The organism is Polaromonas sp. YR568 (assembly GCF_943369675.1).
Lineage (GTDB): Bacteria > Pseudomonadota > Gammaproteobacteria > Burkholderiales > Burkholderiaceae_C > Polaromonas.
Genome location: NZ_CALROB020000036.1, coordinates 1 through 52,981, shown reverse-complemented (window position 1 = coordinate 52,981; position 52,981 = coordinate 1). Strand labels below are relative to the sequence as shown.

47 protein-coding genes and 1 pseudogene are annotated in these 52,981 nt (G+C 65.6%); 28 read left to right on the top strand and 20 right to left on the bottom strand.

The features are described 5' to 3' along the window. Nucleotides 1–174, top strand: a 174-nt coding sequence (locus tag ACLV8F_RS18440) for a DUF2214 family protein (protein WP_411885658.1), incomplete at its 5' end; no start/stop codon positions are given. On the opposite strand, the gene ACLV8F_RS18435 is transcribed toward ACLV8F_RS18440, so the two are convergent. The 3 genes from ACLV8F_RS18435 to ACLV8F_RS18425 all read right to left on the bottom strand — a co-directional run bounded on the left by ACLV8F_RS18435 (nt 171) and on the right by ACLV8F_RS18425 (nt 3,161). Then, nucleotides 171–1,865: a tetratricopeptide repeat protein gene (locus tag ACLV8F_RS18435; protein ID WP_411885654.1), complete on the bottom strand. Its 1,695-nt coding sequence runs from the start codon at nt 1,863–1,865 to the stop codon at nt 171–173. The genes ACLV8F_RS18440 and ACLV8F_RS18435 overlap by 4 nt on opposite strands. After that, complete coding sequence (locus ACLV8F_RS18430; RefSeq protein ID WP_411885653.1) at nt 1,862–2,464, bottom strand: tetratricopeptide repeat protein; 603 nt, start codon at nt 2,462–2,464, stop codon at nt 1,862–1,864. Before ACLV8F_RS18430 ends, ACLV8F_RS18435 begins: the two co-directional genes overlap by 4 nt. A gap of 64 nt (nt 2,465–2,528) precedes the next feature. Further along, nucleotides 2,529–3,161 (bottom strand): LysE/ArgO family amino acid transporter, encoded by a 633-nt coding sequence (locus tag ACLV8F_RS18425; RefSeq protein WP_411885652.1) that lies wholly within the window; start codon nt 3,159–3,161, stop codon nt 2,529–2,531. Between the two features lie 112 nt (nt 3,162–3,273). Here ACLV8F_RS18425 and ACLV8F_RS18420 point away from each other — a divergent pair, with 112 nt between their 5' ends. Next, nucleotides 3,274–4,197: an HTH-type transcriptional regulator ArgP gene (locus ACLV8F_RS18420; protein ID WP_411885651.1), complete on the top strand. Its 924-nt coding sequence runs from the start codon at nt 3,274–3,276 to the stop codon at nt 4,195–4,197. A 13-nt stretch (nt 4,198–4,210) separates the two neighbouring features. Here ACLV8F_RS18420 and ACLV8F_RS18415 read toward each other — a convergent pair whose 3' ends face one another. Further along, nucleotides 4,211–4,537 (bottom strand): hypothetical protein, encoded by a 327-nt coding sequence (locus tag ACLV8F_RS18415; protein WP_411885650.1) that lies wholly within the window; start codon nt 4,535–4,537, stop codon nt 4,211–4,213. A gap of 145 nt (nt 4,538–4,682) precedes the next feature. Here ACLV8F_RS18415 and argS point away from each other — a divergent pair, with 145 nt between their 5' ends. From argS to ACLV8F_RS18375, 8 genes are all read left to right on the top strand, one after another. Further along, nucleotides 4,683–6,368: an arginine--tRNA ligase gene (gene argS, locus ACLV8F_RS18410; protein ID WP_411885649.1), complete on the top strand. Its 1,686-nt coding sequence runs from the start codon at nt 4,683–4,685 to the stop codon at nt 6,366–6,368. A 63-nt stretch (nt 6,369–6,431) separates the two neighbouring features. Next, nucleotides 6,432–7,082 carry an SPOR domain-containing protein gene (locus ACLV8F_RS18405; RefSeq protein WP_411885648.1) on the top strand — a complete coding sequence of 217 codons (651 nt, stop codon included), beginning with the start codon at nt 6,432–6,434 and terminating at the stop codon, nt 7,080–7,082. Between the two features lie 131 nt (nt 7,083–7,213). Further along, nucleotides 7,214–7,867, top strand: coding sequence for a thiol:disulfide interchange protein DsbA/DsbL (locus ACLV8F_RS18400; RefSeq protein WP_411885647.1), 654 nt, complete (start codon nt 7,214–7,216; stop codon nt 7,865–7,867). 158 nt (nt 7,868–8,025) lie between these two features. Beyond that, nucleotides 8,026–8,655, top strand: coding sequence for a lipopolysaccharide transport periplasmic protein LptA (gene lptA, locus ACLV8F_RS18395; RefSeq protein WP_411885646.1), 630 nt, complete (start codon nt 8,026–8,028; stop codon nt 8,653–8,655). Between the two features lie 15 nt (nt 8,656–8,670). Then, nucleotides 8,671–9,453 (top strand): LPS export ABC transporter ATP-binding protein, encoded by a 783-nt coding sequence (lptB, locus tag ACLV8F_RS18390; protein WP_411885645.1) that lies wholly within the window; start codon nt 8,671–8,673, stop codon nt 9,451–9,453. Nucleotides 9,454–9,646: 193 nt separating this feature from the next. After that, on the top strand, nt 9,647–11,185 hold the full coding sequence (locus ACLV8F_RS18385) for an RNA polymerase factor sigma-54 (RefSeq protein WP_411885657.1): 1,539 nt from the start codon (nt 9,647–9,649) through the stop codon (nt 11,183–11,185). Between the two features lie 42 nt (nt 11,186–11,227). After that, nucleotides 11,228–12,631: a THUMP domain-containing class I SAM-dependent RNA methyltransferase gene (locus tag ACLV8F_RS18380; RefSeq protein WP_411885644.1), complete on the top strand. Its 1,404-nt coding sequence runs from the start codon at nt 11,228–11,230 to the stop codon at nt 12,629–12,631. After that, on the top strand, nt 12,628–13,047 hold the full coding sequence (locus ACLV8F_RS18375) for a putative toxin-antitoxin system toxin component, PIN family (protein ID WP_411885643.1): 420 nt from the start codon (nt 12,628–12,630) through the stop codon (nt 13,045–13,047). Before ACLV8F_RS18380 ends, ACLV8F_RS18375 begins: the two co-directional genes overlap by 4 nt. A gap of 1 nt (nt 13,048) precedes the next feature. On the opposite strand, the gene ACLV8F_RS18370 is transcribed toward ACLV8F_RS18375, so the two are convergent. Continuing rightward, on the bottom strand, nt 13,049–14,839 hold the full coding sequence (locus ACLV8F_RS18370; protein ID WP_411885642.1) for an FMN-binding glutamate synthase family protein: 1,791 nt from the start codon (nt 14,837–14,839) through the stop codon (nt 13,049–13,051). Between the two features lie 95 nt (nt 14,840–14,934). Here ACLV8F_RS18370 and ACLV8F_RS18365 point away from each other — a divergent pair, with 95 nt between their 5' ends. After that, complete coding sequence (locus ACLV8F_RS18365; RefSeq protein ID WP_411885641.1) at nt 14,935–15,765, top strand: UPF0149 family protein; 831 nt, start codon at nt 14,935–14,937, stop codon at nt 15,763–15,765. A 16-nt stretch (nt 15,766–15,781) separates the two neighbouring features. Here the strand turns inward: ACLV8F_RS18365 and ACLV8F_RS18360 are convergent, their stop codons facing one another. The 6 genes from ACLV8F_RS18360 to ACLV8F_RS18335 form a co-directional block, all read right to left on the bottom strand. Further along, complete coding sequence (locus tag ACLV8F_RS18360; RefSeq protein WP_411885640.1) at nt 15,782–16,558, bottom strand: 5'-methylthioadenosine/adenosylhomocysteine nucleosidase; 777 nt, start codon at nt 16,556–16,558, stop codon at nt 15,782–15,784. A gap of 98 nt (nt 16,559–16,656) precedes the next feature. Then, nucleotides 16,657–18,345: a long-chain-fatty-acid--CoA ligase gene (locus ACLV8F_RS18355; RefSeq protein ID WP_411885639.1), complete on the bottom strand. Its 1,689-nt coding sequence runs from the start codon at nt 18,343–18,345 to the stop codon at nt 16,657–16,659. A gap of 174 nt (nt 18,346–18,519) precedes the next feature. Further along, nucleotides 18,520–19,944, bottom strand: a complete 1,425-nt coding sequence (locus tag ACLV8F_RS18350) for an NAD(P)(+) transhydrogenase (Re/Si-specific) subunit beta (protein WP_411885638.1) — start codon at nt 19,942–19,944, stop codon at nt 18,520–18,522. Further along, nucleotides 19,941–20,267, bottom strand: a complete 327-nt coding sequence (locus tag ACLV8F_RS18345; RefSeq protein ID WP_411885637.1) for an NAD(P) transhydrogenase subunit alpha — start codon at nt 20,265–20,267, stop codon at nt 19,941–19,943. The genes ACLV8F_RS18350 and ACLV8F_RS18345 overlap by 4 nt, the downstream gene beginning before the upstream one ends. A gap of 75 nt (nt 20,268–20,342) precedes the next feature. Continuing rightward, nucleotides 20,343–21,458, bottom strand: coding sequence for a Re/Si-specific NAD(P)(+) transhydrogenase subunit alpha (locus tag ACLV8F_RS18340; RefSeq protein WP_411885636.1), 1,116 nt, complete (start codon nt 21,456–21,458; stop codon nt 20,343–20,345). 246 nt (nt 21,459–21,704) lie between these two features. Next, nucleotides 21,705–23,240: a CoA-acylating methylmalonate-semialdehyde dehydrogenase gene (locus tag ACLV8F_RS18335; protein WP_411885635.1), complete on the bottom strand. Its 1,536-nt coding sequence runs from the start codon at nt 23,238–23,240 to the stop codon at nt 21,705–21,707. Nucleotides 23,241–23,408: 168 nt separating this feature from the next. On the opposite strand from ACLV8F_RS18335, the gene ACLV8F_RS18330 reads away from it, so the two are divergent. From ACLV8F_RS18330 to mnmA, 3 genes are all read left to right on the top strand, one after another. Beyond that, entirely contained in the window at nt 23,409–24,389 is a 981-nt protein-coding gene (locus tag ACLV8F_RS18330) for a LysR family transcriptional regulator (RefSeq protein ID WP_411885634.1), read from the top strand. Between the two features lie 155 nt (nt 24,390–24,544). Next, nucleotides 24,545–25,054, top strand: a complete 510-nt coding sequence (locus ACLV8F_RS18325) for an NUDIX hydrolase (protein WP_411885633.1) — start codon at nt 24,545–24,547, stop codon at nt 25,052–25,054. 71 nt (nt 25,055–25,125) lie between these two features. Continuing rightward, complete coding sequence (gene mnmA, locus ACLV8F_RS18320) at nt 25,126–26,349, top strand: tRNA 2-thiouridine(34) synthase MnmA (protein ID WP_411885632.1); 1,224 nt, start codon at nt 25,126–25,128, stop codon at nt 26,347–26,349. Nucleotides 26,350–26,360: 11 nt separating this feature from the next. On the opposite strand, the gene ACLV8F_RS18315 is transcribed toward mnmA, so the two are convergent. Next, nucleotides 26,361–28,967, bottom strand: coding sequence for a CheR family methyltransferase (locus ACLV8F_RS18315; RefSeq protein WP_411885631.1), 2,607 nt, complete (start codon nt 28,965–28,967; stop codon nt 26,361–26,363). Between the two features lie 89 nt (nt 28,968–29,056). Here ACLV8F_RS18315 and ACLV8F_RS18310 point away from each other — a divergent pair, with 89 nt between their 5' ends. After that, nucleotides 29,057–29,665 carry a PAS domain-containing protein gene (locus tag ACLV8F_RS18310; RefSeq protein WP_411885630.1) on the top strand — a complete coding sequence of 203 codons (609 nt, stop codon included), beginning with the start codon at nt 29,057–29,059 and terminating at the stop codon, nt 29,663–29,665. A 37-nt stretch (nt 29,666–29,702) separates the two neighbouring features. Here the strand turns inward: ACLV8F_RS18310 and ACLV8F_RS18305 are convergent, their stop codons facing one another. Then, complete coding sequence (locus ACLV8F_RS18305; RefSeq protein ID WP_411885629.1) at nt 29,703–31,118, bottom strand: MipA/OmpV family protein; 1,416 nt, start codon at nt 31,116–31,118, stop codon at nt 29,703–29,705. Nucleotides 31,119–31,352: 234 nt separating this feature from the next. On the opposite strand from ACLV8F_RS18305, the gene ACLV8F_RS18300 reads away from it, so the two are divergent. From ACLV8F_RS18300 to ACLV8F_RS18290, 3 genes are read left to right on the top strand one after another with little or no spacing between them, the layout of a single operon-like run. Beyond that, entirely contained in the window at nt 31,353–31,628 is a 276-nt protein-coding gene (locus ACLV8F_RS18300) for a DUF4242 domain-containing protein (RefSeq protein ID WP_411885628.1), read from the top strand. 9 nt (nt 31,629–31,637) lie between these two features. Beyond that, on the top strand, nt 31,638–33,461 hold the full coding sequence (locus ACLV8F_RS18295) for a BTAD domain-containing putative transcriptional regulator (RefSeq protein ID WP_411885627.1): 1,824 nt from the start codon (nt 31,638–31,640) through the stop codon (nt 33,459–33,461). 50 nt (nt 33,462–33,511) lie between these two features. Continuing rightward, the gene (locus ACLV8F_RS18290) at nt 33,512–33,970 is read left to right on the top strand and encodes a DUF2917 domain-containing protein (protein ID WP_411885626.1); all 459 of its coding nucleotides are present in this window, start codon (nt 33,512–33,514) and stop codon (nt 33,968–33,970) included. Between the two features lie 21 nt (nt 33,971–33,991). On the opposite strand, the gene ACLV8F_RS18285 is transcribed toward ACLV8F_RS18290, so the two are convergent. Then, nucleotides 33,992–34,951 (bottom strand): LysR family transcriptional regulator, encoded by a 960-nt coding sequence (locus tag ACLV8F_RS18285; protein ID WP_411885625.1) that lies wholly within the window; start codon nt 34,949–34,951, stop codon nt 33,992–33,994. 113 nt (nt 34,952–35,064) lie between these two features. Here ACLV8F_RS18285 and ACLV8F_RS18280 point away from each other — a divergent pair, with 113 nt between their 5' ends. From ACLV8F_RS18280 to ACLV8F_RS18270, 3 genes are read left to right on the top strand one after another with little or no spacing between them, the layout of a single operon-like run. Next, nucleotides 35,065–35,703, top strand: a complete 639-nt coding sequence (locus tag ACLV8F_RS18280; RefSeq protein ID WP_411885624.1) for a DsbA family protein — start codon at nt 35,065–35,067, stop codon at nt 35,701–35,703. A gap of 59 nt (nt 35,704–35,762) precedes the next feature. Next, nucleotides 35,763–36,662: an MBL fold metallo-hydrolase gene (locus ACLV8F_RS18275; RefSeq protein ID WP_411885623.1), complete on the top strand. Its 900-nt coding sequence runs from the start codon at nt 35,763–35,765 to the stop codon at nt 36,660–36,662. 4 nt (nt 36,663–36,666) lie between these two features. After that, nucleotides 36,667–37,056, top strand: a complete 390-nt coding sequence (locus ACLV8F_RS18270) for a nuclear transport factor 2 family protein (protein WP_411885622.1) — start codon at nt 36,667–36,669, stop codon at nt 37,054–37,056. 76 nt (nt 37,057–37,132) lie between these two features. Here ACLV8F_RS18270 and ssb read toward each other — a convergent pair whose 3' ends face one another. Next, nucleotides 37,133–37,633 (bottom strand): single-stranded DNA-binding protein, encoded by a 501-nt coding sequence (ssb, locus tag ACLV8F_RS18265; protein WP_411885621.1) that lies wholly within the window; start codon nt 37,631–37,633, stop codon nt 37,133–37,135. Between the two features lie 53 nt (nt 37,634–37,686). Continuing rightward, nucleotides 37,687–38,919, bottom strand: a complete 1,233-nt coding sequence (locus ACLV8F_RS18260; RefSeq protein ID WP_411885656.1) for an MFS transporter — start codon at nt 38,917–38,919, stop codon at nt 37,687–37,689. Between the two features lie 231 nt (nt 38,920–39,150). Between ACLV8F_RS18260 and uvrA the strand changes: the two genes are divergently transcribed. Both uvrA and ACLV8F_RS18250 read left to right on the top strand, forming a co-directional pair. Next, nucleotides 39,151–42,264: an excinuclease ABC subunit UvrA gene (uvrA, locus tag ACLV8F_RS18255; RefSeq protein ID WP_411885655.1), complete on the top strand. Its 3,114-nt coding sequence runs from the start codon at nt 39,151–39,153 to the stop codon at nt 42,262–42,264. Nucleotides 42,265–42,430: 166 nt separating this feature from the next. After that, nucleotides 42,431–43,360 (top strand): DMT family transporter, encoded by a 930-nt coding sequence (locus tag ACLV8F_RS18250; protein WP_411885620.1) that lies wholly within the window; start codon nt 42,431–42,433, stop codon nt 43,358–43,360. 114 nt (nt 43,361–43,474) lie between these two features. Here the strand turns inward: ACLV8F_RS18250 and ACLV8F_RS18245 are convergent, their stop codons facing one another. Then, nucleotides 43,475–46,462 carry an L-glutamate gamma-semialdehyde dehydrogenase gene (locus ACLV8F_RS18245; RefSeq protein WP_411885619.1) on the bottom strand — a complete coding sequence of 996 codons (2,988 nt, stop codon included), beginning with the start codon at nt 46,460–46,462 and terminating at the stop codon, nt 43,475–43,477. A 122-nt stretch (nt 46,463–46,584) separates the two neighbouring features. On the opposite strand from ACLV8F_RS18245, the gene ACLV8F_RS18240 reads away from it, so the two are divergent. After that, nucleotides 46,585–47,064 (top strand): Lrp/AsnC ligand binding domain-containing protein, encoded by a 480-nt coding sequence (locus tag ACLV8F_RS18240; protein WP_411885618.1) that lies wholly within the window; start codon nt 46,585–46,587, stop codon nt 47,062–47,064. A gap of 99 nt (nt 47,065–47,163) precedes the next feature. Next, nucleotides 47,164–47,721, top strand: coding sequence for a DUF3617 domain-containing protein (locus tag ACLV8F_RS18235; protein ID WP_411885617.1), 558 nt, complete (start codon nt 47,164–47,166; stop codon nt 47,719–47,721). Nucleotides 47,722–47,931: 210 nt separating this feature from the next. On the opposite strand, the gene ACLV8F_RS18230 is transcribed toward ACLV8F_RS18235, so the two are convergent. Further along, nucleotides 47,932–48,633 carry a YggS family pyridoxal phosphate-dependent enzyme gene (locus tag ACLV8F_RS18230; RefSeq protein ID WP_411885616.1) on the bottom strand — a complete coding sequence of 234 codons (702 nt, stop codon included), beginning with the start codon at nt 48,631–48,633 and terminating at the stop codon, nt 47,932–47,934. 48 nt (nt 48,634–48,681) lie between these two features. Between ACLV8F_RS18230 and ACLV8F_RS18225 the strand changes: the two genes are divergently transcribed. From ACLV8F_RS18225 to ACLV8F_RS18215, 3 genes are all read left to right on the top strand, one after another. Beyond that, a complete protein-coding gene (locus ACLV8F_RS18225) occupies nt 48,682–49,725 on the top strand; it encodes a type IV pilus twitching motility protein PilT (protein ID WP_411885615.1) in 1,044 nt (347 codons plus the stop codon). A 66-nt stretch (nt 49,726–49,791) separates the two neighbouring features. Then, nucleotides 49,792–50,928 (top strand): PilT/PilU family type 4a pilus ATPase, encoded by a 1,137-nt coding sequence (locus ACLV8F_RS18220; RefSeq protein ID WP_411881644.1) that lies wholly within the window; start codon nt 49,792–49,794, stop codon nt 50,926–50,928. Nucleotides 50,929–51,017: 89 nt separating this feature from the next. After that, on the top strand, nt 51,018–51,932 hold the full coding sequence (locus tag ACLV8F_RS18215) for an NAD(P)-dependent oxidoreductase (RefSeq protein WP_411885614.1): 915 nt from the start codon (nt 51,018–51,020) through the stop codon (nt 51,930–51,932). 276 nt (nt 51,933–52,208) lie between these two features. Here the strand turns inward: ACLV8F_RS18215 and ACLV8F_RS18210 are convergent, their stop codons facing one another. Together ACLV8F_RS18210 and ACLV8F_RS18205 are read right to left on the bottom strand one after the other, a co-directional pair. Further along, on the bottom strand, nt 52,209–52,868 hold the full coding sequence (locus ACLV8F_RS18210) for a BON domain-containing protein (protein WP_411885613.1): 660 nt from the start codon (nt 52,866–52,868) through the stop codon (nt 52,209–52,211). Next, nucleotides 52,865–52,981 (bottom strand): annotated as a pseudogene (locus tag ACLV8F_RS18205) (phosphoheptose isomerase); the annotation flags it as partial. The pseudogene ACLV8F_RS18205 and the gene ACLV8F_RS18210, both read right to left, overlap by 4 nt.

Sequence of the window (52,981 nt, the reverse complement as noted above, 5' to 3'; positions counted from 1 at the left end):
ATCTCCATCAAGCCGACCCTGATGTTTGTGCGCTGGCGGCGTGCGCTGCGCGCCAGCGGCGCCCTGCCCGACGCGGTGGAGGTCAAAAAAGCGCGGCGGCTGGTGATGGTGCAGGCGCACATCCTGCCCTTCATTCCGCTGGTGGCGGTGTTTCTGGCGCGGGGATTTGGCTAGGACAGGGAGGGGACCGCAAAGCTGGCCGGCGGGTCTCCGCGCTGGTGTCGTTCCCACATCATTGTGTACGCGGACTCCATATGGGCACAAAAGCGTTTTGTGTCGAACAGGGGATATTCAGAACGATTTCGCCATAGCCTGGCGCGGATACCGGACAGCAGGTCTGGAGACCTTGCCAGCTTGAGGGCCAAGGCTTCATAGTCCGCCAGGTTTTCAGTGACCAGTTCAGGCAAGCCCACCGCATTCAACAAACTGGCGGCGACACGGCCAGGGAACGTCGTCCCCATGCAGGTCAGAACGGGCAAGCCGGCCCACAAGGCATCACTTGCCGTCGTGTGCGCGTTGTAGGGAAGCGTGTCCAGAAACAGGTCTGCCAATTTGTGCCGCGCCAGGTGCTTGTCCAGATCCACCCGCGGCGCGAAGACCAGGCGTTCCGCGGCGACACCGCGCCGCAATGCCTCGGCGCGCAGGTTCCGCGAGACGGCCGCATTGTCTTGCAGCAACCACAATACGCTGCCGCCGACCGCGTTCAGCAGGCGCATCCAGACGTCGAATACCCCGGGCGTAATCTTGTAGTTGTTGTTGAAACAGCAAAAGACAAAACCAGGCGCCGGCAAACCGCATTCCGCCCGGGTGGGCGTTGTTTTTGCAATCTGCCGCTGCGTATCGTTGGACTGGTAACTGTCCGGCAGCCGGACTACTTTTTCAGAATAAAAACCCTCGTGCCCGGCGGGAATGACGTAAGGGTCCGCAAGGATGTAATCGACATATTGCGCGCCCATGCTTCCGGGAAAGCCCAGGTAGTTGACCTGAACGGGCGCGGGCCTCTGGGCCAGAATGCCTGGCCGGCCGTCCGTGGTAAATCCCTTCAAGTCAACCGCGATGTCGATTTCCATTTCCCTGAGCAGGCTGGCCGCTTCCCGGTCGCTCTTTGTCCGAACGTCAACAAAGCGGTCGAACGAACGCAGCAGGCGCTGGCGCATGGCGCCTGTGGAATCGGGGCCAAACGACAGCGCGACGGTCTCAAACCGTTCGTGATCATGAAGCTCAAACAGTTCCGCCATCAAGTAAGCGGTGGCATGGTCATGAAAATCCGCGGAGAGATAGGCCACCCGGATCTTGTCGTGCGTGTAGCGCTGACCGCTCCACAAGGGCTTGTCCGAGGGCGGGCATAACTCGGCGGCATGTGTCCGCGCGCACTGCAGCAGCGCGGCCGCTGACTGTGTCGCCGCCAGAAACGTGAATGGTTCAATCGCTTTTTTCCCCTGAATGACCGCATTGTTCAATCGCTGCAGCTCCGGCTCGTACTGCGACCAGTCACACGAATAGCGTTTCGAATAAAACAAGGCGCCAATGGCCCCGGGATATTCCGGCTCAATCTCGATCAATCGCGCAAACGCGCGTGCGGCATCCTCGTGCCGGCGCAAGCTGCCCAGCATTTCGCCCAGGTTCCCCAAAGCATTTGCATGCCGCGGCTCCAGCACCAATACCTGCTCAAAGCAAGCCACAGCATCTTGATGCCGCCCGAGCTCTCCAAGCGCAATGCCGCGGTCGTTGAAAGCCTCCGCGGAGTTCGGGGTCAGGGCGACCAGCTTGTCATAGCTCGCCAGTGCATCTTCAAACCTGTTGGACTTGCGGAGCACTTCTCCCAGGCGGCCATGAACCTGCGCACGATCCGGTTGAAGCTTCAACGCTTCCTGAAAGCAATGGAGGCCCGCTCCAGATCGTTTTCATACGCATACAGGCTGCCGAGCTGTGCGTGAAGATCCATCATCTCCGGGTACACGGCAATTCCCTTGAGGACAATTTCTTTGGCGCGTCCGATTTGCCCGCTTTCCAGGAGCATCTGGCACAAATCGTTGTAAACAATCTCAAAGTCCGGCTTGAGGTCGAGCACGCGGACGAAGTTGTCTATGGCGGCTTCTGTCTTGCCCTGCTTCCTGGCCATGACACCGAGGAAATAAAAAGCGTCGGCCAGCGACGGGTTGATGTCCAGGCTGCGCCGGAGCGCATGCTCCGCCTCCTGGTAACGCTGTTGTTCCCCGAGGGCAAACCCAAGGTTGAGGCAGGCGTCCGCGTCATGCGGGTTGAGGGCAATGGCTTCCCGGTAGCTGCTTGAGGCCTCGTCCAGCTTGCCTTCCGCAAGAAAGGCATTTCCGCGGCGCCGGAGAATATCGCCTGGTGGCGTTTGATCGGGCGCCCCCGATGCGCCGTGCGCACTTTGCGGGGCTTTAACAGGGCTGGCTTTCGTCTCTGCAATGGAGACGTTTTTTTTCAACCAATTGAACATCCCGATGCGCTTCCTTTTGTGGCCAGGGACTCACACTGTATCGTGCGGGGCGCCATTTCATCTTTTAAAGCAGGCCTCGCACCAGCCAGTAGGCCGTACCCCACATCATCAGCGCCACCAGCAAATCCATGGCGCGCCACACCGCCGGCGAATTGAGCCGGCGCCCGACGCACCACAAGGCGACACCCAGGCCGGTGAACCACAGCAGCGAGCCGGTGATGGCGCCCAAGCCGAACACCGCGTTGTCGGGCTGCGCGTAGGCCAGCGAGGCCGTGCCGATGACGATGGCCGTGTCCAGCCACGCATGGGGATTGAGCCACGAGAGCGCAAGCGCCAGGCCGATGGCCTTGCGGCGAGGAATCACCTCGGCGGCGATGGGCGCGCCGTCGGCCGCCTGCAGCGCCGGCTGCACAAAGCGCCGCATCGCCTGCGCGCCGTAAACAATCAGCACCAGCGCACCCGCGCCCGTCATCGCGCCCAGCAGCTTGTCCGACAGGCCGCCCAGTTGCGCCAGCCCCATCACGCCAAGGGCAATCAGCGCCACGTCGGTCAGCACGCAGACCGTGACCGTGAGCCACAGGTGCTGGCGCAGCAGGCCCATGCGAATCACGTGGGCGTTTTGCGGGCCTATGGCCATGATGAGCGACAGGCTCAAGACCATGCCGGTCAGGAATGCGGGGGCGGCGAGCGGATTCATGCGGTTCTTTATGAAGGGCGGATTGCCTGCAGTGTCGCGCAGAGCCGATAATGATTAAATAAAATCAACTAAAACTCATATTAGTCAATTAATACTTTATTAATCAAACCCCATGCTGGATGCCCGACAACTGGACGCCCTGGCCGCCGTGATCGAACACGGCAGCTTCGGTCACGCCGCCAAAGCCCTGAGCCTGACGCTGGCCGCCGTGTCGCTGCGCATCAAGTCGCTGGAAGGCGCGCTGGGCCGGCGCCTGCTGGTGCGGGGCAAGCAGGTGCGCGCCACGCCGGCCGGCCAGGCCTTGCTCACGCACGTCAGGCAGTTGCGGCTGATGGAGTCAGACCTGCTGGCGGGCATGCAGGGCGGCGGCGAGGGCGAACGCCTGCAAAGCCTCAGCGTGGCGGTCAACGCCGACTCCCTGAGCAGCTGGTTTTTACCCGGCGTGGCGCCGGTGCTGCACGGCCACGGCCTGCTGCTGGACGTGGTGGTGGACGACCAGGACCACACCCATGACGCGCTCAAAAGCGGCGACGTCACCGGTTGCGTGACCACGCTGGCGCAGGCCATGCGCGGCTGCGTGGCCGAGCCGCTGGGCGTGATGCGCTACCGCTGCATGGCCTCGCCGGCCCTGGTCGCGCAATGGAACGAGCCCACGCCCGGCGGCAAGGCGGCGGGACCGAACCGCCTGGCCCAGCGCCTGCTGGCCAGCCCGGCGGTCATCTTCAACCGCAAGGACGCGCTGCAGGACGCCTTCCTGGCCCAGCACTTCAAGCTCAAGGGCGCGCTCTACCCGCGCCACTTCGTGCCGGCGGTCGATGCTTTCGAATTGGCGCTGGAACTCGGCATGGGCTGGGGCATGGTGCCCGACATCCTGCTGGCGGCGCGCGCAAACCGCCCGCCCCTGCAGGAGGTGTTGCCGGATTGTGCGGTCGACGTGCGGCTGTACTGGCAGCACTGGGCGCGCGAGCCGCTGGCGGCGCAGCGGCTCACGCAGGCCGTCAAGCAGGCGGCGAAAGCGCACCTGCTGCAGGACTGAAACGAAGGCCGGCTTACTTCTTGGCGGAGGCGGCAGCAACCGGTTTGGCGGCGGCGGGGGCCGCCGCCGCCTTTTCGTCGGCCGTGCACTTCTTGATATGCGAGGTTTTGGCGGCGCCGGAGAGTTTCTTGTCGGCGGCGGATTTCGCGCACGCGGCGCTGGGCGCACCGCCGGCGTCGGCAATGCATTTCTTCTCGAAGCTGGCCTTGGCGGCGCCCGCCAGCTTTTTCTCGGCGGACTTGGCCGCGCACTCGGCTTCGGCGCCCGCCGCATGGGCCACGGACGACAGGCCCATCGACAGGGCAAAGGCCACAGCGGCCAGGGACAATAGTTGTTTCATGATGGATCCCAGTGGAAAACGCGGAAAATCAGAATTGAGTTCCCGCCGAAATTCAAACACATAAGGCTGGGCTTGGCTCGTCAAATTCGACGGCCGGGCATCCCCGGGCACCAGGCGGCGCCTGGCTTAACCGTAAAATCAATGGATGCTCTCGATTAAAAAAGACCTGCTCTCGGCCCTGGCCGCGGGCCTGGAAGAACTTTCTCCCGGCGCGGGCGACAAAGCCGCGTTTGAATCCCCCAAAGTGGCGGCCCACGGCGACTTCGCCTGCACCGCCGCCATGCAGCTGGCCAAGCCGCTCAAGCTCAACCCGCGCCAGCTGGCAGAAAGCCTGCGCGCCATCCTGCTCAAGGCCCCGGCCTTCGAGCGCTGGGTGGACGCCATCGAGATCGCCGGCCCCGGCTTCATCAACATTCGCCTGAAGCCCGCCGCCAAGCAGGAAACCGTGCGCGAGGTGCTGCAGGCCGGCGCCGCCTACGGCACGCAGGCCGCCGGCAGCGGCCTGCGCATGGTCGTCGAGTTCGTCTCGGCCAACCCGACCGGGCCGCTGCACGTGGGCCACGGCCGGCAGGCCGCGCTGGGCGACGCGATCTGCAACCTGTTCGCCACGCAAGGCGCGCAGGTGTGGCGCGAGTTCTATTACAACGACGCGGGCGTGCAGATCCAGACCCTGGCCACCAGCACGCAGGCGCGCGCCAAAGGCATCAAGCCCGGCGACGCCGGCTGGCCCGAGTCGGCCTACAACGGCGACTACATCGCCGACATCGCGGGCGACTTCCTGGCGAAAAAGACGGTCAAGTCGGACGACCGCGAGTTCACCGCCTCGGGCGACGTGGAAGACATCGACTCGATACGCCAGTTCGCCGTGGCCTACCTGCGCCACGAGCAGGACCTGGACCTCAAGGCCTTCTCGGTGAAATTCGACAACTACTACCTCGAGTCCAGCCTGTACAGCTCGGGCCGCGTCGACGCCACCGTGGCCAAATTGAAGGATGCCGGGAAGACCTACGAGCAGGACGGCGCGCTGTGGCTGAAGTCGACCGAGTACGGCGACGACAAAGACCGCGTGATGAAAAAGAGCGACGGCAGCTACACCTACTTCGTGCCCGACGTGGCCTACCACCTGGCCAAATGGGAGCGCGGCTTCGGCAAGGCGATCAACATCCAGGGCATGGACCACCACGGCACCATTGCCCGCGTGCGCGCCGGCCTGCAGGCCGTGGGCGAAGGCATCCCCCAGGGCTACCCCGACTACGTGCTGCACACCATGGTGCGCGTGGTGCGCAACGGCGAGGAGGTCAAGATCTCCAAGCGCGCCGGCAGCTACGTCACGCTGCGCGATTTGATCGAGTGGACCAGCGCCGACGCCGTGCGTTTCTTTTTGCTCAGCCGCAAGCCCGACACCGAATACATCTTCGACATCGACCTGGCGCTGGCCAAGAACAACGAGAACCCGGTGTACTACGTGCAGTACGCGCACGCGCGCATCTGCTCCATCCTCACCACCTGGGCCGGCCAGGGCGGCGACGAAGCCAGCCTGAAGTCGGCCGACCTGTCGGCACTGGACAGCCCGCAGGCCCAGGCGCTGATGCTGCTGCTCGCCAGGTACCCCGAAATGCTCGCCAACGCGGCCGCCGGCCTGGCGCCGCACGACGTCGCGTTTTACCTGCGCGAACTGGCGGCGAGCTACCACAGCTATTACGATGCCGAGCGCATCCTGGTCGATGACGAAGCCGTCAAGCGCGCGCGCCTGGCGCTGGTCGCGGCGACCGCGCAGGTGTTGCACAATGGCCTCGCGGTGCTGGGCGTGAGCGCCCCGCGCAAGATGTAAGCAATGCGACAAGCGCCGGATACACCCGGATTTTCAGGACAAGGCAATGAACGTGGGCAAGGTATGAACACACAACGAGGCGGAACCCTGCTGGGTCTGGTTATTGGCGCGCTGATCGGCCTGGGCGCCGCGCTGGCCGTGGCGGTCTATATCACCAAGGTGCCCGTGCCTTTCATGAACAAGAGCCAGGCGCGCAACCCCGACAGCGACGCGGTGGAAGCCAAGAAGAACAAGGACTGGAACCCGAACGCGCCGCTGGCGGGCAAGAACCAGCCCAAGCCCGCGGTGCCTCCGGCCGCCACTGAAGTGACCGGCACAGCCGTGCCCGACCCCGCCGCCGCGCCCAAGGCCGCCGCCTCGGCGCCCGCCAAAACCGCCGCCGCCAAGCCCGCCCTTTCCCCCGCAGCCGCGGCCGACCCGCTGGGCGAGCTGGCCAAGGCCAAGGTTGAAGGCCTGTCGTCCGGCCCTGGTGTGGACCCTTTCAGCTACTTCATCCAGGCCGGCGCCTTCCGCACGCCCGAGGACGCCGAGCAGCAGCGCGCCAAGCTCCTGCTGCTGGGCATGCAGGCCAAGGTCAGCGAGCGCGAGCAGGCCGGCCGCACCGTGTACCGCGTGCGCCTCGGGCCTTTCGACAAAAAAGAAGACGCCGACAAGGCCAAGGAACGGCTGGACAACAATTCCATTGAAACCGCGCTGGTTCGCGTGCAACGCTAGGCCGGCCGCACAACGACAAGCTGAACTTTTCACCGCACAGGCATACCAACCCCTGTGCCCGCATCGTGAAGCCGCAGCCTGGAGGGGGCTGGCTTCCCGGGTCATTTCTGTCATTCCAGGAGAAAAATCTGATGCAACGCCGTGAGTTTTCGTTTTCAGCCGCTTCGGCGGCCGCCGCCACGCTGGGCGGTATCGCCCTGCCCACCCAAGCCCAGCCCAAGCCCTTCAAGGACGGCGAGGACTACCTGACGCTGGACAAGCCGGCGCCGACCGAGGCGCCTGCCGGCCGCGTGGAGGTGGTGGAGTTCTTCTGGTACAGCTGCCCGCATTGCAATGCCTTTGAGCCGCAACTCGAAGCCTGGATCAAGCAGGCGCCCAAGGACGTGAGCGTGCGGCGCGTGCCCGTGTCCTTCCGCCCTGATTTCGAGCCCCAGCAACGCCTTTACTACGTGCTCGAGGCCATGGGCAAGGTCGACGAACTCCACAAAAAGGTGTTTGCCGCGATCCACCTGGAAAAGCAGGCACTCAACACGCCCGAGCTGGTGGCGGCATGGGCCGTGAAGCAGGGCCTGGACAAAGCCAAATTTGCCGAAATGTACAACTCCTTCACGGTCACCACCAAGGCCCGCAAGGCCACGCAGTTGCAGGACGCCTACAGGGTGGCCGGCGTGCCGTCGCTGGGCATCGCCGGGCGTTACTACACCTCGTCCGACCAGACCCAGAACATGGCACGCGCGCTGCAGGTCACCGATTACCTGATCGCCCAGTCCCGCAAGGCCAAGTAAGCGGCGCCTCCATGGCCGTGTGGGCCGCACGCCACGCCAAAAACCCGCCCATTTCCCCGGCGGGTTTTTTTATGCCCCTAATAATTCCCCGTGCAAGCCATTCACGCAGCTTGCATGGCTACAATGGCCCAACCCCCAAGCAGCAAGATTCGTGCCTTATGAAACACCCCCTTATTTCCCTCATCCTGCCGGCCGCTTTGGTGCTGGGGGCGGCGTTTCCGTCCTGGGCTGAAAAAGCCGACCGGGACAAGCCCATGAACGCCGAGGCCGACGCCCTGCGTTACGACGACCTCAAGCAAACCAGCGTCTTCACCGGCAACGTGGTGATCACCAAGGGCACAACCATCGTGCGCGGCGCGCGCGTCGACGTCAGCCAGGACCCCGAGGGCTACCAGCAGGCGGTGTCCATCGCCGCGCCCGGCAAACTGGCCTTCTATCGCAAAAAGCGCGACGGCGTGGACGAATACATCGAGGGTGAAGCCGAGCGCATTGAATACGACAGCCGCGCCGACCTCGTCAAATTCATCAAGCGCGCCGTGGTGCGCCGCTACAACGGCGCCACGCTGGTCGACGAGACCACGGGCTCCCTGATCGTCTACGACAACAACACCGACGTCTTCACCGTGGACGGCGGCGCGCAGAACCAGACCGCCGCCAACCCCAGCGGGCGCATACGCGCCATGCTGTCGCCGCGCGCCGCCGCGTCGGCGCCGGGCGCCACGCCCGCGCCCGCGGCCCCGCCCGCCACACTGCGCCCCAGCACCACGCTGGGCAATGAAAAGAACTAGAAAGAACCTGCACAGATGGATGTGGTGACTGACACTTCGGCGGCCAAGGCCGCAACCCCCAGCCGCCTCGTTGCGCAAGGGCTGCAAAAATCCTACGGCAGCCGCAAGGTCGTGCAGGACGTCTCGCTGGCCGTGCAAAAAGGCGAGGTTGTGGGCCTGCTGGGCCCCAACGGCGCCGGCAAGACGACGTCGTTCTACATGATCGTGGGCCTGGTGCGCGCCGATGCCGGCGAGATTTCCATCGACGGCGAGTCGGTGGAACACATGCCCATCCACCTGCGTGCCCGACTGGGCCTGAGCTACCTGCCGCAGGAAGCCTCGATTTTCCGCAAGCTCACGGTGGAAGAAAACGTGCGTGCCGTGCTCGAACTGCAACTGGACGCAAAAGGCAAGCCCCTGGGCCGCGCCGACATCGAGTCGCGGCTGGACGGCCTCTTGCAAGACTTGCGCGTGGACCACCTGCGCAACTCGCCGGCGCCAGCGCTGTCGGGCGGCGAGCGCCGGCGCGTGGAGATCGCGCGCGCCCTGGCGACACAACCGCGCTTCATCCTGCTGGACGAGCCCTTTGCCGGCATCGACCCGATCGCCGTGATCGAGATCCAGCGCATCATCGGTTTCCTGAAATCGCGCGGCATCGGCGTGCTGATCACCGACCACAACGTGCGCGAGACGCTGGGCATTTGCGACCACGCCTACATCATCAGCGACGGCCATGTGCTGGCCCAGGGCACGCCCTCCGAGATCGTCAACAACGCCGATGTGCGCCGCGTCTACTTGGGCGAGCATTTCAAGATGTGATGGTGATGGCTTCCCCCCGGTTACTCACTGCACACAACTCGCGGCCTTTCAAGGGCGTCGCCGCTACCCTCGTACGTCTGTCGGTTTCATTCCAGCTGGGGCCGTGGAACTGGCTTTGCCAGGCCACTGGCGCCGCCCCCTGTAGGGGGGAGGGTGCTACACGAAGTGAGCATCCAACGGGGGGGTGGCCGTTTTGAAGCAAGGCCTGTCATTACGCGTCTCGCAGCATCTCGCGCTGACGCCCCAGCTGCAGCAGTCGATACGCCTGCTGCAGCTGTCGACGCTTGAGCTGAGCCAGGAGGTCGAGCAGATGCTCGACGAGAACCCGTTTCTCGAAGTGTCGGAAGAAACCGCGGTGCGCGAGGAGTTCGGCCTCGAGCACGTCAACACGCCGGTCAGCCAGGACAGCCGCGAGTTTGAATCGTCGACGGACTCGGGCAGCAGCAGCGGCGCGGAGGATACCGGGTCTTCAGCCACCGGCGACACCGAGGTCAGCGCGGAACCCAAGCTGGAGGAAAGCTGGGAAGGCGACGGCACGGTCGAGACCACGCCCGACGACAGCGAATGGGGCAGCGATGCGCCGGCGCGCAAGAACAACAACGACGAGGGCGACACCGAGGCTTCCGACCTGACGGGCGCCCACGAATCGCTGCAGGACCATTTGCACCGCCAGTCGCTGGGCCTGCGCCTGTCGGAAGAAGACCGCGCGGCCCTGCACTTCCTGATCGAGTCGCTCAACGACGACGGCTACCTCGAAGACAGCCTGGCCTCGCTCGCGGAAGGGCTGGCCGGCGGCGACCTGGAAGAGGCCGAGGAGCTCGAACAGCGTTTTGCCATGGCGCTCAAGCTGCTGCACCACATGGAGCCGGCCGGCGTGGGCGCGCGCAACCTGGCCGAATGCCTGGGCCTGCAATTGCTGGACTGCAAGGACTGCGAGGAAACCCGCGCCGCCATCGCCATGTGCAAACAGCCCATGGAGCTGCTGGCCAAGCGCGACGTGAAGCGCCTGTCGCACCTGTGCGGGTTCACCGAGGCCGCCATCAAGGGCGCGATCGCCGTGATAGGCCGGCTGGATCCCAAGCCCGGGCGCCGCTTCGTGAACGTGGAGCGCAACCTGATCGTGCCCGACGTCATCGTCATCAAGTCGGGCCGGGGCTTCAAGGTCTCGCTCAACAGCGACGTGATGCCGCGCCTGCGCGTGCACGACATTTATGCCAACGCCCTCAAGCAGCACAAGGGCCAGGGCGGCCAGGCGCTGCAGCAGCGCCTGCAGGAAGCGCGCTGGTTCATCAAGAACATCCAGCAGCGCTTCGACACCATCCTGCGCGTGAGCAGCGCCATCGTGGAGCGGCAAAAAAACTTCTTTACCCATGGCGAGCTCGCCATGCGCCCGCTGGTGCTGCGCGAAATCGCAGACGAGCTGGGCCTGCATGAATCCACGATTTCACGCGTGACCACCGCCAAGTACATGGGCACGCCTTTCGGCACCTTCGAACTGAAATACTTCTTCGGCTCCGCCCTCGGCACTGAAACCGGTGGCAACGCCTCCAGCACGGCGGTGCGCGCGCTGATCAAGCAGTTTGTCTCGTCCGAGAGCCTGAAAAAACCGCTCAGCGACAACCAGATTTCCGAAATGCTCAAGGAGCAGGGCATTGAGTGCGCGCGGCGCACCGTGGCCAAATACCGCGAGGCCTTGCGCATCGCGCCTGCCAATTTGCGCAAGTCCCTCTAGTCGTCCGATCAGGCCGCGCTGCCCCGTCCCTCAAAGTCAGTCATGAACCAACTTCAATTGTTTTTACCGTGCGCCGCAGGCGTTGAAACCTTGCTGGCCACCGAAGTCAAGCGTGTCACCGGTATCGACGGCAAGGCCTGGCGCGCCGGCGTGCAGCTGCAGGCCTCCTGGCGCGACGCACTGCAGCTCAACCTGCACAGCCGCCTGGCGCAGCGCGTGCTGATCGAGCTGCAGCACAACCAGTACCGCAGCGAGCAAGACCTCTACAACGCCGCCGCCAACGTGGCCTGGGAAATCTGGTTCACGCCCAAGCAGACCTTCAAGGTCGAGATCACCGCGCAGCACAGCCCGCTGCAAAGCCTGAACTTCGCGGCGCTGAAAATCAAGGACGCGATCGCCGACCGCTTTCGCGCCAAGTTCGACGACGTGCGGCCCAGCGTCGACACGCGCTGGCCCGACGTGCGCGTCTACGTGCACCTGACGACAGACACCGTCACAATTTACATCGACACCTCGGGCGAGCCGCTCTTCAAGCGCGGCTGGCGCGAAGACAAGGGCGATGCGCCGCTGAAAGAAACCCTGGCAGCCGCGATGATCGCCGCCAGCGGCTGGGACCAGCTCTGCAAAGATGGCGTGCCGCTGTACGACCCTTGCTGCGGTTCGGGCACCATCGCCATAGAGGCGGCGCAGATCGCCTGCAACATCGCGCCCGGCATCAACCGCCGCTTCGCCTTCCAGAAATACCTGCCCTTCCAGGGCCATGTGTGGGACGGCCTGCTGGACCAGGCCGAGGCCGCCATCACCGAGCCCACGGCGCCGGTGTTCGGCAGCGACGTGTCCTTCCGCATGGTCGACTTCGCCGAGCGCAATGCCGAGCGCGCCGGCGTGGCCAATGCGGTGGAATTCCGCGGCGGCGACGCGCTGCAGCGCATGCCGCCCGCGCCCTCGGGCGTGATGCTGGTGAACCCGCCCTACGGCGAACGCATCGACGTGGCCGGTGTGGCCGGCCTCACCGGCGTGCAGGGCCGCGACCAGCGCCGCCAGCAAGACCCGCGCGTGCAGCACGACCACCGCAACCAGCCTATCGACGAGTTCGGCCAGCCGCTGAACCAGGACAGCGGCGACACCCGCGAAGAGCCGGCCTTTGAAACCCCGCGCGACCGCTCGGCCAATCCGGGCCGCGAGCAGGCGCAAAACGCCTGGGGCGAGGAAGCGGCCGACTTCTTCCCGCAGCTGGCCGCGCACTGGAAGAAAAATTACGCGGGCTGGACGGCCCACGTACTGACGCCCGACCTCAAGCTGCCCGGCAAGATGCGCCTGAAGGAATCACGCCGCGTGCCGATGTGGAACGGCCCGATCGAATGCCGGCTGTTCCGCTTCGACATGGTGGCGGGCTCCGCGCGCGGCAAGCCGGGTGCCGCCGCACCGGGCGAGCCCGCGGCGTGACGGCCCCAGCGCGCCAGCCCGTGGTGCTGGACACCAACATCGTCCTCGACGTTTTTGTCTTCAACGACGCGGCTGCGCAGCCGCTCAAAAAAGCGCTGGAAGCCGGCGAGCTCGACTGGCTGGCCACGCAGGCCATGCGCGATGAACTCGCGCGCGTGCTGGCCTATCCGCAAATCATTCCGCGCCTGGCGTTTTACGAACTGGACGCCGGTGACGTGTTGGCCGCCTTTGACAGGCATGCGCGTTTGGTGGACGCGGCCGCCAAGGCCGCCGTGACCTGCAGCGATGCCGACGACCAGAAATTCATCGACACGGCTGTGGCCGCGAAGGCCTTGCTGCTGAGCAAGGACAGGGATGTGCTGTCCATGCAGAAGCGGCTGCTGGCTCAGGGCGTGCGCGCCCAGCCGGTGATGTAGCTCACCCCGCCGCGCGCGTGGCGGCGGCGTCCAGCGATACCGCGATCGGCGGCACCGCGACCTGCCCCGGCGCCCCCGCCGAAGCGTCACCGCCCACATGGATGCCTTTGGCCTGCGCCGGCATCTGCCCGCCCGGGCCCACGCCGTTGGCGCGAAAGCTGTGCGCGCTGGCCAGCGGCCAGTAGTAGCTGAAGACCGTGTTCTGTTTTTCCAGCGAACCGAGCAGCGCGCCGGGCTCCACCCGCATGATGAGGTTGCTGAGCAGCCGCACCTCGGTGTCGGTCAGGCGCCGCACGATGTGGTGGGCGTTGACTTCACGCGGGTGGCACAGGCCCGCGGCCTGCACCAGTTCCTGCAGCGCGTGCAGCGTGCTGCGGTGGAAGTTGCGCACGCGCTCGGCCTTGTCGGGCACCACCAGCGCCTGCTGGCGCACCGGGTCCTGCGTGGTGACGCCGGTCGGGCATTTGCCGGTGTGGCAGCTTTGCGCCTGGATGCAGCCCAGCGCCATCATGAAGCCGCGCCCGGCGTTGCACCAGTCGGCGCCCAGCGCCATCAAGCGCACCATGTCGAAGGCGCTGACCACCTTGCCGGCCGCGCCTATCGACACGCGGCTGCGCAGGTTCACACCCACCAGCGTGTTGTGCACCAGCAGCAGGCCCTCCTGCAGCGGCGCGCCCACGTGGTCGGTGAACTCGACGGGCGCGGCGCCGGTGCCGCCCTCGGCGCCGTCCACCACGATGAAGTCGGGCGTGATGCCGGTCTCCAGCATGGCCTTGACGATGGCGAACCACTCCCAGGGGTGGCCTATGCAGAACTTGAAGCCGGTCGGTTTGCCGCCCGAGAGTTTTCGCAGTTTGGCGATGAAATGCATCATCTCCACCGGCGTGGAGAACGCGCTGTGGCTGGAGGGCGAAATGCAGTCCTTGCCCTGCGGCACGCCGCGCGCCGCCGAGATTTCATCGGTGACCTTGGGGCCTGGCAGTATGCCGCCGTGGCCGGGCTTGGCGCCCTGGCTCATCTTGAGCTCGATCAGCTTGACCTGCGGGTCGCGCGCGTTGGCGCTGAAGCGTTCTTCGCTGAAGCTGCCGTCTTCATTGCGGCAGCCGAAATAGCCCGAGCCGATTTCCCAGATCAGGTCGCCGCCGTGCAGCCGGTGGTGCTGTGAGATCGAACCCTCGCCGGTGTCGTGCGCGAAGCCGCCCAGCTTGGCGCCCTTGTTGAGCGCCATGATGGCGTTGGCCGAGAGCGAACCAAAGCTCAGCGCCGAGATGTTGAACACGCTGGCATGGTAGGGCTGGGTGCAGGGCTCGACCGAGGGCGAAGGGCTGTCGGGTGTGCCGCCTATCCAGACGCGGAAGTCGTGCGAAGGCAGCTTGGTCGGCGACATCGAATGGTTGACCCATTCATAACCTTGCGCGCCCACGTCGAGCTGCGTGCCGAAGGGCCGGTTGTCGGGCTCGCCCTTGGAGCGCTGGTAGACCAGCGAGCGTTGCGCGCGCGAGAAAGGCGTGGCCTCGCTGTCGCTTTCGATAAAGTACTGGCGCATTTCGGGCCGGATGAACTCGAACAGGAAGCGCATGTGGCCGATGACCGGATAGTTGCGGAGCACCGCGTGCCGCGTTTGCCGCAGGTCGTAAACACCGACGCCGACCAGCGCGAGGCAGCCCAGCAGGGCCAGCCAGCCCACGCCGAATGCAACCAGGCTGAAGAGCGCCAGCACCGCGCCCAGCGCGCACAGGCCCATGAAGGTGTAACGGACAGGGAATCGGGCATCCAGACGCTGGAGGAACATGGTGGCGCTTCCGTGGGGGAGGGGGCAGAATAACCGCGATGCGGCAGATACACTTTGCATCATAAGAGCCTCGCGTGTCGCTCAGGACTGTTTTCATGACGCTTACCCCCAAATCCCCCCCTTCTTCAACACCCTCCGCAGAGACCGCGTTCCTCGAAGCCGAAGACTTTGACGAGCTCGACGCCATCCTCGACGAGCTGCGCACCCGCTACGACGAAACGCCGCAGTGGGAGTTCTGCGAAGGCTTCATGGCCGCCGTGATCTGTTCGCGCCGCCCCATCGCCGCCGCCGAATACCTGCCGGTGCTGCTGGCCGTGCCGGCCGAAGGCGAGGTGCCGGACCCGGAAGGCGGCTCCTTCGCCGACGCGGCGCAAGGTGAGCGCTTCCTCACGCTGTGGAACCGGCGCTGGAAGGAAGTCGAAACCGCGCTGGACTCAGAGGTCGATTCGCTGGAAGACGACAACTGCTACCACCCCGAGGTCATGGACATACGCGGTGCCGTGGCCGAGATGTCGCCCGAGGAGCGCGCCGCCTTCAAGGGCGAAGAGCTGCCGGCCTTTGCCCAGGTCTGGGCGCTGGGTTTCATGTTCGCGGTCGAAAGCTGGCCCGACGAGTGGATGGCCCCGCGCGACAAGGACGCCGCCAAATGGCTGGACGGTGCCCTGCAGGCCGTGGTGGCCATGACCGAGGACGACACGGCCGCGCCCGCGGTCTCACCCCTGAGCGAAGACGGCGCGCCCAGCACCAGCATTGCCCGGCTCAATGCCTTCGGCGAGGCCATCTGGGCGGTCTACGACCTGCGTGAGCTGTGGATGACCATGGGCCCGAAAGTCGAAACCGTGCGCGTAGAAGCCACGCCGGGACGCAACGACCTTTGCTACTGCGGCAGCGGGAAGAAATACAAGAAGTGCCACGGCGCGGGGTGAAGTTTCCCCGCGACGGTCACGGCTCCAGCGACACCAGCAAGCGCTCCGCGATCGCGTGCGCATAGCGGCTGGCCACTTCTTCGACAAAGCGCGGGAAGTCCACATGCGCGCTGTCGTCCGCGCGGTCGGAGATGGTGCGCACCGCGGCAAAGGGCACGCCATAGTCGTGGCAGACCTGTGCCACGGCCGCGCCCTCCATCTCCACCGCCAGCACCTCGTGGCCCGCGCCCGTCAACGCGGCATGCAGGCCGCGCGATTCGCCGGCGCCTGAAACAAAACGGTCGCCGCTGGCGATCAAGCCCCTGTGAACGCGTGCGCCCGGGAACGCCGCGCTCGCGCCGCCGTCAGCTAGCACCGCCGACGCCGCATTGAACAGCAAGGCCGTGAGCGCCGCGTCGCCCTCAAAGCGGCTGCGGCCGTACAGCGGCACTTCATAACGCGGAAACAGCGGCGAGGCATCCAGGTCGTGCTGCACAAAATCGCTGGCCACCACAACGTCGCCGACATTCACATCCTGGCCCAGGCCGCCAGCCACGCCGGTGAACACGATGCGGCGCACGCCGAAGCGTTCGATCAACGCGGTCGCCGTGGTGGCGGCGGCCACCTTGCCGATCTTCGACAGCGCCAGCACCACGGGCCGGCCGTGCAACTCGCCCAGCCAGAAATCACGGCCGGCGTGCGTCACCTTGTGCGGGCGGTGCAGCAACTCCATCAGGCCCTGCTGCTCGTGCAACAGGGCGCTGAGGATGGCGATGGGGGTCGGGGAGGCGGAAGGAGTCGGAGAGGTCGGCATGAAGGGATTGTGCCCACAAAGCACAGACGCAAAAAAGGGCGACTCACGCCGCCCCGTAGAAAACCTTTGCAGGCTCTAAAAACTTGTTTGCCGTCGAATTACTTTTTGTCCCGCAACTCGCGGCGCAGAATCTTGCCGACCGGTGTCTTGGGCAGGTCGGTGCGGAACTCCACCACCTTGGGCTGCTTGTAGCCGGTCAGGTTGGCCTTGCAGTACTCGCGCACCTGGGCTTCGGTGAGGTCGGGGTTTTTCTTGACGATCACCAGCTTCACGGCTTCGCCGGACTTGTCGTCGGCCACGCCCACGCAGGCGCATTCCATCACGCCGTCGAGCTTGGCCACCACGTCTTCGATCTCGTTCGGGTAGACGTTGAAGCCGCTCACCAGGATCATGTCCTTCTTGCGGTCGACGATCTTGAAGAAGCCGTTTTCATCGAGCACGCCGATGTCGCCGGACTTGAAGTAGCCGTCGGGCGTCATGACCTTGGCGGTTTCGTCGGGGCGCTGCCAGTAGCCGGCCATGACCTGCGGGCCCTTGATGGCAATCTCGCCGGGCTGGCCCTGCGGCACTTCATTGCCGTCGTCGTCAAGCAGCTTGAAGTACGTGCCGGGAATCGGCACGCCGATGGTGCCGGTGAAGGCCTTGCTGTTGGTCGGGTTGCAGCTGGCCGAAGGCGAGGTCTCGGACAGGCCGTAGCCTTCGCAGACCGGGCAGCCGGTTTTTTCGAGCCACAGCTTGGCCACCGCGCTCTGCACAGCCATGCCGCCGCCGAGCGACACCTTCAGGTGCGACCAGTCCACGGTGTTGAAGTCCGGGTGGTTGGCCAGGCCGTTGAACAGCGTGTTGACCGCCGGGAAGCTGTTGACCTTGTGTTTGGAGAGTTCCTTGAGCACGGCGGGCAGGTCGCGCGGGTTGGGGATCAGGATGTTCTTGCCGCCGGTGCGCATGCCCAGCATCATGTTCACGGTGAACGCGAAGATGTGATACAGCGGCAGCGCGCAGACGTAGACGGGTTGCTGGCTCGCCGGCATGCTGGCCATGGCCGGGCCGTTCCAGGCTTCGGACTGCAGCACGTTGGCGATCACGTTGCGGTGCAACAGCACCGCGCCCTTGGAGACGCCGGTGGTGCCGCCGGTGTACTGCAGCACGGCCACGTCGTCGGGCTTGATGTCGGGGCGCTTGAGTGTTGCGCGCGTGCCCTGGGCCACCGCGTCGTTGAAGCGCACCGCGCCGGGCAGGTTGAAGGCCGGCACCATCTTCTTGACGTTGCGCACCACATAGTTGACCAGCGCGCCCTTGAGCATGCCCAGCTGGTCGCCCATGGCGCACAGCACCACGTGCTTGACCGGCGTGGCGGCGATGCACTGCTCCAGCGTGTTGGCGAAGTTCTCGATGATGACGATGGCCTTGGAGCCCGAATCCTTGAGCTGGTGCTCGAGTTCGCGCGGCGTGTACAGCGGGTTGACGTTGACCACCACGTAGCCGGCGCGCAGGATGGCGGCCACGGCCACCGGGTATTGCGGCACGTTGGGCATCATGATGGCGATGCGGTCGCCCTTCGCCAGGCCCAGGCTCTGCAGGTAGGCGCCGAAGGCCAGCGAGAGGCTGTCGGTCTGGCCGAAGGTGATGTCCTTGCCCATGAAGCTGTAAGCGACGCGGCTGCCGTGCTTCTTGAAGCTTTCCTCCATCAAGGCCACCAGCGACGGGTACTGCGACGCGTCGATGTCGGCGGGAACGCCCGGCGGGTAAGCCTTGAGCCAAGGGCGGTCAATGGTCGCTGCATTCATGTTTGTCTTCTCCATTACGTTTTGCTTACAGCCATGGATTCTCACGGCACGCCCTCTTCGTGGCTATTGCGTTTTCCCTAGGAAAGCCGGGAAATCAGAAGGGAAGCCCCTCTAAACCGGAGGGACCCGCGGCGCGCAGCCGCGGTACAGGCCGCGCGGGAAGCGGTTTACCGCTTATTCGATGGCCTTGCCCATGTCTTCGATGACCTTTTTGGCGTCACCGAACACCATCATGGTTTTGTCCATGTAGAAGAGCTCGTTGTCCAGGCCCGCGTAGCCGGCCGCCATGGAGCGCTTGTTGACGATGACGGTCTTGGCCTTGTAGGCCTCCAGGATGGGCATGCCGTAGATCGCGCTGCCCTTGACATGGGCCGCGGGGTTCACCACGTCGTTGGCGCCCAGGATGATGGCGACGTCGGCCTGGCCGAACTCGGCGTTGATGTCTTCCATTTCATGCACCTGGTCGTAAGGCACTTCGGCCTCGGCCAGCAGCACGTTCATGTGGCCCGGCATGCGGCCGGCCACCGGATGGATGGCGTACTTGACGTTGATGCCCTTGTCGATGAGCTTTTGCGCGAGCTCTTTCACCGAGTGCTGCGCGCGCGCCACCGCCAGGCCGTAGCCCGGCACGATGATCACGGTTTCGGCGTTGCCCAGGATGAAGGCAGCGTCGTCGGCGGAACCCGACTTGACGGGACGCTGCTCTTTGGCGCCCGCGGCGGCCGTGCCGGCCTCACCGCCGAAGCCGCCCAGGATCACGTTGAAGAAGGAGCGGTTCATCGCCTTGCACATGATGTACGAGAGGATGGCGCCCGACGAGCCGACCAGCGAACCGGCGATGATCAGCATGGCGTTGTTCAGCGAAAAGCCGATGCCGGCAGCAGCCCAGCCCGAGTAGCTGTTGAGCATGGACACCACCACCGGCATGTCGGCGCCGCCGATCGGGATGATGATCAGCACGCCCATCACGAAGGCCAGCGCCAGCATCGCGAAGAAGGCCGTCCAGTTGCCGGTCAGCATGAAGCCCACGCCCAGGCCGACTGTTGCCAGGCCCAGCACCAGGTTCAGCATGTGCTGGCCGGGGAAGGTCACCGGCGCGCCCTGGAACAGGCGGAACTTGTACTTGCCGCTGAGCTTGCCGAAGGCGATGACCGAGCCGCTGAAGGTCACGGCGCCAATCGCCGCGCCCAGGAACAGCTCAAGCCGGTTGCCGGTGGGAATCGGCAAGCCCTTGGCGGCGATGCCGAAAGCGTAAGGCTCGGCGACGGCGGCCACCGCGATGAACACCGCGGCCAGGCCGATCATGCTGTGCATGAAGGCGACCAGTTCGGGCATCTTGGTCATCTCGACGCGCTTGGCCATCAGCGTGCCGGCCGCGCCGCCGACCAGCAATGCGCTCAATACGTAGGCCATGCCGATGGCCTTGCCGCCCGAGGTCTCGACGATCAGCGCGCCGGTGGTCAGCACGGCAATCGTCATGCCGGCCATGCCGAAGAGGTTGCCGCGTATCGACGTGGTCGGGTGAGACAGGCCCTTGAGCGCCTGGATGAAGAAAACGGAAGCCACCAGGTACAGCAGCGTGACGATGTTCATGCTCATTTGGCGGCTCCTTCAGCAGGCGCGGCAACTTTTTTGTCCTTCTTGCGGAACATCTCCAGCATGCGGCGTGTGACCAGGAAGCCGCCGAAGACGTTCACCGCCGCCAGCGCCACGGCCAGCCAGCCCATGGTCTTGCCGAGCGGCGTTTCCGTCAGCGCGGCCGCCAGCATGGCGCCCACGATCACGATGGCCGAAATCGCGTTGGTCACCGCCATCAGCGGCGTGTGCAGGGCCGGCGTGACGGTCCACACCACGTGGTAACCCACGTAGATGGCCAGTACAAAAATAATCAGGTTGATGATGGTGGGTGACACTGCATCCATGGTCTTCTCCGTGAGAGCTGCGCCGGCGCGGGGCCGGCCTTACTTATTACGATGGGCCCGGTTGAACCGAAGCGGTTACTTCCGTTTGACCTCGCCGCCCTGCGTCATCAGGCAGGCGGCAACGATGTCGTCTTCCAGGTCGACCTTGAGCTCACCCTCTTTGGTGATGATGAGCTTGAGGAAGTCCAGCAGGTTGCGCGCATACAGCGCGCTGGCGTCGGCCGCGACGAGCGACGGCACGTTCGTCTCGCCGATCAGCGTCACGCCGTGCTTGACCACCGTCTTGCCGGGCTCGGTGAGCGGGCAATTGCCGCCTTGCGGCGCGGCCAGGTCGACGATCACGCTGCCGGGCTTCATGGCCTTGACCATGTCTTCGGTGACCAGCACGGGCGCGGCGCGGCCGGGGATCAGCGCGGTGGTGATGACCACGTCGGCCTGCGCCACGCGCTTGGCGACCTCGGCCTTTTGCCGCTCCAGCCAGCTGGGGGGCATGGGCTTGGCATAACCGCCCACGCCGACGGCGGCTTCGCGCTCCTCGTCGGTTTCATAAGGCACGTCGATGAATTTCGCGCCCAGCGATTCGACCTGTTCCTTCACGCTGGGACGCACGTCGCTGGCCTCGATGACCGCGCCCAGGCGCTTGGCCGTGGCGATGGCCTGCAGGCCGGCGACGCCGACGCCCAGGATCACCACGCGCGCGGCCTTGACCGTGCCGGCCGCCGTCATCAGCATGGGGAAGAAGCGCTGGTAGCGGTCGGCCGCCATGATCACGGCCTTGTAGCCGGCGATATTGGCCTGCGAGGACAGAACGTCCATGCTTTGCGCGCGGCTGGTGCGCGGCGCGGCTTCAAGCGCGAAGGAGGTCAGCTTCGCCGCGGCCAGGCGCTGCAGGCCGGGGGCATCAAACGGGTTGAGCATGCCGACCAGCACGCCGCCGGCTTTGGCCAGCCCCATTTCGCTGTCCAGCGGGCAACGCACCTTGAGCACGATGTCGGCGCCGTAGGCGCCCGCGGCATCGGTGATCTCGGCGCCGACGGCCGTGTAGGCCTCGTCGGGAACGCTGGCCGCAACGCCGGCGCCCGACTGCACACGGATGGTGTGCCCCTGGGCCTTGAGTTTCTTGGCCGTTTCGGGCGTGATGGCGACGCGTGTTTCTCCGGCCGTGATTTCGGCGGGTACCCCAATCAGCATGGGTCTCTCCTCAGTACGTTGGTATGGCTTGTGGACATCAGCCCGTGGACGGGCTTGTGCGGGAACTGTCTGCTGCGTGTCTGTCTCGGCGTTTGTATTTGTACCTGTCATGAAGCTTACATGAGATTTTTGCAAATTTTTGTCAGGGCAGTCTATAGTTTTTGCCCGTTTCGAAACGGCTTATAAAAATGGCCCCGCCAGCCGCCATGCGGTTGACGGGGCCGTCGCAGCCTCCCGCGCCCTGTGTTATTTGGCCGTCGGCATCACAAACTCGGCGCCCTTGCCGATGCTTTCGGGCCAGCGCTGCATGATGGATTTTTGCTTGGTGTAGAAACGCACGCCTTCTTCGCCATAGGCGTGCATGTCGCCGAACAGGCTCTTTTTCCAGCCACCAAAGCCGTGCCAGGCCATGGGCACCGGAATCGGCACGTTGATGCCGACCATGCCGACCTGGATGCGGCGGCTGAATTCGCGCGCCACGTGGCCGTCGCGGGTGTAGCAGCTCACGCCGTTGCCGAACTCATGGGCGTTGATCAGGTTCACCGCTTCGGCGAAATCCTTCACGCGCACGCAGCCCAGCACCGGGCCGAAGATTTCTTCCTTGTAGATGCGCATGTCGGGTGTGACGTGGTCGAACAGCGTGCCGCCCATCCAGAAGCCCTTGTCGCAGCCGTCGCCGGCCTGTGCGCCCTTGAAGCCGCGGCCGTCGACCAGCAACTTGGCGCCTTCTTTCACGCCGATGTCGATGTAGCCGGTGATGCGCTCGTGCGCGGCCGAAGTCACGATGGGGCCCATCTCGGCGTCGAGCTCCACGCCGTTCTTGATCACCAGGGTTTTGGCACGCGCTTCCAGCATGGGCACCAGCTTGTCCGCCACGTTGCCGACCAGCACCGCCACCGAGATCGCCATGCAGCGTTCGCCGGCCGAGCCGTAGCCCGCGCCTATCAATGCGTCCACCGCCTGCTCGAGGTCGGCATCGGGCATCACCACCATGTGGTTCTTCGCGCCGCCCAGGGCCTGCACGCGCTTGCCGTGGTGCGCGCCGGTTTCATAGATGTAGTTGGCGATCGGCGTGGAGCCGACGAAGGACACGGCCTTCACGTCCGGGTGCACCAGCAGCGCATCGACCGCTTCCTTGTCGCCCTGCACCACGTTGAAGACGCCGTCGGGCAAACCGGCCTGCTTGAGCAGGTCGGCCATGAACAGGCTGGGGCTGGGGTCGATGGGGCTGGGTTTCAGGATAAAGCTGTTGCCCGCGGCAATCGCCACCGGGAACATCCACATCGGCACCATCACCGGGAAGTTGAAGGGCGTGATGCCGGCCACAACGCCCAGGGGCTGGCGCAGCGTCCAGTTGTCGATACCGGTGGAGACCTGGTCGGTGAAGTCGCCCTTGAGCAGTTGCGGGATGCCGCAGGCGAATTCCACGATGTCGATGCCACGCGAGACCTCGCCCTGGGCGTCGGTGAAGACCTTGCCGTGTTCGGCGGTGATCATGTGGGCCAGCTTGTCCTTGTTCTGGTTGAGCAGTTCAAGGAACTTGAACATCACGCGCGCGCGGCGGATCGGCGGCGTGTCGGCCCAGGCCGGGAAGGCCGCCTGCGCGGACGCCACGGCGGCGTCGACCTCGGCCGTGCTGGCCAGCGCGACGTGGCCCGTCACGGCGCCGGTCGCGGGATTGAAGACCGGCTGGCTGCGGCCCGAGGTGGGCGCGGCGACGCGGCCCTGGAGGTAATGGCCGATGGTGGCCTGGGGTGCGGTGGCGGCGGGCGATAAAGACATGGGGGATTCCTCTGAAAGTGGTGGCCAGGCGGCTGGAAACGAAATAAAGGCCCCAAAGCGGGGCGGCTGATGGCAGTCTAGGCGCGCGAAGCCGAATTGATAACACCCTTATTTGTGATTACATTGTTCATATTCCTGAACAATTGGGCGTCTGATGCGCTCCATGCCATGTCTTCCGACCAGCTTTCCCCCCTCGTGGCCGACCTGCACCTGCTGACCGTGCTGGCCGCCACCCGCAGTTTTACCGAGACGGCGCGCCGCCTGGGCGTGTCCAAGGCCTCGGCCAGCATGCGCATCAGCGAGCTGGAACGCGCTGCCGGTGTGATGCTGGTGCGGCGCACTACACGCTCAGTGGGGCTGACGGAAGCCGGCCAGCAACTCGTCAACGGCATGCAGCCGGCCTTCAACCGCATCAGCGAAAGCTATTCAGCGGTGAAGGACCTGGTCGGCACGCCGCGCGGGTTGATCCGCGTGACGGCGCCTGTGGCGCTGGGGCGCCAGCACCTGGCGCCCTGCGTGGCCGCCTTCCTCAAGCGCTTTCCCGAAATCCACATCGAGCTGGAGCTGACCGACCGCTTCGTCAACCTGGCCAACGAGGGCTTCGACCTGGCGATACGCCACACCAACGCGCCGCCCGACACCCACGTGGCCTGGGTGCTCTGCGAGACGCGCTCCATCCTGCTGGCCAGCCCCGACTACCTGGCGCGGCGCGGCGTGCCCACGCAGCCGTCGGAACTGGCCGCGCACGACTGCCTGCTCTACCTGGGCAACCACAATGCCGCGAGCTGGACCTTTGTGCGCAGCGGCAAGCGTAAATCGCGTGAGCAGGTCGGCGTGAACGTCACCGGCACGCTCAAGGCCAACAACAGCGAAGTGCTGCGCGAGGCGCTGGTGGCCGGCCTGGGCATAGGCCTGCTGCCGGACTTCAGCGTGCCCGCGAGCGCCGGCCAGTCCCCCTCCCTGGTGCATGTGCTGCCCGACTGGCAGGTTCAGGGTTTTTTCGGAGAGCGCATCTACGCGTTGCGGCCCTGGTCGGCCCAGGTGCCCAAAGCGGTGCAGTATTTTGTCGAGCACCTGCGCGAGAGCTTTGCGCGGGGATTCGGCGCAAGCGCTCTTGCTCCCTCCCCCGCTGAGGGAGGGCTGGGGTAGGGGCCGACGGCCTCCAAACACCCTGGTGCAACTTCAAATGCCGGCGGCCCCCATCCCAACCTTCCCCAGCGGGGGAAGGAGCAAGCCCGGCACCCACCCCGTCCGGGGAAAAACACCCACAGGAACTGTCACGCGCGCCGCTGATAATCACCGCCATGAACAATCGATGGAAGCCCAGCGTCACGGTCGCTGCGGTCATAGAAAAAATAATCGACGGTGTCCCCAAATTCCTGCTGGTAGAGGAGCAGACCCGGGACGGCCTGAAGCTCAACAACCCCGCCGGTCACCTGGATCCGGGCGAAAGCCCGATCGAGGCCTGCGCCCGCGAGACGCTGGAAGAAACCGCCTGGCACTTCAAGCCGAAGTCCATCGTCGGCGTCTACCTGTCGCGCTTCGAGCGGGCCATGCCCGGCCAGGACGAGCCGATGGACATCACCTACCTGCGCTTTGCGTTTTGCGGCGAACTCGGCGAGCACGTGGCCGGCCAGGCACTCGACGAGGGCATCGTGCGCACCGTCTGGCTGACGGCCGACGAAATCCGCGCCAGCGTCGACATGCACCGCAGCCCCCTGCTGCTGACCTGCATGGAGGACTACCTGGCGGGCAAACGTTATCCGCTGGCGCTGGTCACCACCGACCCCAGCGTGTACCCGGTCCACGCCTGAGCAGCTTGCGGGATGGGGCGGCCGGAGACCCTGCGGCGCCAGGGTCAAGCCATCAAACCTAAAATACCGGCATGCAAAAGCCGGGAACGCGCCAAAGAATCGTCGTGGGTTTGAGCGGAGGCGTGGACTCCGCGGTGACCGCGCACCTGCTCAAACAGCAGGGCCACGAGGTCATCGGCATCTTCATGAAGAACTGGGAAGACGACGACGACAGCGAATACTGCTCGTCCAACATCGATTTTGTCGACGCCGCCGCCGTCGCCGACGTGATCGGCATCGAGATCGAGCACGTCAATTTCGCGTCCGATTACAAGGACCGCGTGTTCGCCGAATTCCTGCGCGAATACCAGGCCGGCCGCACGCCGAACCCCGACATCCTGTGCAACGCCGAGATCAAGTTCAAGGCCTTCCTGGACCACGCCATGCGCCTGGGCGCCGAGAAAATCGCGACCGGGCACTACGCCAGGGTGCGCCATAACGAAGCCACCGGCCTGCATGAGCTGCTCAAGGGCCTGGACCCGGCGAAAGACCAGAGCTACTTCCTGCACCGCCTGAACCAGGCGCAGCTGTCGAAGACGCTGTTCCCGGTGGGTGAGCTGCGCAAGACCGAAGTGCGCCGCATCGCCGACGAGATCGGCCTGCCCAACGCGAAGAAAAAAGACTCGACCGGCATCTGCTTCATCGGCGAGCGTCCTTTCCGTGATTTCCTGAACCGCTACATCGCCAAGGCGCCCGGCCCCATCAAGAACGACAAGGGCCGCGTGCTCGGTGAACATGTGGGCCTGTCTTTCTACACGCTGGGCCAGCGCCAGGGCCTGGGCATAGGCGGCGTGAAAGCCAAAGGCGCCGACCTCAAGGCCGCGCAGGCGCGCGGGCTGCGCGGCGTGGGCGAACACGAGCCCTGGTTCGTGGCGCGCAAGGACATCGATACCAACACGCTGTGGGTGGTGCAGGGCCATGAGCATCCCTGGCTGCAATCAACGGTGCTGACGGCGCAGGACTGCAGCTGGGTGGCCGGCAGCGCGCCTGCGCCCGGCGCCATGGCCGCCAAGGCGCGCTACCGGCAGGCCGACGCCACCTGCGAGCTGCGCCAGTCCTCCATCGACAGCTGCGAACTCGCGTTTGCCGACGCGCAATGGGCGGTGACGCCGGGGCAGTCGGCCGTGCTGTACCAGGGTGATGTCTGCCTGGGCGGCGGCGTGATCACCGCCAGCAACGTGCGGCAGGACCTTCCTGTCCAGGCCGCGCCGGCGCCGGCCCGTGCGGCGCGCCGGGCGGCCGCCCCTTCCGCTTAAGATTTTTCCGCTTAAGCCTGCTCGTTCTTTTTTGCGCCGCCGGCGCGCGGCTTTGCCTTGCCCGCCTGCACCTTGCGCAGGGATGCCTCCAGCTGCTTGGCCAGGCTGATGTCGCTGAAGGTGATCACGACCCCGTCGATGCGGTTGTCCTGCGTGCGGTAGGGCATGATGCGCACCATGAACCAGCGGCCTTCATTGGCCGCGACTTCTTTTTCCTGGAACATCAGGGTGCGCAGCACCTCGCGCGCATCGCCGGCCAGATCCCGGTAGTCCATGGCGGAAACGATGTCGGTGATGGGCCTGCCGACGTCGCCGGCGATCAGCTTGAACAGGCCCGTGGCGCGCGTCGTGAAGCGCCGCACGTTCAGGTGCCGGTCCAGGAACAGCGTCGCGATGTCGGTGCTGTTGAGCAGGTTGTCCATGTCGTCGCTGGCGCGCGCCAGCGCATCCACCCGCGCCTGCAGCTCGGCGTTCACGGTCTGCAGCTCCTCGTTGATGGACTGCATCTCCTCGCGCGAGGTGGTCAGTTCCTCATTGGCCGACTGCAATTCCTCATTGGCCGACACCAGGCCCTCCTGCGCGGCCTGCATGTCCTCGCGCGTGGACTGGTGTTCCTCGCGCGAACGGGCCAGCTCGCGCAGCAATTCCGCAACCCGCCGGTCGCGGCCTGCATCGGCTTCGCCACTGTCCGGCGGCTCCGGCGGCGCCGGCGCATCCGTGAACACCACCATCACCAGCCCCTGCAAGGCCTCGGGCGATTCCAGCGGCTCCACGGTCGCGCCGAAAGCCATCGCCTGGCCGTCCACGCTGACGCTGACCGGCTCCAGCACCGCGGGCGCCTTTTCCCGCAGCGCGCGGTGGAACACCTCGCCCAGGGGCTGGCTCAGGCCGGGGCGCGCCATCGCGAACAGGTTCAGGTTGGCCTTGCCGGCGGCCGGCTCGAGGTACTTGCCGGTCTTGCCGCTGAAATAAACGATGTCGGCCTGCGCCGTGACCAGCACGGCGGCGGGCGCGAACTTGCGCGCCAGCACCTGGTCGGCCAGCATCTGCAGGCTGCCGGCGCCCGGCAGGGGTTTACGCGCTGAAGGCATGTGCAGGGGCGCTGACAGCACCCCCTCAGGGTAGGCCGGGAAACTTCCGACGCGGGCCGCGGCGTCGAGCCGGCGGTAGATACGGGTTTTTGCGCCCAGCGGCATGAAGAGGTCGCTGGACTGGCCTATGGTTTCCGCGCTTCCCAGCACCAGGATGCCGCCCGGGTTCAGGCTGTGGTGGAACAGCGGCATCAGCTTTTGCTGCAGCTCGGGCTCCAGGTAGATCAGCAGGTTGCGGCAGCTCAGCACGTCCAGCCGCGCGAAGGGCGGGTCGCTGGCCAGGCTTTGCTGGGCAAACACGACCATGGCCCGGATGTCCTGCCGCACGCGATAGCCGCCCGGCACGCGGGTGAAAAACCGCTCCAGCCGCTCGGGCGAGACGTCGGCCGTGATGTTCTCGGGGTAGACGCCCCTGCGGGCCCTGGCCACGGATTCTTTTTCCAGGTCGGTGGCAAAAATCTGCAGCGACAAGTCGGCCGGCTCTTCGAGTTCGGCCACGGCCTCCGCGAACACCATGGCCAGGGTGTAGGCCTCTTCGCCCGTCGAGCAGGCCGCCACCCAGGCCCGCAGCGCGCCGCCTTCGGGCCTGCTGCGGACCAGCCGCGGGAACACCTGCTGGCGCAGGTGCTCCCAGACCTCCGGGTCGCGAAAAAAACTGGTCACGCCTATCAGCAGCTCCTTGTAAAGCAGCTCGGCCTCCACCGCATTCTCGCGGACGTGGCGCAGGTAGGCGTCCGCCGTCCCCATCTGGTGGATGGCCATGCGCCGCTGGATGCGCCGGTACACCGTGCCTTTTTTGTAAAGGCTGAAGTCGTGGCCGGTCTGCGCGCGCACCAGGATCAGCACTTTTTCAAGCGTCGAGTGCAGGCTGTCCGCCTGAGGCCCGAGCTGCGCGTCCAGGCCGCTTTGCGCCATCATGGGGTGCGCGAAATAAGCCAGGATCTTTCGCGGCAACTGCGCGGCGGGCGCCACCATGTCGGCCAGGCTGGCGTCGATGACGCTGCGCGGCATGGCCTCGAATCTGGCCGTGTCCGGCGCCTGCACCAGCACCACGCCGGCTTTTTCCTTCAGGGCCCGCGCGCCCATGGTGCCGTCCGAGCCCATGCCCGAAAGGATCACGCCGGCCGCATTGGCCTGCTGGTCGACGGCCAGCGCGCGCAGGAAAAAATCAATCGGCAGGCCATGGCCGCGCGCGCCGGCGGGTTTGAGCAAGTGCAGCACGCCGTTCAGGATGGACACCTCAAAGCCGGGCGGCGCGACATACACATGGTCGGCCTCCACCGGCATCAGGTCTGCGACCTGCAACACCGGCAGCAGCGTGACACGCTGCAGCAGCGGCACCAGCGAACTCTCCTTGTCCGGGTCCAGGTGCTGCACCACGACAAATCCCAGGCTGCTGGCGTCCGGCACCTGGGCGAAAAACTGCTCCAGCGCCTCCAGCCCTCCCGCCGAAGCGCCGATTCCTACGATGGCCAGCGGTTTTGTCTGTGCCACGACAGGGGATACCGGCTTGTGTTGTGAGGTCATGTTTGTTACAAAGAGAAGCTGTCACCGTCGCATGACTGAATGGGACTGGATAGTCTACGCCGCGCAGGCCGCGGCAAACCTGGAACCCCATGAGCACATCCCCAACACCCTCCGACCTGTTGCGCAGCAAAGCCGAAAAGCAGCTGGCCGCTCGCAAAGCCTGGGCGGTGCCCGACGGCGGGGTCGACCAGCTCAAGCTGATCCATGAACTGCAGGTTCACCAGATCGAGCTGGAGATGCAGAACGAAGTGTTGAACGAAACCTTCGCCCACGTGGATGCGCTGCGCGCCAAGTACCAGGACCTCTATGAGTTCGCCCCGGTGGGTTACCTCACGCTGTCCACCGACGGCAACATCCTCGAACTGAACGGGCGCGCGGCTTTGCTGCTGGGCCAGAACCAGCACGGCCTGCCCGGCCGGGCGCTGCGCGAGTTTTTCAGCGCCGCGTCGGTGGCCAGCCTGGACCAGCTGCTGGAAGATGCGAAGCGCAGCATCGATGAGGTGTCCGCGCAAAGCCTTGAGCTGCGCCGGCCCCGGCAGCTGCCGGTCTACGTGAATGCGCAGGCGAGGGCCTTCACCGAGCCGCTGGGCGGCGACACCCGCATCCGCCTGGCCATGATGGACGTGTCGGCCCTCAAGATGGCCACCGAGGACGCGCTCCACGCGATGGACAAGGCCACGGGCCCGGACCCTTCCTGAGCCCCGGGCCACGCCGCCCGCTCAATCACTCACGCGCTCACAGCGCGCTTTCGACATAGGTGTAGATGTAGTTGGAGCCGCCGTTGACGTTGCCCAGCAGGCGCGATGAACCAAAGATGCCGGAACGGTGCGACACGCCGAACCCGATGTAGGTCTCCTTGAGCGGCCGGTAGCCTATCAGGTCGCCCAGGCTCACGTCGATGGTCGGATCCAGGTAGTTCAGCATGCGCGAGGCCGGCTTGCCGTTGGCGGCCTGGCTGGCCGCCTCGATGTAAGGCACGCGCTGCGCCATGGACACCCCCACTCCCAGACCCAGCCGTGTCTTCACGCGGTCGCTCCAGGGGAAGCCGGAGTACACCGCTTTCATGAACAGGTCGAGCTGCACGCCGTTGGGCTGCAGGCCGCGGTCGTTGTGGTGCGTCAGACCCACGTAGCCGATGAAGTCCAGCGGCCAGCCGTTGACGTTGTTCAGGAAGGGCTTGCCCACCTGGATGCCGGTGATGCTGGTCGAATTGGTTTTCGCCGTCGACAGGCACTGCGCCGTGATGATCTTGGCCAGGTGGCAGCCGTCCTCGGTCGACTTGCCGTACAGCGCCTTGAAATAGGTGGGCGTGTCGTTCTCGGCCCATTCGCGCTTGTGGCCGCCGAAGTCGTAGGCCACACCCACGTAGGCGGCGGGCAGCACGCCTTTTTGCACGATGGGGCTGTCCTTGACCTTGGCGTCCAGCATGGTCGCAGAGATGCCGGCCAACAGGCGCCAGCCCTGCGTGAGGTCGTAGGAGCCGTAAAGGCCTATCGAGGTATTGATGCCGGCACCGGGCGCATAGGCCGGACGGCCGGGCGTGGCCTCGCCGGGCTGCACGCCGTAGTAATAGTTGTTGAGCTTGGAATCGCGCACCGCCACCGTCAGGCTGGGGCGCAGCATCCAGGGGCCGGAGCGCCAGTCGTAGGAATAGCCCAGGCGCAGTTCATTGCCCTTGTAGGTGTTCCCGATGTCGTGCACAAACTCAGCCTCCAGCGTGCCCCAAGGCTGGCGCCAGCGGTAAGCCAGGCCCAGGTCGATGGCCGAGTCACGCGTCGCCATGCCGGCCAGGCTGGCCGGCAGGTTCTCGGTCGGAAAGCCTTCCAGGCGCTGCTCGACAAAAACGTCCAGCCGCTGCTCGCCGCTGTTGAGTATCTTCACGCCGCCCCGGTTGGCGCGCAGGAACAGGCGCTCGCCTTCATACAGGTAGAGCGGCAGCAGGTCATAACGGTTGCCAGCATCCTTGTAAGGTGAACGCTCCACACGCGTCACAAAACCCAGCCCCGCGCTGCCGGGCTCCGAGAGGATTTCGGTGAGCGGCTCGGTGTTGCCGGCGGCCAGGGCCGGCGCCGCCGCGCACAGCCCGCCCAGCACAAGGGCGGCACTGCGCAGGAGGCCGCGCGGCAAAGAAGGCAGAGGGAAGCGGTTCATCATGTTTTTCTTAAAGTGTTGGGGCCGGCCGCAGCGATCAGGCGCGGCAAACATTCCGATGCTATCCATGAACAGCGCAAAGAAGCCGGCTAATTTGTAAGCCAACCGGCACAGATGGCATAGGCCGGCGCCTCTCTGTGAATAAATAACAAAGGCCCTGAACGTTTTCCTCAAACGCGGGCTCACACGTAAACTGCCTATCTTCGGGTCTCCACTCACTCAACGGAGACTTTTATGCCCAAATTCGTCATCGAACGCGTCATCCCCGGACTCGGCGACCTCAAGCCCGCCGAACTGCAATCCATTTCCCGGAAATCCTGCGGCGTGCTGCAGGAACTGGGGCCCGACGTCCAGTGGGTGCAAAGCTACCTCACGGGCGGCAAGATGTACTGCATCTACAACGCGGCCAGCGAAGAACTCGTGAGGGAGCACGCCCGCAGGGGCGGCTTTCCGGCCGACGCCGTCACGCGCGTCACCGGCGTCATCGACCCCACCACCGCCGAAGCCTGAGGCCCGCCGGTGACGCCGCAAGCCCCGAACGACGCGCCGCCCCTGGGGCTTGCCATCCACCTGCTCGGCCCGCCGCGCGTCGAGCGCGGCGGCCGGGCCGTGCCGGCGCCGCGCGGGCACAAGGTCTGGGGCCTGCTTGCCTACCTGGCGCGCAGCGAGGCGCCCGTCAGCCGCCAGCAGCTGGCCGGCCTGTTGTTCGAGGAGGCGGAAGACCCGCTGGCCGCGCTGCGCTGGAACCTCAGCGAGCTGCGGCGCCTGCTCGGCACCGCGGAGCTGCGCGGCGAACTGATCGCGCTGCCGCCGGCGCCGGCCTATGTCGACCTCAACGCCGTGCTGTCGGGCAGTTGGGCGCAAGCCCTGTGCGTGCCCGGCCTGGGCCACGAACTGCTGGAAGGCATGAATTTTTCGGGCAGCCCGGCCTTCGAGGTCTGGCTGGCCACCGAGCGCCGCCACCTCCAGGCCGCCGCCGAAGCCGTGCTGCGTGAAGCCGCGCAGGCGCGCATGGCCGCCGGCGCCATGGCCGAAGCCGCCACACTGGCCGGCCGGCTGGTGCGGCACAACCCGCTCGACGAAAACTACCAGGCCCTGCTGGTGCGCAGCCTCGCGGCCGCGGGTGACGGCGTAGGCGCGGCGCGCCAGGCCGCGGCCTGCCGTGAATTGTTCCAGCGCGAACTCGGCGTACAGCCCGGCGCCACGCTGGACGCGGCCCTGGGCACACTCACCGCGGCACCCACCGCCCGGCCCGCCACCGGGCGCGCAGCGGCACTCGCGCAACTCGAGGCCGGGGAGGCGGCGATCAGCGCCGGCGCCCTTGATGCCGGCCTGCAATGCCTGCGCCGCGCCATCGCCGAGGCGGACGCCACCGGCGACGCCGTGCTGCGCGCGCGCACCCGCGTGGCCCTGGGCGGCGCGCTGGTGCGTGCCGCGCGCGGCCGCGACGAGGAAGGCGCCACCGCGCTGCACGAAGCGCTGGAGGTCGGCCGCGATGCCTCGCCGGTGCTCGCCGCCGCCGCGTGCCGTGAACTCGGCTACGTCGAGTTCCTGCGCGGCCGCTATGAGCGCACGCTGGCCTGGCTGCAGCGCGCCAGGCCGCTGGCCGGCGAGGACCGCGCGGAGCTGGCACGCATCGCCACCGTCTGCGGCTCCGCGCTCAGCGACACCGCGCATTACGCGGCCGCCATCGCCCTGCTGCGCGAGGCCGAAGCGCTGGCTGCTGCCGCGGGCGACAACAAGCAGCTCGCCTATGCACTGTCCATGCTGGGCCGCGCGCTGCTGCTGCACGGTGATCTCGACGCCGCCGGCGATGCGCTGGACCGCTCGGTGGCGCTGGCCCAGCAGGGCTGGACCGCCTTTGTGCCCTGGCCGCAATCGCTGCGCGCCGAACTCGACCTGCTGCGCGGCAACGTCGATGCCGCCGCGAACCGTTTTGAACACGCGTTTGCGCTCGGCTGCCAGATCGGCGACCCCTGCTGGGAAGGCATGGCCGGCCGCGGCCTGGGGCGCGTGGCCATGGCGCGCGGCGAGCCGCGGCGCGCCGTCGAAATCCTCACCGACGCGGTGGCGCGCTGCGTGCGCCTGCCCGACGCCTACCTTTGGGGCAAGGCCTATGCGCTCGACGCGCTGTGCGATGCCGCTGTGGCGCAGGTAATGCCCCAGGCGTCGGCCTGGATCAACGAGATGCAGGACCTCGCCGCGCGCAGCGGCATGCGCGAGTTCACGGTGCGCGCCTGCCTGCACCGCGCGGCGCTCGGTGACGGCGCAAGCGCGGCGGCGGCCAGGCTGCTCGCCGGCCAGATCGACAACCCCACGCTGCACGCCCTGGCCAGGCTCTGACGGCGGCGACACGCGGCAAGGCCCGCGCGACAACACCTCAAAAATTCATCATGAATACAAAATCAAACGGCACCGCATTTCACGGCGGCATCCGGCGCCTGACGCCCGGCCAGACGCTGCGCCTGCGCCAGAGCGGCGAACTGACGGTGCTGCGAGGCCGGCTCTGGCTGACCCGCAACAAGGACCCGGACGATCACTTCATCGAAGCGGGGCAGCGCGTACGCCTCGGTGCCGGTGAGAACGCAGTGATTGAGCCGGCGGGCACTGCGCAAGGCGCGAGCCTGCACTGGGAGCCCTGCCGCCGGAATTTCGCCCGCGCCCTGCTCGCCAGGCCCTTGAGCGGCGCGGCCTTCCTGGCCCTGTTGGCAGCCCGCGGTTTCATGGCGCTGGCACGCATTGCCGCCGCGGGCGCCAGGCGCGCGCGAGGCCACAGCGAAATTCGCTACGGCTACGCCGCGTTCATCGCGCTGGAAGGCGGCAGGGCGCGGGAGCCGAGCCGGCGCTCCTGAAAGAACGCGACAGGCTGGACGTCAGCCTCCATTTGACGCGTTGACGGCCTGGCGTTGTTGCTCTCTGTCCGCCAACAGGTCGACGAAGGCACGGACCTTCGCGGGACGAAAGCGCGCGGCCGGAAACACCGCATGGATACCGCCCGAAGGCAGATGCCACTGCGGCAAGACCTGGATGAGACGGCCGACGGCGAGATCGTTCGCCACCGCATAGTCCGGGAGCACCGAAAGCCCCGCGCCCTGGCACACGGCTTCGCGCACGGCTAGCGTGGCATCGAGAAAAATCGAGGCCTGCACGTTCACGACCTGGTGTTCAATCTCGTTGAGCGAGAAATTCCATGTGAGATGGTCGCGCAGGGCGGTGTTGGCAATGAAGGGCAGGCCGGCGATGTCTTGCGGGCCGGTGAGCCGCGCCACTTGCGGCTGCATGGCCGGCGACGCCACGAGCAGTTGCCGGAAAGCGCCGATTTTTCGCGCCTGCAGGCTGGTTTCGGCGAGCCAGCCGACACGGATCGCCAGTTCGATGTTGCCCGACATGAGGTCCAGCGTCTGGTCGGTGAGGGCCGCATCGACCTTGCACGCAGGATAGCGCCGGGTAAAGGCGGCGATGGCCGGCACCACCACGCCGACACCATAGTCGAAAGGCGCGGTGAGCCGCAGCATGCCGGACGGCTCCGCCGAGGTTTCGGCCAGGTCGTCAAAGGCATCCCCGGCCTCGCGCAGGATCAGCGCGCAGCGCAGGTAGAAGGCCTGGCCCAGTTCTGTGGGCTGCACCTTGCGCGTGGTGCGGACCAGCAGCGACGTCCGGAACTCGCGCTCAAGCCGGGCGACCTGCTGGCTGACCACCGCCTTGGTGATCCCCAGGCGATCCGCCGCCGCGGTGAAGGAGCCGGTTTCCACCACTGCCGCGAAGTAGGCCAGGCGCCTCAGGTTTCCCAGCCCGCCGAGGCCACCCTCGTCTTGATTGTTTGCCTTAAACATACATTGTGTTTATCAGAGACGTCTTTAACAGTCAATAAAGAGTGCCTACGATCACAGCCAGTGAGCAAAAACACCGAAGAACACCAAGAGAACAGCAGAACCCCGGAAACCCCATGACCAAGACCCTCCATTACCTGTTCGACCCCCTTTGTGGCTGGTGCTACGGCGCCATACCGGCACTCTCGGCATTGAGCGAAGTTCCCGCTGTCAATCTCGAATTGCTGCCCACCGGGCTGTTCGCTGGTGAGGGCGCACGGCCCATGAACAGTGAGTTCGCCGCCTACGCCTGGTCCAACGACCAGCGCATCGAGCGCCTGACGGGGCAGCGTTTCACCGAGCAGTATCGGGAGCGGGTTCTCGGTGATCGCCAGCGGCTGTTTGACAGCGGTCCCGCCACGGTGGCGCTGACGGCCGTGTCATTGACGGCGCCGGACCGGGAACTGGAAGCCCTCAAGGCGATACAGAGTGCGCGCTACGTGGACGGCAAGGACACGACCTCGCTGGAAACGCTGGCCGGCGTTCTGCGCGGGCTCGGCCTTGAACAGGCTGCGACAAGGGTGGCGCAACCCGATGAGGATCTTCTCGCGGCCAACCAAGCCCGCATCCACCGCGCACAGGCCTTGATGCGGGAGTTCGGCGCGCGTGGCGTGCCCACCCTGGTGGCCGAATCAAGCGCGAAGCGCTGGGTCGTGAACCACGCCGATTTTTATTCCAACCCGAGCGCGCTGGCCGGCGAACTCGAGGCGGCCTGAGCCCCACCGCCCTCCGCCCAACCCCTTTCGGTTAACCGTTCAAGAAGAAGGAAAAAACCATGACCACACGAAGAGAAGCAATCAAAACTGTAGCCGGCGCGGCTGTCGCGACGGCCATCTTAGGAGTGAAAAGCGCTATGGCTGCAAATACCCAACTGACCTGGAAACATTTCCCCGCTGGCGAACATGGATTCTTCCGTGCCCCGGTACTGATCTCCGGCGACCGCGAGGCCGTCCTGATCGATGGAGGCTTTACGCTTCCCGACGGCAAGGCGCTGGCCGAGGCCATCAAGGCCACGGGCAAGAAGCTCACGACCGTCTACATCAGCCAGAGTGATCCTGACTACTACTTCAGTCTCGCGCCCATCAAGGCGGCGTTTCCCGACGCGAGGGTGATCGCCGCGCCGGCCACGATAGCGGCCATCAAGGGCAATGTAGAAAAGAAACTGGCGACCTGGGGCCCGCAGCTCAAGGAGAACGGTCCGCAGGCCCTGGCGGACATCGTGATGCCTGAAGCCTTTGACGGCCGCAGCCTCACCCTGGAAGGCCAGGCCATCGAGATCGCCGATGCCGACGGCCTGGCCAACCGCCGCTACATCTGGGTGCCTTCGCTGAACGCCATCTTTGGCGGCGTGCTGCTTTTCTCCGGTGTTCACGTGTGGACCGCCGACACGCAGGGCGCCGAGGCCCGCGCCGCATGGGTGAAAGCGCTTGACGTCATGGCCGCTCGCAAACCCGCCGTGGTGGTCCCCGGTCACATGGCGACGGCTGCCGCAGTAGACGCAAGCGCGATCAAATACACCCGCGACTATCTCGTCGCTTTCGAGGAGGAGCTTGCCAAGGCCGCCGACAGCGGCGCCCTCATCGCTGCCATGACCCGGCGCTACCCGAACGCCGGCATGGGTGTGGCGCTGCAAATTGGCGCCAAGGTCGCCAAGGGCGAGATGAAGTGGGGTTGAAGCCATGATGTCGAATATCGACATCGTCCGTGCCCACTACGCGGCGTCGGCGCAGGGAAACGTCGGCGAGATGATGGCCCATGTTTCGCCGCAGGTGCGCTGGACCGAGATGGCGGGGTTTCCCTGCGCGGGCACGTGGGCCGGCCCGCAAGCGGTTGCCGACAACGTCTTTGCCGTGCTGGGCAGGGACTGGATCGGCTATCGCTTCGAACTGCAAAGCCTCATCGACGGTGGCGACCACATCGTCGCGGTGGGGAGCTACCACGGCACTTACCGCGCCACGGGAAAGAAAATGCAGGCCCGCGTGGCCCACGTCTGGCATCTGCAAGACGAGAAAATCGCGGCCTTCGAGCAATTCACGGACACGCTGCTGGTCCGTCAGGCCATGAGCTGATCAACCTGTAGCCAAAGAAAAAGCCCACTCTTCGAGAGAAGAGTGGGCTTCAGTCATCAAGACCTGATTTTCCGACTTAAAACGGGATGTCGTCATCCATATCGTCAAAACCGCTGGCCGCCTTGGAGGCTGCGGGGGCCTGGCGCGGTGCGGCTGCGGCCGGCGCGCGCGCCGGTGCCGACTGGCGCGGGGCTTCGTAGCCGCCGCCACCGCCGTCGTCACCGCCGGGGCCGCCCATGCCCTGGCGGCTGCCCAGCATCTGCATCTGGTCGGCGCGGATTTCGGTGGTGTATTTTTCGATGCCGTCCTTGTCGGTCCACTTGCGCGTGCGCAGCGAGCCTTCGACGTAGACCTGCGAGCCCTTGCGCAGGTACTGGCCGACGATCTCGGCCAGGCGGCCGTTGAACACCACGCGGTGCCATTCGGTGGCTTCCTTCATTTCGCCGGTCTGTTTGTCCTTCCACTTGTCGGTGGTGGCGATGGTGACGTTGGCGACCTGGTCGCCGCTCGGGAAGCTGCGCATTTCGGGGTCTCGGCCCAGATTGCCGACGACGATGACTTTGTTGACGGATGCCATAAGGTTTCTCCTGAGCTGATCTACAGGGCCGGGCCCTGCTATTTATGAATAACTCACAGTTTAACTGGCCGGCCCGGCAAAGCCTCGCCGGCTGGGGCTGCCGGGGCGGCATGGCGCCCCGGCGCCTTCATGGGCCAGGCCACCAGCAGCCACACCAGCATCAGGCCGCCGCACACCACAAAAAGCCCCTGGGCGCCGTGCGCCTTGGTGAGCCAGCCGCCGACGGCGCCGCCGGCGAAAAAGCCCAGCGATTGCAGCGTGTTGTAGACGCCCAGCGCCGCGCCGCGCGCATGCGCGGGCGCCAGGCGGGAGGCCAGGCTGGGCTGGGTGGCTTCGAGCACGTTGAAACCGCAGAAAAACAGGAAGAGCAAGGCGGCCAGCCCGGCCAGGCCGTGCGGCGCCGCGGCCGCGGGCGCCACCCACAGCAGGCCCAGCTGCACCACAAAAATCAGGGCCGCGGCGCCCAGGAACACGGCCCGCAGGTAGCCGCGCCGCTCCAGCGGGAACAGCACCGCGCCCATCACCACGAAGGAGGCCAGCACCGCCGGCAGGTAGACCTGCCAGTGCCTGGCCTTGTCCAGCCCGGCGTCCACCAGCAGCGCCGGGATCGCCACCCACATGGCCAGTTGCACCGCATGCAGGATGAAGACGCCGGCATCCAGGCGCAGCAGGGCCGGGTTTTTGAGGACCTCCAGCACGCTGCCGCGCGGGCGGTTCACATGCTCCACCGGCTCGGGCGGCACCCACCAGGCGACCACCGCGATGCCGGCCAGCGCCAGCCCGCCGGTCAGGGCAAACAAGCCGTGCAGGCCGATATGAGACACCAGCAGCGGCGCGATGACCAGCGAGAGCGCGAACATCAGCGCGATGCTGCCGCCCACGAGCGCCATGGCTTTGGTGCGGACCTCATCGCGTGTGGAGTCGGCCAGCAGCGCGGTCACGGCGGCCGAAATGGCGCCGGCGCCCTGCAGCGCGCGGCCGGCGACCAGCCAGTTCAAATCGGGCGCCCAGGCCGCGATAAAGCTGCCCAGGGCAAAAATCACCAGGCCGGAAATGATCACCCGCTTGCGGCCCCACCAGTCCGAGGCGATGCCGAAGGGGATTTGCAGGATTCCCTGCGTCAGCCCGTAAATGCCCATGGCCAGGCCGACACGCGCCGGATCGTCGCCCCCGGGATATCTGGCCGCTTCCAGCGCGAACACCGGCAGCACCAGGAACAGGCCCAGCATGCGCAGCGCAAAAATAGACGCCAGCGAGGCGCTGGCGCGCCGCTCGGTGGCGGTCATGGGATAGGAAGGCAGGGCGGAGGAGGCTGGCGGCACGGTCGGTGGAGAGGGATAGGAGAAAGGGGTCGGAAGCCTGTGCCGCGAATCCACGGCCGGAGCGCCTATTGTCTTTGAATTGGCGCCCCGCCCGCCGGGGAAGCCGGGAAGAACAGGGGAAAGCGCCAACACGCCCTGGATCCCTATCGCCGGGGAGTACACCGGCGGATGCCGGAAAATCCGCATCCGTCTATGATGGAGGGTTTTGCGGCGCCCCACATAGTGAACTCCTCCACCGACGGCAAATACCTCTCTCCCGAAGCCGCTGAAGCGGCTCTTGCGGCCGAGGGCCGGCACGTGGCCGAGCCCGCGGGCCGCTACCTGGCGCAAGCCCTGGCGGCCCAGCGCATCAGCATCCGCGGCGCGCGCACCCACAACCTCAAGAACATAGACCTGGACATCCCGCGCAACCAGCTGGTGGTGATCACCGGCTTGAGCGGCTCGGGCAAGTCCAGCCTGGCCTTCGACACGCTGTACGCCGAGGGCCAGCGCCGTTACGTTGAAAGTCTGTCGACCTACGCGCGGCAGTTTTTGCAGCTGATGGACAAGCCCGACGTGGACATGATCGAGGGCCTGTCGCCGGCGATTTCCATCGAACAGAAGGCCACCTCGCACAACCCGCGCTCCACCGTGGGAACGGTGACCGAAATCCACGATTACCTGCGCCTGCTGTTCGCGCGCGCCGGCACGCCGTTCTGCCCGATCCACGATTTGCCGCTGCAGGCGCAAAGCGTCAGCGAGATGGTCGATACCGTGCTGGCCCTGCCGGAAGACACCAAGCTGATGATCCTGGCGCCGGTGGCGCGCGACCGCAAAGGCGAGTTCGTCGACGTCTTCGCCGAGATGCAGTCGCAAGGCTATGTGCGCTTTCGCGTCGACGGCACGGCCTATGAGTTCGACGACCTGCCCAAGCTCAAGAAAACCGAGAAGCACAACATCGACGTGGTCATAGACCGCATCAAGGTGCGCGCCGATTTGCAGCAGCGCCTGGCCGAAAGTTTTGAAGCCGCGCTGCGCCTGGCCGACGGCAAGGCGATTGCGCTGGAGATGGACACCGGCAAGGAACACCTGTTCAGCGCGAAGTTCTCCTGCCCGGTCTGCGACTATTCGCTCAGCGAGATGGAGCCACGGCTCTTCTCCTTCAATTCGCCGGTGGGCGCCTGCCCGACCTGCGACGACCTGGGCCACATGGAATTCTTCGACCCGGCGCGCGTCGTGGCCTTTCCCTCGCTGAGCCTGGCCAGCGGCGCCGTCAAGGGCTGGGACAGGCGCAACGGCTATTACTTCTCGATGCTGGAAAGCCTGGCCAAGCATTACAAGTTCAACATCGACACGGCCTTTGAAGACCTGCCCGACAACGTGCGGCAGGTCGTGCTGCACGGCTCGGGCGACGAGGAAATCAAGTTCAGCTACGTGATGGACTCGGGCAATTTCGCCGGCAAGAAGATCAGCAAGAAACACCCCTTCGAAGGCGTGATCACCAACTTCGAGCGCCGCTACCGCGAGACCGATTCGGCCGCCGTGCGCGAGGAACTGGCGCGCTACCGCAGCGTGCAGCCCTGCCCCGACTGCGAAGGCACGCGCCTGCGCACCGAGGCGCGCCACGTCTATTTGGTGAGCGCGCCCGAGGGCGGCGCCAAGCCCGAACGCAAGGCCATCTACGAGATCAGCCACGCCACGCTGCGCGAAAGTTTTGAGTATTTCAGCGTCCTCAAGATGGAAGGCGCCAAGGCCGAGATCGCCGCCAAGGTGGTGCGTGAAATCGGCCTGCGCCTGAAGTTCCTCAACGACGTGGGCCTCAATTACCTGAGCCTGGACCGCAGCGCCGAAACGCTGTCGGGCGGCGAGTCGCAGCGCATACGCCTGGCCTCGCAGATAGGCTCCGGCCTGACCGGCGTGATGTACGTGCTCGACGAGCCCAGCATAGGCCTGCACCAGCGCGACAACGACCGCCTGATCGGCACGCTCAAGCATTTGCGCGACATCGGCAACAGCGTGCTGGTGGTCGAGCACGACGAGGACATGATCCGCGCGGCCGACCACGTCATCGACATGGGCCCGGGCGCCGGCATCCACGGCGGGCGCGTGATGGCCCAGGGCACGTTCGACGAGGTCAAGAACAACCCCGATTCGCTGACGGGCAAGTACCTGGCGCAGACGCTGAAGATCGCCGTGCCCCAACGCCGCACACCCTGGCTGCCGACGGTGAAGGCGGTGGACGCCACCGAGAAGAAAAAAGTCTCGCGCTTTCCGCAGAGCCCGGCCGCCGAACGCCGCGCCGCGCGCGAAGCCGTGCACCAGGCCACGCTGGGCGAGATGCAGGCGCTGCGCGTCATCAACGCCACCGGCCACAACCTGAAGGGTGTGAGCGTCGAGTTCCCGGTGGGCTTGCTCACTTGCGTGACCGGCGTTTCCGGCTCGGGCAAGTCCACGCTGGTCAACGACACGCTGTATGCCGCCGTGGCGCGCACGCTGTACCGCGCGCATGAAGAGCCCGCCGCGCATGAATCGATTGAAGGCATAGAGCATTTCGACAAGGTCATCAACGTCGACCAGTCGCCGATAGGCCGCACGCCGCGCAGCAACCCGGCCACCTACACGGGCCTGTTCACGCCGATACGCGAGCTGATGGCCGAGATGAACACGGCGCGCGAACGCGGCTACGGCGCGGGACGCTTTTCCTTCAACGTCGCCGGCGGCCGCTGCGAAGCCTGCCAGGGAGACGGCGTGGTCAAGGTCGAGATGCACTTTCTGCCCGACGTGTACGTGCCCTGCGACGTCTGCAAGGGCATGCGCTACAACCGCGAGACGCTGGAAGTCCAGTACAAGGGCAAAAACATCGCGCAGATCCTGGACCTCACGGTCGAGGTCGCGGCCGAGTTCTTCAAGGCTGTGCCCGTCATCGCGCGCAAGCTGCACACCCTGCTCGACGTGGGCCTGTCCTATATCAAGCTGGGCCAGGCCGCGACCACGCTGTCGGGCGGCGAGGCGCAGCGCGTCAAGCTCGCGCTGGAGCTGAGCAAGCGTGACACCGGCCGCACGCTCTACATCCTCGACGAGCCGACCACCGGCCTGCACTTCGCCGACATCGACCTGCTGCTCAAGGTGCTGCACCAGCTGCGCGACGCGGGCAACACGATTGTGGTGATCGAGCACAACCTGGACGTCATCAAGACGGCCGACTGGCTCATCGACATGGGCCCCGAAGGGGGCGCCGGCGGCGGCACCGTGGTGGGCGTGGGCACGCCGGAAGACATCGCGGCCAACCCGGCCAGCCACACCGGCCGCTACCTGGCCCGCCTGCTTTAGAGCCGCTCAGAAACCCTCCTGGCGTTGTTGCAGCCGCCTTGCCGTGCCGGAGCACTGTCTGCGGCGTCGCGCCTGGCCAGGACCGCTTCGCTGGGTTTTGTGAGCAGCTCTGGGCTCCAGGGTCACGCTTTTCTTTTCACCCTCTCTTTTTCATGGGACCCCGGTTTTGAACAGCTCCACGTTTTTCACCCAACGCAAAGTTGTTTTCCTGCTGGCCTCGCTGTGCTGCCTGCTGTGGGGCAGCGCCTACCCGGCGATCAAGAACGGTTATGCGCTGTTCCACATCGCGGCCAACGACATCCCCTCCAAGCTGGTGTTCGCGGGCTGGCGTTTTATTTTTGCCGGCCTGGCGCTGCTGGTGTTCGCCCTCCTCAGCCGCAAGCCGGTATTCCAGCTGGACCGCCGCACCTTCGGCCAGGTCACGCTGGTGGGCCTGACGCAGACCAGCGTCCAGTACGTGTTCTTCTACATCGGCCTGGCCTATGCCACCGGCGTGAAGAGTTCCATCATGAACGCCACCGGCACTTTTTTCAGCGTGCTGCTGGCGCATTACATCTACAAGAACGACAGACTCAGCTTCAACAAGGTGCTGGGCTGCGTCGTGGGTTTCGCCGGCGTGATGGTGGTGAACTTCAGCGAAGGTTTGCTGAGCTTCGACTTCACGCTGCTGGGCGAGGGCTTTGTGGTGATCGCCGCCTTTGTGCTCTCAGCCGCCAGCATCTACGGCAAGAAGGTGTCGCAGCGCGTGGACTCGGTGGTGCTGACCGGCTGGCAGCTGGCGATTGGCGGCCTGGCGCTGCTGCTCATCGGCTTTGCCACCGGCGGTTCGCTGACGGGCTTTACCGTCAAATCCACCTTGCTGATGGTCTACCTGGTCGTGCTGTCATCCGCCGCGTTTTCGCTGTGGACGATTTTGCTGAAGTACAACCGGGTGAGCATGATCACGGTCTTCAACTTCATGGTGCCGATTTTCGGGACCATGTTGTCGGCGGTGTTTCTGGATGAGAGCTTTCTTGAGTGGAAAAATGGGGTGGCGTTGGTGTTGGTTTGTTATGGGATCTGGTTGGTGACGAAGGAAGAGAAGAGTGGTGCTTGAGCCGGGTCTTGCGCCGGCTTGCGCGCCTCGCCCTTTGCATTGGGTTGCTGGCCGGGACTCGCCCCGGCCAGCAGAACCAAGAAGAAAGCGCCCAGTCGGAGCAAGACCCGACCATCAAGCCCCTCCTGCAAGGAGAGCCGCATTCCCCCCAGCCGCTGTCGTATTCACAGTGACCGTCTGCTCAGCACAGAAACGATAAAGATAATGCGGCCCACCGGCCTTGGGGCCAGTCCCGGAGAGCCCCTCTCCACCAAACGGCTGCACCCCCACCACCGCGCCGATCATGTTGCGGTTCACATAGATATTGCCGACGTGGGCCGCCGCAGCCAGCGCCTGCGCGCGGGAATCGATGCGGGTCTGTATGCCCAAGGTCAGGCCGTAGCCCAGCGCGTTGATCTGCGCGATCACGGCTTGCGGGTCCTTCAGATCGCCGCTGCCCCAGCGCAGCACCTGGAGCACGGGGCCGAAGATTTCGTCTTTCACGTCGGCCAGGCTGCGCACTTCAAAGGCCGCGGGCGCAATCAGGTTGGCCAGCGGGCCGGATGCGGCCTGCTTGCGCTCCGCCGAAGTGACCAGCGGCTTGGCGCTTGAGTTCAATCGCTGCAAGTGCTTCTGGATGTTGTCAAAAGCTTCCGCATCGATCACCGGGCCGACGTCGGTGGCGAGCTCGGCGGTTTCGCCGGCCACCAGTTCCTGCGCGGCGCCCTTGATCATGTCGATCACGTGGTCGGCAATGCCTTCATGCACGCACAGCAGGCGCAGCGCCGAGCAGCGCTGACCGGCGGAACGGAACGCGCTTTGCACCACCGCGTCGGCCACCTGCTCGGGCAGGGCCGTGCTGTCGACCAGCATGGCGTTGATGCCGCCGGTCTCGGCGATCAGCGGGACGATGGGGCCGTCCTTGGCGGCGAGCGCGCGGTTGATGATCTTCGCGACCTGCGTGGAGCCGGTGAACACCACACCGGCGATATGCGGCGCCGCCACCAGCGCCGCACCCACCGTGTCGCCGGGGCCGTGCGCGAGTTGCAGCGCGCCTTCGGGCACGCCGGCTTCGTGCAGCAGCTTCACGGCCTCCCAGGCAATGCCAGGCGTCTGCTCGGCGGGCTTGGCCAGTACCGCGTTGCCGGTGGCGAGGGCCGCCGCAACCTGGCCGGTGAAGATGGCCAGCGGGAAATTCCAGGGGCTGATGCAGACCCAGACGCCGCGCGCGGTGAGCCGCAGCTCGTTGGTCTCGCCGGTCGGACCGGGCAGCGCCACCGGCCGCATGATGCGCTCGGCCTCGTTGGCGTAATAGCGCAGGAAGTCCACGGCCTCGCGCACTTCCGACACCGCGTCGCCCCAGGTCTTGAAGGCCTCCTTGACCAGCAACGCGCAGAACTTCGGCATCTGCCCTTCCATCGCGTCGGCGCTGCGGCGCAGGACGGCGGCGCGTTCAGCCACGTTCACCTTGCTCCACTGCTGGTAAGCGCCGGCGCCTTTGCCTGCCAGGTCGGCGGCGCGAGCGGCATCAAATTCCGGCACCACCGGCACCGGCGTGGTGGCCAGCGCGGCCAGCAACGGCGTGCGCATGCTTTCAACCGTGAGGTCCAGCCCCACGCTATTGGCGCGGCCGGGGCCGTAAAGCGCGGGCGGCAGCGGCAGCGAGGCGTCGGGCTCCAGGCGCAGCGGCGAGGTCAGCAATTCGCCCATACCGACCGACTCGTCGGCGAGCTGGTGCACAAAAGAAGAGTTGGCGCCGTTCTCCAGCAGGCGGCGCACCAGGTAGGCCAGCAGGTCGCGGTGCGCGCCCACAGGGGCATAGACGCGGCAGCTGATCAGCGGGTTCTTCAGCACCTCGCGGAACACGCCCTCGCCCATGCCGTGCAGGCGCTGCAGCTCGAACGGCACGGCGTTGCGCGAAGCCATCTGCAAAATCGCGGCGATGGTCGCGGCGTTGTGGCCGGCGAACTGCGGGTAGATCGCATCGGGCGCGGCCAGCAGCGCTTGCGCGCAGGCCAGGTAAGACACGTCGGTGTGGTGCTTGTGCGTGAAGACCGGGTAGTGCGGCAGGCCCATCTCCTGCGCGCGCTTGATTTCCGAATCCCAGTACGCGCCCTTGACCAGGCGGCACATCAGGCGCAGCTTGTACTTGCGGGCGATGGCAGTGACATGGCCGATCAGGTCCAGCGCACGCGTCTGGTAGGCCTGCATAGCCAGGCCGAAGCCCTGCCACTGGGGGTGGTGCTGCGCCACCAAGGCGGCCAGCGCCTCAAACACATCGAGCGAGAGTTCGAGCCGGTCGACTTCCTCGGCGTCAATCGTGAGGTTGATGTTGGCCCGGGCCGACAGCTCGCACAGGCCCCAGACGCGCGGCACCAGCTCGGCCATCACGCGTTCGCGCTGGGCGTCTTCATAACGCGGGTGCAGCGCGCTGAGCTTGATGGAGATGCCGTCGTTTTTTTCCGTGGCGCCTGTCGCATTCGCGCCGTCGGCGATGGCCTGGATGGCATTCGTGTAGCTGGCCAGGTAGCGCAGCGCGTCGGCATCTGTGCGCGCGCCCTCGCCCAGCATGTCGTAGCTGAAACGCAGGTTGGGGATTTTTTTGCGGCTGTCGTCGGCCTCGCCCATGGCGTCGGCAATCGTCTGGCCCAGCACGAACTGGCGGCCCAGCAATTGCACGGCGCGCAAGGTGGCGGCCACGACGGTGCGCGCGCCGAGCTTGCTCATCAGATTGGGTTGGCCGCCTTCTGGCAAAAACATCTTGGACATGGAGATGGCCGACGCCGACAGCCGCGCCATCACGCCGTCACCGGCGCCGTCAAAATCGGCGCGCCCCAGCTGGTCGGCCGTCAGCGCAATCGCCGTTTCGGCGTCGGGCACGCGCAGCAGGGCTTCGGCCAGGCGCATCAGGGCCAGGCCTTCGGCGCTGGAAATCGGGTACTCCTTGAGCAGGCTTTCCATGGCCCAGAAGGGCGGCGGGTTGTCGCGCACGGCCTGCACCCAGGGCTGGGCCGAATGCGCCGCGGCGGCCCAGTCCAGTGCGCCGGCCAGACCACTGAGCTGGCTGGCCACGACGTCGGCTTCAGGGCGGTAGGGAAAGGGCAGGCGCGGAGAGGCGAACATCAGGGACTCCATGGAGGGGTTTCACGGTTTGTGGCGGAAATTCAGTTGATGAAGCGATGCTCCATTGAATAATGCCGAATTTCCCGCTAAATTTGAACAATTAACCGAATAATTCACTAGTCATGTTTGAAGCCTCGCCAGAAATTGACCGCATTGACCTCAAAATCCTGAATGTTCTGCAGCAGGACGGCCGCATTTCCAACCTCAAGCTGGCCGAAAGCGTGGCCCTGTCGCCGACCGCCGTGCTGGCACGCGTGCAGCGCCTGAGCCGCGACGGCTACATCCTGGGTTATGAGGCCCTGCTGAACCCGCTCAAGCTGGGCGCCGGGATGATGGTGTTTGTCGAGGTGCTGCTGGACCGCACCACGCCCAACGTCTTCGAGGCCTTCAAGGCGGCGGTGCAGGTGCACCATGAAATCACCGAGTGCCACATGGTGGCCGGCGGCTTCGACTACCTGCTCAAGACCCGCATGGCCGATATGGCGGCCTACCGCTCTTTTGCCGGCACCGTGCTGTGGCAGCTGCCGGGCGTGCGCGAAACCCGCACCTATGCGGTGATGGAAGAGGTGAAAAATACCACCCGGCTCGCGCTGGGCGTGTAAACCCCTCGCTGCGCTTGCCAAGCGGCGCCCGCTGGCAATAATGCGAGCTTTCCCCTTCAGCCGTCCCCTTCAGCCATTTGCCCTTCAACAGGAATGCCCATGAAACATTGCCTCACCTTGCTGGCCACATTGACCCTGGCCATGGCCACCGGCGCCAACGCCCAGAGCACCAAACCGGGCCTGTGGGAGATCAACACCAAAATGCAGTCGTCCTCGGGCGAGATGGAAAAAGCCATGGCCAACATGGAAAAGCAGCTGGCCGGCATGCCGCCCGAGCAGCGCAAGCAGATGCAGGACATGATGGCCAAGCAAGGGGTGTCGATGGGAAGCTCCAGCGGCGGCGGTATGAGCATGAAGACCTGCCTCACCAAGGAAATGGCCGAGCGCAATGAACTGCCGCAGCAGCAGCAAGGCGATTGCAAGACCACCCAGTCGCCGCGCAGCGGCAACACCATGAAGTTTTCCTATGTCTGCACGCAGCCGCCTTCCAGCGGCGAAGGCGTGATGACCTTCTCTGGCGACACCGCCTACACGATGAAGATGAACACCACGACCACCGTCAAGGGCAAGCCCGAGAAGATGAGCATGGATTCCTCGGGCAAATGGCTGTCGGCTGATTGCGGGGCCATCAAACCCATGAGTCCCCCGAAAAAATAGACGGAAGAGAAACTCTCTTCACCAGCAGGGGCCGAGGAACCGGCTTTGCCGGGCCTCAGGCGCAGCGGCCCCCGAGGGGCTGGAGCCCGCGGCTCCAAGCCTGCCTGCGCAGGCTTGGACGGGCGACAGAGGCGAAGCGTCTCGCGAGCCGCGGCCTGCAAGGCCTCGCGCATTACACGGAGCCGAAGGCGAAGTGAAAAGCGTGGGGGCTCATCTTTTTCCAAATATGGCCGTGCCCACGCGCACCATGGTGCTGCCCGCATGAATGGCAGCTTCCAGGTCCGCCGTCATACCCAGCGACAAGGTATCCATCGGTGACGGCAAGACACCCGAAGCGTTGACCGCATCAAAGATGACCTTGCTCCTGGCGTGCAGCTCGCAGGCCGCGTCGAAATCGGCGGCGGGCTCGGGGATCGCCATCAGGCCGCGCAAGACCAGGCGCGGCAGCTGTGCGACTTCCAGCGCCAGCGCCTGGACCTCGGTCGGCGCCAGGCCGGACTTGTTGGCGCCGCCGTCGACATTCACCTGCAGGCAGATCTGCAGCGGCGGCAGGTCCGCCGGCCGCTGCTCGCTCAGGCGCTGGGCGATCTTCAGGCGGTCCACCGACTGCACCCAGTCAAAGTGTTCGGCCACCAGGCGGGTCTTGTTGCTTTGCACAGGGCCTATGCAATGCCACTCCAGCGCCGGCACGTCCGCCTGCTGCCGCAGCGCGAGGATCTTCTCCACGCCCTCGGCGATGTAGTTTTCGCCGAAGGCGCGCTGGCCGTCCGAGGCGGCCTCGGCCACGGCTTCGGCGCCGAAGGTTTTGGATACAACCAGCAGACGTACGGTGGCCGGGTTCCGCCCGGCGGCGACGCAGGCCGTGGTGATACGGTCACGGACTAGCTGGAGATTGCGCACAATCGTGGTCATAATCGAACTGTAAACTTAGTTTGAAAACCATTTTCAAAGGGCCCCGGGATGGATATCACGCAGCTGCTGGCTTTTAGCGTCAAGAACAAGGCGTCTGACTTGCACTTATCGGCCGGCCTGCCGCCCATGATCCGGGTTCACGGCGACGTGCGGCGCATCAACATCGATCCGCTGGACCACAAGCAGGTGCATGCCATGGTGTACGACATCATGAACGACACCCAGCGCAAAACCTACGAAGAATTCCTCGAAGTCGACTTTTCCTTTGAAATCGACGGGCTGGCCCGCTTCCGTGTCAACGCCTTCAACCAGAACCGCGGCGCCGGCGCCGTGCTGCGGACCATCCCGTCCAAGATCCTGACGCTGGAGCAGCTCAACGCGCCCAAGATTTTCGGCGACCTGGCGATGAAGCCGCGCGGCATGGTGCTGGTCACCGGCCCCACGGGTTCGGGCAAGTCCACCACGCTGGCGGCCATGGTCAACTTCCTGAACGAAAACGAGTACGGCCACATCCTCACGGTGGAAGACCCGATCGAGTTCGTGCACGAATCCAAGAAGTGCCTGATCAACCAGCGCGAGGTCGGCCCGCACACCCTGAGCTTCAACGCCGCGCTGAAATCCGCGCTGCGCGAAGACCCGGACGCCATCCTCGTCGGTGAAATGCGCGACCTGGAAACCATTCGCCTGGCCATGTCGGCCGCTGAAACCGGCCACCTGGTCTTCGGCACGCTGCACACCTCCAGCGCCGCCAAGACCATCGACCGGATCATCGACGTGTTCCCGGCCGAAGAAAAGGAAATGATCCGCTCCATGCTGTCGGAGTCGCTGCAGGCAGTGATCTCGCAAACGCTGTGCAAGACCAAGGACGGCGCGGGCCGCGTGGCGGCGCACGAGATCATGCTGGGCACCAGCGCCATCCGCAATTTGATCCGCGAAGCCAAGGTCGCGCAGATGTACTCTTCCATCCAGACCGGCAACAGCGTGGGCATGCAGACGCTGGACCAGAACCTGACCGAGCTGGTCAAACGCAATGTCATATCGGCCGCAGAAGCTCGCGGCAAAGCCAAGATCCCGGAAAACTTCCCAGGGTAGACCCCCAACCGCACTCAATACGGGAAACGAACCCGCCGCCCCCGGGCTGCAGCACAAGGACATGTCATGGAACGCGACCAGGCCAGTAAATTCATCAACGACCTGCTGAAACTCATGGTCAGCCGCAATGGCAGCGACCTGTTCATCACGGGCGACTTCCCGCCGGCCATGAAGGTGGACGGCAAGGTGACCAAGGTCTCGCCGCAGCCGCTGAACGCCGGCCACACGCTGGCGCTGGCCCGTTCCATCATGAACGACAAGCAGGCGGCCGAGTTCGAGCGCACCAAGGAATGCAATTTCGCGATTTCGCCGCCGGGTGTGGGCCGCTTCCGCGTGAACGCCTTCATCCAGCAGGGCAAGGTCGGCATGGTGATGCGGACGATTCCGGCCGTGCTGCCCACCATCGACGGGCTGGGCGTTCCCCAGGTGCTCAAGGAAGTGGTGATGAGCAAGCGCGGCCTGACCATCCTGGTCGGCGCCACCGGTTCCGGCAAATCCACCACGCTGGCGGCCATGGTCGACTGGCGCAACGAGCAGTCCTACGGCCACATCATCACGATTGAAGACCCGGTGGAATTCGTGCACGCGCACAAGAACTGCGTGATCACGCAGCGCGAGGTGGGCCTGGACACCGACAGCTGGGAAGCGGCCCTGAAAAACACGCTGCGCCAGGCGCCCGACGTGATCCTGATGGGCGAAATCCGCGACCGCGAGACCATGGAACACGCCATCGCGTTTGCCGAAACCGGCCACCTGTGCCTGGCCACGCTGCACGCCAACAGCGCCAACCAGGCACTGGACCGCGTGATCAACTTTTTCCCCGAAGAGCGCCGCACCCAGTTGCTGATGGACTTGTCGCTCAACCTGAAAGCCATGATCTCGCAGCGGCTGGTGCCCAAGCAGGACGGCAAGGGCCGTTTTGCCGCGGTCGAAGTCATGCTCAATTCGCCGCTGATCTCCGACCTCATCTTCAAGGGCGAAGTCTCCGAGATCAAGGAGATCATGAAGAAAAGCCGCAACCTGGGCATGCAGACCTTCGACCAGGCGCTGTACGACGCCTTCGAGAGCCACTTCATCACCTACGAAGACGCGCTGCGCAACGCCGACTCGGTGAACGACCTGCGCCTGCAGATCAAGCTCAACTCGCAGCGCGCCAAGTCGACCGACCTGGCCGCCGGCACCGAAAACTTCGCCATCGTTTAAGGCCGGCCCGCCTGCCGGCCTCGCGCCGGCGGCGGCCGCCTTCCGCCTTCCTTCCTCGTCTCCACGCACCCACATCATCAGGCACGACCATGTCCAGCACCGCATCCAAAACCTACGAATCCTCCACGCCCCGCCAGCTCGCCTTTCTGGGCCTGGGCGTCATGGGCTATCCCATGGCGGGCCACCTGGCGCTGGCCGGGCACAGCGTCACGGTCTACAACCGCAGCGCGGCCAAGGCGGCCGCCTGGGTCGCCGAATTCGCCGCCAGCCCGAAGCCGGCGCAGGCCGCGCTGCCGCGCCTGGCCGTGGCCGGCGCCGACATCGTGTTTTGCTGCGTCGGCAATGACGACGACCTGCGCTCCGTCACGCTGGGCGCGGACGGCGCTTTCGCCGGCATGAAACCCGGCGCGATTTTTGTCGACCACACCACGGCGTCGGCCGACGTGGCGCGCGAACTCTACGCGGCCGCCGCCAAGCTGGGCCTGCAGTTCATCGACGCCCCGGTGTCGGGCGGTCAGGCCGGCGCGCAAAACGGCGCGCTCACCGTGATGTGCGGCGGCGACACGGCAGCCTTTGACGCCGTCAAACCGGCCGGCATGGCGTTTTCCAAAGCCTTCACGCTGATGGGCGCCAGCGGCGCGGGCCAGCTGACCAAGATGGTCAACCAGATCTGCATCGCCGGGCTGGTGCAAGGCCTGAGCGAAGCGGTCGCCTTCGGCCAGAAGGCCGGGCTGGACGTGAACCAGGTGCTCGACGTGATCGGCAAGGGCGCGGCGCAAAGCTGGCAGCTCGACAACCGCGGCAAGACCATGGTGGCCGACAAGTTTGATTTCGGCTTTGCCGTCGACTGGATGCGCAAGGACCTGGGCCTGGTGCTGGACGAAGCCAAACGCAACGGCGCCCGCCTGCCGGTGACCGCACTCGTTGACCAGTTCTACGCGGACGTGCAAGCCATGGGCGGCCAGCGCTGGGATACCTCAAGCCTCATCAAGCGCCTCAAGTAAGAGCCACTCACAAAACCTCCTGGCGCCGTCCCCCTCTTTTCCCCTCTCCCCCGGGGAGAGGGCTAGGGTGAGGGCAGCGGCCTTCAAAGACGCTGAGCGGGCACAAGCGCCGCCAGCCCTCATCCCCACCTTCTCCCAGAGGGAGAAGGGGTAAAACCCCGGCGCGATCACGGATCGCTTCGCTGGGTTGTCTGAGCGGCTCTTTACACCAGTGACTTTCCAAAGAAAAAGCGGCTGCACCGGTCACCCGGTGCAGCCGCTTTGTTTTGTGTGGCTTCAGCCGCCCGCGGGCTTGGAATTGGCGGCCGGCGCGGCGGATTTGGCCGGCAGCATGCGGGCCAGTTCTTCTTCGCTGATGATTTCAAAAATGCGGATGACCTTCTGCACGCCGGGCGTGCCGCGGACGATGTCGGTGGCGCGGTCGGCTTCGCGCTGCGTGACACGGCCCATCAGGTAGGTCGTGCCGCGCTCGGTTATCACCTTGAAGGCGTTGGAAGACAAGTCACGCGCATCCACCAGCATGGCCTTGACGCGGCCGGTGACCAGCACGTCGGAAGAGCGCTGCGTCAGCGTCGAACTGCCCATGATGGCCAGGTCGTTGACCACGGAGTTCACGTTCTCCACGCGCGCCACGATCTGCTCGACCAGCTGCTTGTCCTGGGCATTCGGCACTTCGCCCGTCAGCAACACCTGCCGGTTGTAGCTGGTCAGGTTGACGTGCACGCGCTCGCCGACGTTGCTGCGGATGCGGCTGGTGGCCCGCAGCTCTATGCCTTCGTCTTCGAGCTGCGCGCCGGAGGTGCGGCGGTCGGTCGCGACGAACGCGCCGCCGGCCACGCCCCCCACAACCAGCGGAAAGCAGGCCGTCAAGGCCCCGCCGAGCACGGTGGTCGTGATGAGGGCCAAAGCCAGCCGTTTGAACGGAACAAATTTCATACAGAGGTCTCCTGGTCGCCAAGTAACTGGGTGTCCACACCGTCGCAAATGCAATGGAGGACGAGAAGGTGCACTTCCTGGATACGCGCGGTCCGCTCGTGCGGCACGCACAC

What these genes read in the sequence shown, in the direction of transcription:
- ACLV8F_RS18430 (WP_411885653.1), bottom strand. Translation starts at nt 2,464, where the DNA reads ATGTTCAATTGGTTGAAAAAAAACGTCTCCATTGCAGAGACGAAAGCC.
- ACLV8F_RS18425 (WP_411885652.1), bottom strand. Translation starts at nt 3,161, where the DNA reads ATGAATCCGCTCGCCGCCCCCGCATTCCTGACCGGCATGGTCTTGAGC.
- ACLV8F_RS18420 (WP_411885651.1), top strand. Translation starts at nt 3,274, where the DNA reads ATGCTGGATGCCCGACAACTGGACGCCCTGGCCGCCGTGATCGAACAC.
- ACLV8F_RS18415 (WP_411885650.1), bottom strand. Translation starts at nt 4,537, where the DNA reads ATGAAACAACTATTGTCCCTGGCCGCTGTGGCCTTTGCCCTGTCGATG.
- argS (WP_411885649.1), top strand. Translation starts at nt 4,683, where the DNA reads ATGCTCTCGATTAAAAAAGACCTGCTCTCGGCCCTGGCCGCGGGCCTG.
- ACLV8F_RS18405 (WP_411885648.1), top strand. Translation starts at nt 6,432, where the DNA reads ATGAACACACAACGAGGCGGAACCCTGCTGGGTCTGGTTATTGGCGCG.
- ACLV8F_RS18400 (WP_411885647.1), top strand. Translation starts at nt 7,214, where the DNA reads ATGCAACGCCGTGAGTTTTCGTTTTCAGCCGCTTCGGCGGCCGCCGCC.
- lptA (WP_411885646.1), top strand. Translation starts at nt 8,026, where the DNA reads ATGAAACACCCCCTTATTTCCCTCATCCTGCCGGCCGCTTTGGTGCTG.
- lptB (WP_411885645.1), top strand. Translation starts at nt 8,671, where the DNA reads ATGGATGTGGTGACTGACACTTCGGCGGCCAAGGCCGCAACCCCCAGC.
- ACLV8F_RS18380 (WP_411885644.1), top strand. Translation starts at nt 11,228, where the DNA reads ATGAACCAACTTCAATTGTTTTTACCGTGCGCCGCAGGCGTTGAAACC.
- ACLV8F_RS18370 (WP_411885642.1), bottom strand. Translation starts at nt 14,839, where the DNA reads ATGTTCCTCCAGCGTCTGGATGCCCGATTCCCTGTCCGTTACACCTTC.
- ACLV8F_RS18365 (WP_411885641.1), top strand. Translation starts at nt 14,935, where the DNA reads ATGACGCTTACCCCCAAATCCCCCCCTTCTTCAACACCCTCCGCAGAG.
- ACLV8F_RS18360 (WP_411885640.1), bottom strand. Translation starts at nt 16,558, where the DNA reads ATGCCGACCTCTCCGACTCCTTCCGCCTCCCCGACCCCCATCGCCATC.
- ACLV8F_RS18355 (WP_411885639.1), bottom strand. Translation starts at nt 18,345, where the DNA reads ATGAATGCAGCGACCATTGACCGCCCTTGGCTCAAGGCTTACCCGCCG.
- ACLV8F_RS18350 (WP_411885638.1), bottom strand. Translation starts at nt 19,944, where the DNA reads ATGAGCATGAACATCGTCACGCTGCTGTACCTGGTGGCTTCCGTTTTC.
- ACLV8F_RS18345 (WP_411885637.1), bottom strand. Translation starts at nt 20,267, where the DNA reads ATGGATGCAGTGTCACCCACCATCATCAACCTGATTATTTTTGTACTG.
- ACLV8F_RS18340 (WP_411885636.1), bottom strand. Translation starts at nt 21,458, where the DNA reads ATGCTGATTGGGGTACCCGCCGAAATCACGGCCGGAGAAACACGCGTC.
- ACLV8F_RS18335 (WP_411885635.1), bottom strand. Translation starts at nt 23,240, where the DNA reads ATGTCTTTATCGCCCGCCGCCACCGCACCCCAGGCCACCATCGGCCAT.
- ACLV8F_RS18330 (WP_411885634.1), top strand. Translation starts at nt 23,409, where the DNA reads ATGTCTTCCGACCAGCTTTCCCCCCTCGTGGCCGACCTGCACCTGCTG.
- ACLV8F_RS18325 (WP_411885633.1), top strand. Translation starts at nt 24,545, where the DNA reads ATGAACAATCGATGGAAGCCCAGCGTCACGGTCGCTGCGGTCATAGAA.
- mnmA (WP_411885632.1), top strand. Translation starts at nt 25,126, where the DNA reads ATGCAAAAGCCGGGAACGCGCCAAAGAATCGTCGTGGGTTTGAGCGGA.
- ACLV8F_RS18315 (WP_411885631.1), bottom strand. Translation starts at nt 28,967, where the DNA reads ATGACCTCACAACACAAGCCGGTATCCCCTGTCGTGGCACAGACAAAA.
- ACLV8F_RS18310 (WP_411885630.1), top strand. Translation starts at nt 29,057, where the DNA reads ATGAGCACATCCCCAACACCCTCCGACCTGTTGCGCAGCAAAGCCGAA.
- ACLV8F_RS18305 (WP_411885629.1), bottom strand. Translation starts at nt 31,118, where the DNA reads ATGAACCGCTTCCCTCTGCCTTCTTTGCCGCGCGGCCTCCTGCGCAGT.
- ACLV8F_RS18300 (WP_411885628.1), top strand. Translation starts at nt 31,353, where the DNA reads ATGCCCAAATTCGTCATCGAACGCGTCATCCCCGGACTCGGCGACCTC.
- ACLV8F_RS18290 (WP_411885626.1), top strand. Translation starts at nt 33,512, where the DNA reads ATGAATACAAAATCAAACGGCACCGCATTTCACGGCGGCATCCGGCGC.
- ACLV8F_RS18285 (WP_411885625.1), bottom strand. Translation starts at nt 34,951, where the DNA reads ATGTTTAAGGCAAACAATCAAGACGAGGGTGGCCTCGGCGGGCTGGGA.
- ACLV8F_RS18280 (WP_411885624.1), top strand. Translation starts at nt 35,065, where the DNA reads ATGACCAAGACCCTCCATTACCTGTTCGACCCCCTTTGTGGCTGGTGC.
- ACLV8F_RS18275 (WP_411885623.1), top strand. Translation starts at nt 35,763, where the DNA reads ATGACCACACGAAGAGAAGCAATCAAAACTGTAGCCGGCGCGGCTGTC.
- ACLV8F_RS18270 (WP_411885622.1), top strand. Translation starts at nt 36,667, where the DNA reads ATGATGTCGAATATCGACATCGTCCGTGCCCACTACGCGGCGTCGGCG.
- ssb (WP_411885621.1), bottom strand. Translation starts at nt 37,633, where the DNA reads ATGGCATCCGTCAACAAAGTCATCGTCGTCGGCAATCTGGGCCGAGAC.
- ACLV8F_RS18260 (WP_411885656.1), bottom strand. Translation starts at nt 38,919, where the DNA reads ATGACCGCCACCGAGCGGCGCGCCAGCGCCTCGCTGGCGTCTATTTTT.
- uvrA (WP_411885655.1), top strand. Translation starts at nt 39,151, where the DNA reads ATGGAGGGTTTTGCGGCGCCCCACATAGTGAACTCCTCCACCGACGGC.
- ACLV8F_RS18245 (WP_411885619.1), bottom strand. Translation starts at nt 46,462, where the DNA reads ATGTTCGCCTCTCCGCGCCTGCCCTTTCCCTACCGCCCTGAAGCCGAC.
- ACLV8F_RS18240 (WP_411885618.1), top strand. Translation starts at nt 46,585, where the DNA reads ATGTTTGAAGCCTCGCCAGAAATTGACCGCATTGACCTCAAAATCCTG.
- ACLV8F_RS18235 (WP_411885617.1), top strand. Translation starts at nt 47,164, where the DNA reads ATGAAACATTGCCTCACCTTGCTGGCCACATTGACCCTGGCCATGGCC.
- ACLV8F_RS18230 (WP_411885616.1), bottom strand. Translation starts at nt 48,633, where the DNA reads ATGACCACGATTGTGCGCAATCTCCAGCTAGTCCGTGACCGTATCACC.
- ACLV8F_RS18225 (WP_411885615.1), top strand. Translation starts at nt 48,682, where the DNA reads ATGGATATCACGCAGCTGCTGGCTTTTAGCGTCAAGAACAAGGCGTCT.
- ACLV8F_RS18220 (WP_411881644.1), top strand. Translation starts at nt 49,792, where the DNA reads ATGGAACGCGACCAGGCCAGTAAATTCATCAACGACCTGCTGAAACTC.
- ACLV8F_RS18215 (WP_411885614.1), top strand. Translation starts at nt 51,018, where the DNA reads ATGTCCAGCACCGCATCCAAAACCTACGAATCCTCCACGCCCCGCCAG.
- ACLV8F_RS18210 (WP_411885613.1), bottom strand. Translation starts at nt 52,868, where the DNA reads ATGAAATTTGTTCCGTTCAAACGGCTGGCTTTGGCCCTCATCACGACC.